Raw genomic sequence first — 55,796 nt, forward strand, 5'->3', positions numbered from 1 at the left:
GAAACCATCTTTTATCGTATCCTCTCACAAGCTGTCGATGCTGGGTTCGTGGACCCTTCGGTCCTATTCATGGATTCCACACACATCAAGGCGAACGCGAACAAACGGAAGTTCAAGAAGAAAAAGATTGTCCGTCGCGCTATCCAACAGTATAAAGAAGAACTCGACCTGGAAATCAACGAGGATCGGGTACTTCATGGAAAAAAGCCCTTCACCCCCAAGGAGAGCCGTCTTGAAACAAGGGAAATCAAGGAAAGTACGACAGATCCCGAGAGTGGTTATTACGTGAAGGGGGAACGTGAACGACTATTCGCTTATTCTTGCCATACAGCCTGTGATCGAAATGGCTTCGTACTTGGACTGATCCTCACACCTGGCAATGTACATGATAGTAAAATGCTTGAACCTCTTCTTGAGTCCGTCAGTCATCGTTTTGGTCAGCCATTCGCTGTCGTAGCTGACTCTGCCTACAAGACCGTCCAACTCGCACGTCATTTCCTTCAACGAAACATCTTACCAGTTTTTCCTTATACCCGCCCCAGAGGGGTGAAAGGAATGTTCAAAACGAAAGACTTCTATTACGACGAATACTATGACTGTTATTTGTGTCCCAAGAATCAAGTTCTTCATTATCGGACGACCAATCGAGAGGGCTATCAGGAATACGTCTCTGCCCCCACAATCTGTGCGTCGTGCTCTTTTCTTTCAAGATGCACGAAGAGCCAAGAGAATAAAAAAATGATCCTGCGTCATGTCTGGCAGGAAGCAATGGATGAGGTGGAGCATTTACGGCATACTTCCGTGAATCGTGCATTGTATCGAAAACGACAGGAGACAATCGAACGCGTCTTCGCAGATGCAAAAGATAGGCATGGCATGCGTTGCGCCCGATATCGTGGTCTGAAAAAAACAACGCTACAAGCGATGCTTACTTTTAGTGCCCTGAACCTCAAAAAATTAGCGAACTGGTCATGGGATTCCGGTGGGAATCCTTATTTTTCACATCACTTTATACGATTACATAAGACAAACTCTCATTTTAACGTTGAAATGAGGGTTTGTCTACGATCTGACACCTTCCTGCATAAGCAGGAAGGTGTCAGATGAATATTTGTAAAAGAGGGAGAAAGGGAGGGGAACTTAGTCTACCTTAACTAAAAAGGCGAATTGCCCGTCACCGTTGGACCACTTTGCTTTGATTTCATATGCGTAAGTTCCTGTTTCTTTCGGTGCAGTAACGCTATCATTAGTTAAAGTAACTTTTTCAGCATCTTGCTTATCTTTCCAACGAACAATTTCAATAGAATCCGGTTCGTTTTCAAAAGAAATATCAATTTTTTTATTAGAGGATACTACAGTTGGTTTGCTTTTTTTCGTCATATCGAGTCCATCGACATAAACTTTATCGACACATTGGTTGCGCAATAGACCATCCCAACAAAATGATCCTTGGACCGTTGGAATATCTATTCCTTGTGCATTTACTTTTGGACTTGGTGGTTCTCCACGAAAAGGATCAAACACAAAAAATAGAACAATCAATACTACTAAAATACCAATCCATTTAAATTTACCCATAAAGCATCCTCCCTTGATAAGGATAATTTAAATAAAGTTTGAGTGTTCTTATTGAGCGGCTTCTTCCTCAACAAATCCTTCTTCTAGTTCGAGTTCATCGTGTCTCTCCATGATTGGTGAAATCGTTTGATTCTCAAATGCAGTTTCATACGTATCAGCTACTGTTTGAATATCCGCACCATCTTCAAGAAGAACTTCTCCATAAGCAGGAACTGGGTTGTGCCAGTCCGTTTTTTCATCATGGATTGTTGCAAATAAATATGTTTTTCCAGGTACAAGCATTTCTTGATCTTCGTATGTTAATAATACTTTTTCGCCATTATCATCAAAAATTCCTGCATTTTGATTTACGACTTGTTCTTCGCTCAATTCACCTTTAACATTTTTGACTATTGTTACTTGAAACTGTGTACTTGGTAATGTTTCATCATGACTAATTTCTTTCTCTACTTTTGCGATGAAAACGTTCTCAGAATTTCCGACGACAGAAGTAGTTTTTGTAACATCCATTGCAAAGTCACCTGTCATAGTAACTTTCTTTAAATCTGCTTTTTGAATAGAAGAGACTTGTTTTCCTGAAGCACTCTCGTTTTGATCAACGAGGTAAAATGTTCCTAACCCTAAAATTCCAGCCAAACCAACAATAGCGGTGATTTTCTTTGCTTTCATTGTTTTTCCTCCTCAGTAATGACTGTTGTAGTCACTTTTAATGTGCGAATCTAAAGTTGTCATGCTAAATAGCCCTTGTTTCATAATTCCTGAATCGTGGTGGTTAAAGCCTAAGGCATGTCCCATTTCATGTAAGGCAGTTTTTTTCTGTTCCCCTGATGTCATATCAGTGAAGTTATACGTATTGTATTCAATAACGTCGGCACCTGACATTGGCGTATATCGACCTAATAATGAGCTAGCTACATAAATATCTCTGAACGATAAATCTTCTACTACGTCTGCATTGTCACCAGCGATATTAATTGATCCCATGTTGTCCCAAACGGTAATGGAATGGTTTCTTGCTGTAGTGTAGGCAGTTTTTCCGCGAGCAGTACCCCAGCGAATTTCTTTCCCATCTACCGCACCATCACCTGTCCAGTGCGTACCTGCACTAACGGGGATCGAAGATCCTAAAGTAATGAAAGCACTAGCTAAAAGTAATGTAGTGATTTTTTTATGCATGATATTTTCTCCTTTAATGTCATTTTATTACCTTTTTATGATATAGTATTTTTATGTAAATTACAATTGTATATACAGTTGTAATTTGGAAAAAGGGGGAATTTTTAATGGGATTGAAGAAGTTTGCGTTAGTAGCTTGTATGATTCCAGCTGTTTCTTTAGTCAGTTCGCCACAAGCATCAGCTAAAACTGTAGTTACATATGCAGCGGGATCGTGGGATAAAGTTGGCTATACTGAATCAATTTATTTACACAATCAGCAAATTGAAAGTACACAGACCATTTCTTCAGGTGGTGGTAACGTTCAAATAAGACCCTCTGGACTAAGCGGTACTAACACTTACGTTGTATGGTTATACGAATCTGATGGCGATAAAATTAATAAGCAATTGATTGGAAAAAAATATGGTCATGGAAATGATCCATTAACTTGGGATGTGTCTAACTTTGTTGATGGGACAAACGGAAAGGCCGAGATATTTGCTCATATTGGATATGGGAAGGTAGAACAAAGCGGATACTTCACTTTTTACGATTAAACAAAATAGTAATTCTTTAGAACAAAAATGTCTTTTCAAAAAGGCGTTTTAGATTGTAGACAAACCCTCATTTCTACGTAGAAATGAGGGTTTGTTGTATATATAACCATCGAAATATCCCGAATACTAGGATTCCTGTGAGAATCCCAGGACCAATTGACAAGTTTTTTGAGGTACGGGGCAATGAGAGTAAGCACCGCTTGAAGCGTTGTTTTTTTTCAGACCCGGATGGCGGGGGTCTAACGCATGCCAGGCTTTTCCTTCACGTCTGCAAAGAATCGTTCGATTGTTTCTTGACGCTTTCGATATAATACACGATTTAAGTTCGTATGCCGTAAATACTCGACTTCATCCATAACATCTTGTCAAAAATGAAGATACATCACTTTTTTGTGTTCACGACTCTTCGTGCATTGCGACAGGAACGGACAAGTCTTACAAATGTGTGAATCAGAGACATATTCTCTCTACTCGTCACGTGTCGTCGTTCGATAACGAAGAACTTGATTGTTCTCGTATAGATAACAGTCATAGTAGTCGTCATGATAAAAGTCCTTTGTCTTAAACATTCCTTTCCCCCCTCTGGGGCGTGTATAAGGGAAGACGGGCAAAATGCCTTGCTGAAGAAGATGATGAGCGATTAGAACTGTCTTATAGTAAGCGACGACAGCGAAATATTTTTCGAAATGCTGTGTGACAGCTTGAAGAGGCGAACTGCTTTTCACGCTGCCATTCACGTAGTAGCTACTTTCCTAATCCGTTGTACTCTCTTTGATTCGTGTTCTTCAGGATTCTTCTTCTTTTATTCCGTTTGTTCGCTCGAAATCGCTTCCTAGGGAAAAACAAGCAGGAGCGACCCTGCAGCGGCACGATGCTTGTCCCAGGAAAATATTCGAGGCGAATAAAAAAACGATTTTTCTCGTTTAAGAGAAAAATCGTTTTTTGTCTTAAATCTGAAACCTTCCTGCAGAAGCGGAAGGTTTTTTTAATTAACGCTCTTGATTATCGTCGTCGGATGGTGTTACATCTGATGCGTCATCGGATGCATGGGATAAATCCGGTGCTTCTTCATCCGTTGATGGATTTTCATCCGAGACATCCTCTGATTGTTGTTGTGTATCCGTTGACTCCTCTTTCGAGTCGTCATGTTTGTCTGTATCTTGTTTAGCTTTTGGTTTTTCGGTATTTGACTCATCGCGTCCTGCGATTTCATCGTTCGTCATCCGATTGCCCGAAGTAATTGGATCTGTTTCTTTGTCGTGTTGCTGTGCCATGAAAAGTCCCCCTCAATCTGTGATGTTAAGAGTATTCCCTCACGCACTCAGCTTAAACATCGAGCGTATGGCTGGTTTTTGAAAAATCGGCAATTAAGTTCGCAATCGGTTGCGGGTGATGGAGGTAATGTCCTTGAACATACAACTTTTCCCCAAGCAATGTAATCTGACGGAATTGGGAAACCGTCTCGACTTCTTGAATGACGAGTGCAATGTTCAATGCTTGCGTCAACGCATAAACAGACTGTAACATCGACTGTTCGAGCTGATTTTGCGCCAATCGCCGGGTGAAGATCGGATCCAGTTTCACCGATTGTACCGGTAAGCGGAGTAACGAATTCAGTGACGCATAGTGACTGCCAAAATGATCGACACTCAAGCGGTATCCGGCCTGACGCAACGATTCGAGTCGACCGATTGCTTGACGTCGTCCCGTCTGCAGGACTTCCTCACGGATTTCAAGGACGATCCGGTCCCGCTTGAACGGCGGCTGATTGGCAAATGCCAACAGGTCAGCGAGCATCGCGTCGGACTGGAATTGACTCGCCGACAGATTGATTGAAATCGTCACCGGGTGACCCAATTCCTGTTCCAGACGAACACTGTCCGTGATGGCTTGGCAAACCGTAAATCGTCCAATTTGACCAAAGCTGCCCATTCGTTCAGCGACCGGTATGAAATCCGCCGGACTGACGAAACCAAGGACCGGGTGATTCCAGCGTAACAACGCTTCAACCGCCACCGTATGGCCGAGCTTGGCATTGAAAATCCGCTGGTAATACAATTCAAATTGTCCCCGCGCAAGAGCCTGCCCGAGTTCTTTTTCCAAAACGTGCTCAAACGGATGTTGCTCGAGTGCACGATTTTGTGTGACGAACAACGTTCCGGCTTTTCCGTCCAGCTTGACTTGTTGCATCAAGGCTTCTGCTGCATAAACCTGCGTTTGACGATTCATATAGTCCCCGGTCAATAAGCTGACACCGGAAGACGCGGTCAAACGAATCGGTTCGTGGCTGATGCCTTCAATTGGACGTTCAATCGCCTCGATGATCCAGTTCGCATACGTGTTGCCGTGTTCCGCAAACTCTGCTTCGTCGATGGGTGCCAACACGATGAATTCGTTCCCGTCCATCCGACCGACGACATGGTCGATGATGGGTACGTATTTTAAGCGGGAGGCAATTTCCTGCAACACTTTATTGCCGACCCGGTAACCGTACGTCGCATTGATGGCATGAAAATTATCGAGATTTAAGACCATCAGGAACGTCGATTGATTCGTCACGCTGGAAATCAGCCGGTTCATATAGCGTTCATTGTAGACGTCAGTCAAGGCATCCTTGATGACGTATGTCTCGACACTGATCGATTTACTGATAATGTTGGCATAGTTTTCAACCAGCTCGATGTCTTTTGCGTCAAAATCATACGGTTTATCATCAAATGCGCATAATGTCCCAATCTTTTCGTTTTCCGCATTTTTGATGGCCACGCCTAAAAAGCTGCCGTTCCCTAGAGATTTTGTGACCGGATGGTTACTTGTATGGGGATCCGCCAACAACTCGTTGATTTGAATCTTCCCGTCCGTCTCGTCAATGACAAGCTTACACAGAACATGTTGGTAGACATGGGTCGTCCCTTCGCCAATCAGTTCTTTTTCTTGGTTGATTGCCTTAACGATGAAGTTGCTGTTCAAATCGTTTAACGCAAAAAACAACGTGTTGACGCCAATTTCTTCACTTAACTTTTTTAAAATCTCCTCAACAAGCGGATGCAGCGCTTCATACCGCATTTGCATATTATCCACGAATCACCCCTCCTTTTCGCCTCACTCTGTCACCATTTCAATCGGAAACTCCACCGTAAATGTACTGCCAATCCCTTCTTCCGACTGGACGGAAATCGTTCCGTCATGATCTTTGACGATCATTTGGCAGATCGCAAGACCGAGACCGGTACCCCCGATTTTCCGGGTATCTGAATTGTCGGCCCGGTAAAACTTATCAAAAATAAACGGTACCGATTTTTCCGGAATTCCGATTCCTTCATCTTCAACCGTCAAGCGGATCAAGTGATCCTGCACGACGCCCTTGATCTGAATCTGTCCACCGTCCGGTGAATATTTAATCGCATTCATGATCAGGTTCGTGAACAGCTGTTTCATTTTTTCCTCACTCGCCGTCAGTTCGTAACGACCCGGTTCAAAAGAAACCCGAATTCGGTGTTTACTGCTCGCCAAGTCAAACATCGGTCGCATTTCAAACACCAATTTCTTTAAGTCCATCCGCTTTTTGACGGTGCCTTGCGTCAAGTCTTCACCCTTTTGAATCTCAAGTATGTCATCAATCAACTCCGCCAACCGCACGGTCTCGGAATGAATCGTTTCCAAATATTTTTTCTGACGCGGACCATCGAGCGTCCGGCGCATCAACAGTTCCGTGAAGCCCATGATCGAGGAAAGCGGTGTCCGCAATTCGTGCGACACGATGGAAACAAACTCGGACTGTTTTAAATCAAGCTCTTTTTCCTTCGTCACGTCGCGCAGGACCAGCATCATCCCCCACTCGACGTTGGCAATCGCAATCCGTTCTGCGTAAGCGCTGAGCAGTAAGTTTCCCCGAAACGCCGATAATTCAATCGTTTCACCCGGAATTTCTCCGTTCATCAACTGACCGATGTAATCGTGCAGAGCATCGGCTTGATCGATATGTTCAAACAATGAGGTCGCCCGTTCGTAGGCATGGCGGAACCCTTGCGCCTGATTGACCAGTTTCGGCGGGAACATGTTCAGCAACGCCTGATTGGCATAAATCTGTTCGCCGCTGCTCTCAATATAGAGCACCGCTTCGCGGATCGAATCAAGTAATTGATACGTTTTGATTTTTTCGTGCTCCATCTGATGGAACAACAAATGGCGTTCAAGCGTCATACCCAGCTTTCGTGACAGGTCCAGGATATCCCCGACCTGTTCCAGATTAAACTGCTCAAACGGATGTTTAAGATAGATGATCCCGACGACACCCCCGTTGCTTGGAGATTGGACGGGAATGGCTGATTCATACATCTCTTCCGCTGCTGGAAGCTGGACGGATTTACGCATGACAAAAGCACGACGCAGCACCGAATATTGATCCAAATCTTTTTCAATTAATTCAATGTCTTCGACCCCTTGCGTCACGAGATGGCTCAGCTGCTCACGTCGATACAACAGGATGGCGCCAGCTTCCAGATCCACGAGGTGAAGCAGTTTGACAAGCAATGTCTCACACGCCGACTCGACATTTTGGGTCGCTAACGCCTCCATGATCTCGTTTCGATGCTTTAATTTGTGCTCCACTTCAACGAGATCCTGTGTCAATTGACCAATTCTCAGTTGATCCGTCGTCACCGGTGCTTTCACCTCACTCAATGGGAAAGGACCTGTTTTTAAACGATACGGTCTGACTTTTTTTTCGGGACGGTAACGCATGACTTTTTTCAATGAGTTGCCTCCTTCCGATTCCTGAATTCATGTCTAAAATTATAGCATGTACGACGATAGCTGAAACAGAAAATTCAATCCGTCGTTTTGGTCAACAGACGACGGAAGGACTGCTCAAAAGACATGTCCTCCTGGCGTGTTCGTTTCTTCGGTCCCTTCGTTCGACCACCGGCCCGGCGAATTTCCTGTCCGACATGCCGGGTATGTAAAAGAAAATCAATATTCTCGTTCGTGAAAATCCGTCCATTCTGATCAATCGCCTGTCCTTTACGTGCCAGCGCCAGTGCGGCGAGACCATAATCCTGGGTCACGACGATATCCCCCGGCGCCATCCGATTGACGATGGCAAAATCAACCGCATCATGACCCTGACCGATTGTGATGGTCGTCGCGCCGGCACGGTTGAATTGATGTGCCGTGTCACAAACTAAAAAAACCTCATATCCTCGGCTGAGCCGAATCGTCAAATCCACGACCGGACAGCCGTCGGCATCAATCCATATTTTCATATCACGTCACTCCTTACTTCCGTTCACTTCTTTTAGTGTCCGTGACGAAAGGAATGACTGTCAAGTGAATCGTTCGAAGTTGACCATACTCCCCATAAAACAGACAATAGACAGGAAAGGATGTGCCGAAGTGAAGCCTGCTACATTTAAATCATTTTTATCGTTACTAAAGAAAAGCGAACCACCGATCGGACTGCTGTCGGCTGCCGTGACGGTGTCAATCATTCAGGCACTCGCTGCCCTGATGATCCCTTGGTTCTTGAAGTCTTTGATTGACAACTTCTCCGTCGATCGCCTGACACCCGGGTTGATCACCTTGTTCATCGTGATCTTCGTCGTCCAAATGATCAGCAACGCGTTCTCCATCTATTGGTTGCACATTGCGGGGCAACGGATCGTCGCGAATCTCCGGACGATGTTATGGAAACACCTGCTAGCTTTACCCATTCCATTTTACGACGAAACGAAATCCGGTGAACTCGTCTCGCGTCTCAATAATGATGCGACGACGTTACAACAGTTATTATCGGAGCAACTCGTTCGTCTGTTGACATCGATCGTCTCGATCGTCGGTGCCGTCACGATTTTATTTTTCCTCGACTGGCAGATGACGCTCGTGATGGTGATTGCCGTGCCGATTACGTTATTGATCATCATCCCGCTCGTTCGGAAGCTTCACCAGATTGCCCGTGAGACGCAAAAAGAACTGGCCGGATTATCCGGATTTTTTGCAGAAATGCTGGGTGAAGTCCGCCTGATCAAATCGCAGGCGACGGAAGAGTATGAGATGGACCGGGGACAGACCCGGATTGAAAATCTATTTGGTTTTGGTGTCAAAGAAGGGAAAGTCCAAGCCATCTTGCTGCCGGTCTTCAATGTCGCCTTGACCTCGATGCTGATCATCATCATCAGCTTTGGTGCCTACCGCGTCTCGACGAATCAGATTACAGCCGGTGAGCTCGTCGCCTTCTCGTTATACCTGTTCCAAATCATGACTCCGCTCGTGACGATGACCGAATTCGTCTCAAAACTGCAAAAAGCACGCGGGGCGACGGAGCGGATCTCCGAATTACTCGAAGAACAGCCGGAAACCGACGGCACACGTCAGGTTGAGCGCCCGTTCGCAGCAGTTCATTTTAATCACCTGTCGTTCGGTTATGATGATACGACACTGTTGCACGACGTCACCTTCTCCTTGCCACGTGGTCAAACGACGGCAATCGTCGGACCAAGCGGCTCCGGGAAATCGACATTGTTCGCCCTGCTCGAACGCTTTTATCAACCGACAGCCGGTCAGATCGAACTCGGTCCACATGCCATCAACGAGTTTGAACTGGCGAGCTGGCGGAATTCAATCGGTTACGTCGCTCAGGATTCGCCGGTCTTGTCCGGGACGATCCGCGACAACCTGTTATATGGCTTAACGGGTGACGTCACTGAGCAACAAATCCGGGAAGCGGCCGAGATGGCCAATGCCGACGAATTCATCCGTTCGTTCGCAAACGGATACGAAACCGAGATCGGCGAACGGGGCGTTAAACTGTCCGGCGGTCAGCGGCAACGGATTGCCATCGCCCGCGCCCTTCTGCGTGATCCGGAGCTGTTATTGCTCGACGAAGCGACCTCAAGTCTTGACTCCGAGTCGGAACGTGTCGTTCAAGAAGCGCTCGAACGGCTGATGGAAGGTCGGACGACGTTCGTCATCGCCCACCGTCTTGCCACCGTCCGCCATGCCGATCAAATCGTCGTCCTCGAACAAGGACGTGTTTCCGGCATCGGGACACATGATGCCCTCGTCGCGTCGAATGTTTTGTATAATAAACTCGTAACGCAACAATTCATCGGTCAAACCGAAACGACCAGGGGGAGTAACAGATGACAAAAACAATTGGTTTCATCGGACTGGGTGTCATGGGTCAAGGCATGGTCCGCAACTTATTAAAAGCCGGTTTTTCCGTCAAAGGCTATAATCGGACAAAAGAAAAAGGGCTGCCGCTCGAACAGGACGGCGCCGTCATCGTCGATACGATTCAGGAAGCCGTGACGGATGTCGACGTCGTCATCTCGATCGTCGGATATCCGCAGGACGTGGAAGAGATTTATTTAGCGGAAGACGGCATTTTAGCTTCGGCAAACCCGGGGACGATCGTCATTGACATGACGACATCAAGTCCCGCACTCGCGATCCGGATTGCGGAGCAAGCTGCTCAAAAAGGACTTCACACCCTCGACGCACCGGTCACAGGTGGGGATCTCGGTGCAAAAAACGGGACACTCGCGATTCTCGTCGGCGGTGAAGAAGCAGCCTTCGATACGGTCAAACCACTGTTCGAGGCGATGGGCAAATCAATCGCCCGCTTTGGTGGTCCGGGACAAGGTCAGTCGGCTAAACTCGCTAATCAGATCGCGATTGCCGGATCGATGATTGGAACAGCAGAAATGCTGCTGTTCGTCACGAAATCCGGCATCGATCCGACACAGTTCGTCGAGACGATAAAAAGCGGCTCGGCCGGCAGCTGGTCGCTCGAGAATTTGATTCCTCGTGTCATTGCGGAAAACTATTCTCCCGGCTTCTTCGTCAAACATTTCATCAAGGATATGCGTTTGGCACTCGAACGTGCGGATGAGATGGGCATTTCGACACCGGGTCTTGCCCTCGTCAAAGACTTGTATGAGGAACTGGCAGCTTCCGGCCATGCCGAATCGGGAACACAAGCCCTCTACTTGCTGTTAAAAGAAAAAACACCGTCACGTTAAGCGACGACATGACAAAACGAGTCTGACCTACCCGATGAAGGGGGGATCAGACTCGTTTTTTTTACGCGGAACGTGTCGCTGTCTGTTGTTCTTTTTTTAACTGCTCGTAAAAATGTGCCATCGTCGTATCGAAATACGGTGTCAGCAGGACAACTCCGACGGTACTGAGTAAGGCGAGGATACCCCAGATGATGAAGCTGAAGTACAGCTTCACGAGACGCCACTTATGACCATGCATCATCCGTCGGCTTTCCCCGAGTACTTGGAAAAACGACAGATCCGGTCGGTCGATCAACAAAAACGGAACCAGTCGATACATCAGGTAAAAATAGATCGCCGGTACGATCAAAAAAGAACCCAAGTAGACGAGCAACGTGACAACCGTATAGGCAGCCGTTACCTTCAAATAAAAGCGGATCGATGAAAATCCTTCGAATAATGTGCCGATTCCTGCCGTCTCACCACGGACGAGACGTAAATAGGAAATCGTCCGTCCAACCGTAACCGGTGCGAGGACGATCGTCACGACGATGTTCAAGGCGACGAAGCGGAGCATGCTGTCGAGATTGTCTTGGTCAAACGACATCCGACTGGCAGCCAGCGCAAAGATTAAGAAGTAAACGATCGAAATACTGAGCGCTGTCAGCCACTTTCCTTTCAGCGTCGCGAGTGCAGCTTGTTTGTACTGTAGATTTGTCATGATGAACTCCTTTACCTTTCAACTTTCCTGTTATAGTTTACCGTAGTCTGTCTTGAAAAAATAGCAATCCCTGTCTTGATTCCTTTAAGATGTGTCGATTTTTGGACAGCCGTGACAATTGGATTCCTTTCTCTTCTTTAAAGAGCGATGCAACTGAAACCACTTTTTCTTCACTCGCTTTCCTCAGGCGAGACACAAGCCAGTTTCCCTGCCCTCAGGGTCAGGAAATCGGGTCTTGTTTGTCTCTGACAGCGCAAAAAATCGCGCTTTTTCCTGTAGGAGTCTCGTGAATTCGTGGTTTCTTCAAAACAAAAAAGAAGAACAGATTCAAATCTGCTCCTCTTTTCTCCTAAGGTTGACTGTCACGCCAACTGATAGATTTGATTAACGTACAAGCAGCTGTTTCAGCGCCGCGACTTTATCAGCATCAACTTGACCGTCAACGAGGACGGCTGATCCGACGTGCAATTCGGTCGCCTGGGTTGCTTTAAGTAATTCTTCCGCCCGCTCGACCGTGATGCCGGAACCCGGCAAGACGATCAAGTCGGGATTTTGCTCAATCAACTGGGCGATGACGGCTTGACCTTCAAGTGCCGTCGCGTGTCCGCCTGACGTTAAGATCCGGTCGACCTCGGGAAAATCGGCCAATACTTCAGCTGCTTCCAAGATGTCACGACTGCTGTCGATTGCCCGGTGGAACGTCAGCGACAAATCGCCCTTATGTTTGATGATTCGTCCAAGGAATCCTTCGTCAACACGTCCGTCTGCCGTCAATGAACCGACGACGATTCCGGCTGCTCCGAGTTCCCGGATCAAATCAATGTCCGTGATGATCGTTTCCTGATCGGCTTTCGAATAGACAAACGATTTACTGTGCGGTCGCACGAGGACGTGGACCGGAATCTCGACCGAAGACAAGACCTGCCGGATCAATCCGTAACTCGGCGTCAATCCGCCTTCTGATAAGGCCGAGACGAGTTCAAGCCGGTCGGCTCCCGCCTGCTCGGCGGCTGTTGCTTCTTCTACTGTTGCTGCAATGATTTCTAACATGATACATCCCTCCCGCCCTAGTGTATCATGAGACGACGGTCCAATTCACCCGTTCATTAAACAGCTTCATCTCCCAAGACGGCGGATAGGTCGAGGGACTGAGAACGATTTTAGCGCGGCGGAATTCCGCGACCTTATATTTCCGGTTGCCCTCGAATTCGTCACACGCTAAAAAGGCATAGACATCCTTCGTCCGACCGATGATGGCTTTTTGAATCAACGACGACTCGATGTCATCGCTGACGAATCCCCGCTCGATCTCGGCTCCGTCGAACGTCAAAAAAGACGCGTCAAATGCGTAGGCGTCAAGCGCTTGCAAGACTTCGACCCCAACCGTCTGTCCATATGAATCGACGGTTCCGCCGAGTAATCGTATCTCGCCGTGGAACGGTCCCGTTTCCCGGCACTGTTCGAGATGACTGGCAATCGACAGCGAGTTCGTGACAATCGTTGCGCTGCCGCTCAAGTACGGTAACAGATGTTCGACCGGCTCCCCTTTGCCTAAAAAGATACAGGAGTAGTCCGCCAGCCAACCTTTCGCATAACGCGCCAGCCGACGGGACAATTGATCGGTCCGTCTTGAAATCGGCGATTCTTGTTTGCCGCCTTGGTAGATTGCGCCCCCATAAACCCGCTTCAGTTGTCGTTCCCGCTCGAGTTCCTCGAGATAACGCCGGACAGTCTCCCCGGAGACATCCAGACGGTCAATCAAATCCTTCGTCATGACTTTTCCTTCTTCTTCGAGCCATTGCATGATTTGTGATTTTCGTTCCTCTCCTAATAACGACACATGAACTACTCCCTTCACAGACAAGTACTACTTCTAGTGTAGCGAACGTCTGTAAAGGTCTTGTAAATCCGGTGTAAAAAAACGTGTAATTCCTATGAAATGTTGTTGAATTCGTTTATTTTTCAGAAAGAGGGTCTACACGCTGAGTCGTTTGCCTGGTTTACGACAAAAAACCGGTCCATCCCCCCGCTTCCTGACAGGAAGAAGGACATGAACCGGTCCGCATCAATCGATTTCTTTTTTGTCTTTCGCAAACATGTTGATCTTTGATTCTGTCCCCTGACGGATTCGGCTGATGTTATCACGGTGCTTGAAGATGACGAACAGGGCAAGAATCGTAAAGAATGTCGGTACGATCCAGTCCTGCTCGATGATGCCGATCGTAATCGAAACAACGATGCCGATGCTTGCCGCAACGATTGAGCTGAGTGAGACCATTCGGCTGAGTCGTAACGTCGTCAAAAACGAGACGAGCAAAAAGAGGAACAAAATCGGGCTCGTCACGAGTAACATGCCGCCTGACGTCGCAACCGCCTTGCCGCCCTTGAACTTGGCGAAGACCGGATAGATGTGTCCGATGACGGCCGCTAGCCCGGCAAACAGCGGATGCAACTCTGAAGCGAGTAAGATTGGCACGAGGCTGGCTACTGCTCCTTTACCGAGATCACCGATCAAGACAATGATCCCTGCTTTTTTCCCCAACACACGAAACGTATTCGTCGTGCCCAGATTTCCACTGCCGTGTTGGCGAATGTCAATCCCATGCCCCCACTTCCCGACAAGTAAGGCAAACGGAATCGATCCGAGCAAATAGCCTAAAATTAAAATCCCGATGATTTCAATCATGGTCAACCTCCAACGTATTAGTGACCGACCTTCATATATTCTTCGAGAGTCTGTCCATTATTTTTAATTTGTGTGGCTGGACCGACACCAACATAACGGATGTGCCATGGTTCGTACGTGTATCCAGTCCGTGACTGGAATCCACGGTCATACCGGACGATGAATCCATACTTCGCTGCGTTGTTTGCAATCCATTTTCCTTCTTTTGTATCACCAAGTGCTGCTGTCAATCCGTTGCCGACACTTGGAGCCGAGATGTCAAACACAAGTCCGGTCTGGTGTTCACTGTGACCTGGACGGGCCGAGTACTGATCGGCTGCTTCTTTTCCGTCTCGTGCGACATAGTTGTTGTACAGAACCGTTTGACGTGCGCCCGAGCGGAAACCGCTGACTGCATTCAATGTGATATTGGCTGCTTTCGCGTCTGCGAACATTTTTTCCATTTGTTTCGCTGCCGGTGCCCGCATGTAACTTTGTTCAAGCACACCGGAATAAGAGAAGCTGACGTCAGGTACAACTAAATCCGACGGCTTGTAGTCGATTGGTAAGCTGTACTTTTTGTTGACGACGACTAACTCGCCGAGGGAAAGATCGGCTTTCGTATCCGATTTATCGACGTCCGGTGTCTCCGACTCCGGTTTTGATGGTTTAGACGGTTCCGGATCCTGTGCAGAGTCGGTTTTCCCGTCGTCTTTCTTCTCTTCTACTGTCTCATCGGTTTTGTCTTCCGTTGTTGATTCATCCGCTTTGTCTTCAGCGGCTTTTTCCTCAGCTGCTTTTTCTTCCGCAGCTTTCTTGTCAGCGGCTGCCTGTTCTTCTGCTTTTTTCTCAGCTTCTGCTTGTGCCTCGGCTTCTTTTTTCGCTTCGGCTGCTTCTTTTTCTTTTGCTACTTCGGCATCACTTTTTTCATTATCTTGTGCGACCTTTTCGTCTGCGTTTTGATTCGCCTGTTCTTCTGTTTTTGTGTCTTTTTCCGCTTCCTGATCCCCAGGATTACAACCTGCAAGGAGGAGCGCCAATGTACTGACTGCTACGATTTTTTTCATTTTCATTTCCCCACTTCCTTGGTGCTATTCTATGTTACCTCTAATCGACCGATTAGAAAAGCCCTCACGCAAGAAATCCTGCTGAGGGCTGAGGGTTAATTCGAGATGAGTACGGCGTCATCGGCAAGCATCTGTTCATAGATGGCATGCCAGTTTGGAAAGACTTTCGGCAGACGGATCGGCCGGAAGTTTTCTTTTTTGACGACGACGTGTGTCGTCTTGGCCGACACGGCCAGTTGACCGTCGGCATTCTTCACTTCGTATCCGTAAATTGTCCGCAAGCCGTCATAATGGTCGATCCAGACAGAGACGTGTGCTACGTCGCCATATGTCAACGACCGTTTGTAGTCGAGGTTGACGTTCGTGACGGGTGAGACATATCCCTCTTCTTCCATTTCCTTATAGTCGAGTCCGATCGACTTGATCATTTCCGTCCGTGCAATCTCAAGATACACGAGATAGTTGGAATGATAGACGATCCCCATCATATCGGTTTCGGCGTAACGAACTGGTATTTCAATCGTGTGCATGTGGCTTCCCCCTTAAAAATCCTCTTTTTCAAGATAGGACCATTCTGAACCGCTTAAGCTAAGTTTGTCAATTAATCGGACGGATTGTTTGGCAATCGCCCGTTCGACGATCGTAATTGCCGCGCGGGCATTTCCGTTCGGTACCGTCTCAATCATTTGCTCGAGCGCCTGTTTCGCATCATCCGTCAACTGATACCCATACTGCGCAGCGTAGTTGATGATGATTTCGATCAGCTCGTCTTTCGCGTAATTCGGGAAGTGGAACTCGCGCTTAAATCGGGACTTCAGTCCGGGATTGCTGGCGAGTAACGCCTGCATCGGCTGCTCGTAACCGGCGAGGACGACGACCAGATTATCGGCATGTTTCGTCATCTCGTCGACGAGCGTATCGATCGCTTCCTTGCCGAAGTCGTTCGCTCCACCGTTCAGCGCATAAGCTTCATCGATGAACAAGACACCGCCCAGCGCGTCACGGATCACGTCCCGCGTCTGTTTCGCCGTTTGACCGACATAACCCGAAACGAGATCAGCGCGACTGACAACTTTCAGATGTCCGCGCTTCAAGTAACCGCACTGTTGCAAGACGTCTGCATAAAGCGCCGCAACCGTCGTTTTTCCGGTTCCGCTATTTCCGCTGAAGACGGCATGGAGTTCGACCGGCAAGACTTTAAAGCCCGCCTCCTGCCGGCGTTTTTGCATCGACAACAAGGCTTGGATCTGTTTGATTTCTGCTTTAAGCGGCTGAAGTCCGACGAGTTGGTTCAGTCGTTCTTCGACCGTACTGTCGTCTGAGACGACAAGTTCAAAATCGCTTTGTTCAAGCAGGGCAAAATCCTCGTGACTGGCACTCTCTCCGAGGCTCGCGCCCTTTTTAAAGATTGCGTCGAGGACGATGTTTCGGACCGCCCGTCCGTTTCCGAAACTGGCATCCACGCGTTCCCGTTCGAGCCGGGACAGCAACGCCCGTTCTGCCTGCTCCGTCAGGACATAATCATTCGCAGTCGCAATCGAGCGTCCGATTTCAAGTAACTCCGTATCGGTATAGTCCGCCAGCAGATAATGGTTCGATTCCGGGAACCGGCTTCGCAAGCCGGGATTGGCCTTTAAGAAGTCCCGCATCTCTTCCGGATAACCAGCGAGGACAACGGCGAACCGTCCTGCATATTCACCGCTCGTCATTGCGGCAACAAGCGTATCGATGGCTGCCTGTCCATAATCGTTGCCGCTCTGACCGGCCCGTTTTAAGGCATACGCTTCATCGATGAACAAGACCCCGCCGACGGCTTCGCGGACTTTACTCATGACCTGTTCTTCCGTCTGTCCGACAAACGCTCCGACGAGCGACGACCGGTCCGTCTCAACGACTTCCGGACGCTCGAGCAGTCCAAGCTCGTGGTAAATCTTCGCCATCAACCGGGCGAGTGTCGTCTTCCCGGTTCCGGGATTCCCCATGAAGATCATGTGGAGCGAAGGTTGATCACTCGAACGGTAGCCGTCCGACGTCCGTTTTTGTTGGTACTTCAAAAAACGGTACATCTGATGGACCCGCAGTTTGATATCATCCAGTCCGATCATCGCGTCGAGTTCTTCAAGCGCCGACCGTTCGACCTGTTTGATCTCTGCCGGCAACAAGGACACGACACGGCGTAGGTCTTGGATTGCCGTCGCCTTCAGCTCTGTCATCTCCCGGAAGGCATCGCGGGAATAAAACCGTTCCTGTAAGCTGTCGAGAAACTCCGTCGCAATTTGTTCAAGCGTCGCGCTCGACAACAGCAAGGCTTTCCCGGCTTCAAACAGTTCCGACCACCGTGCAGCATCCATCCGGCGCAACCGTTCCGTTTGTTCGACGACCTGCTCCGTTTCATGCAGGATTTGTCCCGCCTGTTGGATCAATTCCTTTGTCGCCGAGCGTTTGGCATTGGCATTGTCCGTTTCCCGAATCGTCGGGAATGTATTGGCGACCAGCAATTGATAACTGCTTTGCAACTGTTGCTCAATCAACAACTGTTCCAGTCGTTCCGGCAGCCGGTCGTGTTGACGGATTTCCTGCATCCAACTCTCGGCCAACGCATCAATCCGTCCGGTCATGATATACCGGTGCTCGACAAGCAAGGCTAAAATCCGGACGAGTGCCCCGGTTTCCTGCAACAGACGGCTGCTTTGCGCGTAGCGTAAGGCCAGGACTTCCTCGACTTTCGCGCCGCCTTCCCACGCCTCGATTTGTTTGAACATCTCCTCTTTTGAGAACGTCTCCATCTTTGTTAATCCCTCCTACTTCTCGAAAAAAACCGACTTTGACCGTCACGATGTGACGCTCCAGTCGGTTTCTCATCATTTAGCTTTTAACCAGTTCGGGTCGAATGTATCCAGTGTCTCGAGTTTCTGCATCTTGACGGAATAAAACAGCTTTCCATTGTTGCGCGACTCGGCTCCGAGTACTTTTGACCGGTCGGACGCGACATAGTACGTCGCTTCCTCGGCATTATCGTCCTTATCGAAGAAAGATGGATACTGCTTGATCCATTCTTTCGGCACCGTGCTTGACGGCTCTTTTTTGACGAAGACGTCGGCCGCATTTCCGGCGATGTCCGCTTCCCCTTCGACTTGACCAAAGTCACCGTCTTCGATGAACTTGAGGATCTGTTCGTTGAATCCGCGTGACAAGAACGGACGCGGTGCGCTGACGCTCTTCGATGCTTCCGTTTCGTTCAACAACTTACCGTCCGCATTGTATTCCCGGAACATCTTCCCGTCCCAGATCGCCATCGTTCCCTTTGATGGACCATCGATGACTTCTGTCCGGAAACGTCCTTTATCATCAAAAACAACTTCATACGTCCGTGTTTCGAGTGCATCTTCCGTCGTCGACAATTTCTTTTCAACATACTGGATGCGTGACATCGTATAAAACGGTTTGACCGGTTCGGCTTTATCTTCATTAGCGGTCTGTGTCTTATTCAAAAGGTAAAAATTATAGGCAAGGAGTATCGCCATTGCCACGATTGCGACTGCAATCCATGTGCTCGTTCGTTTCGTCATGCCATGTACACCATCCTAAATTTGTCTCGTTTCATGTTAATGGTATCGGTTTTAGGCTTAGAATACAAAGGGTTTGTCCAAGATTCACGCATTTCTGAGGAAATACGTCAGACTTTTGAACAATTACTTGGTTTTTTCAAAAGCTGGCTATCTGCATACAAAAACCGAACTACTGATGAACGGCAGTCCGGTAAGCTTAATCTGTTTTCGGTTCGAGTGAGACAATCATCGATTCATCGACAAGGTAATACGTGTGATGGGGCAGCTCGCGTAAATAACCTTGTTCAAACAATTTGGCACAATCGACTTGAAACGTCTTCGAGTACGGTTTGAGGGGTAACTTGCGCTCTTTGTCAAAATACCGGTCGACGGCGACCTGGACATGATCCATCTCGTGAACTGTCGCGCGGTCCTTTGCTTCCATGATTGCAAACGTCTCGCGTGACATATAGAAGACTTGCGTCGAACGGACACCCAGGTGCGGTGCCAGTCGCGCCATATCAATCCGTTGTTCCTGATCAAGTAAAATCGTCCGGTTCGTTCCTTTCGGCAACGCTAATTCAAAATCGTGTGTCGCCCGTTTGACTTCATCGAGCGTGACATCGCGAACGGGCAACGGCGGTTCTTCTTTTGCTTGAAACCATTTCTTAAAGCGGTTCACGGTCTCGCCCCTTTCTGCATCAAAAAAGGTGGGGTTGCCCCCACCTCAAACGTTAATGTAAACGGTTTAGTTTTGCAAGCGTTCGCGAAGAACCATCGGTAGGATTCCACCGTGACGGTAGTAATCGATATCGACTTCTGAATCGAAACGAGCAATTGCTTCGAACTTCGTGACTTTTCCGTCATTCGCTGTCGCTGTGACTTCGACGACGTCACGTGGACGAACTGACTCGTCGATCGCGATGCTGATTGCTTCTTCGCCTGTTAAGCCAAGCGATTCAGCAGACGTGCCGGCCGCGTATTGGAGTGGCAAGACACCCATCATGACGAGGTTCGAACGGTGAATCCGCTCAAAGCTCTCGGCGATGACGGCTTTGACACCAAGAAGGTTTGTACCTTTCGCTGCCCAGTCACGTGATGAACCCATTCCGTAATCTTTACCAGCGAGGATGACAAGACCTGTGCCATCTTCCTTGTACTTCATTGCAGCATCGTACATCGCCATCGTTTCGCCTGTTGGCCAGTACGTTGTGAAGCCGCCTTCTGTACCTGGAGCGACTTGGTTACGGATCCGGATGTTCGCGAATGTTCCGCGCATCATGATCTCATGGTTACCACGGCGTGAACCGTATGAGTTGAAGTCTTTTGGTGCAACCCCTTTGTTGACGAGGTATTGTCCGGCTGGTGTCGTTTTCGAGAACGAACCGGCTGGTGAGATGTGGTCCGTCGTGACGGAATCCGCAAATTTACCGAACACACGGAGGTTGTTCAACGCTTCGACGTGACCGGCTTCTTTCGCCAAGTTCTCGAAGAACGGCGGGTTTTGGATGTATGTCGACGCTTCGTCGAAGTCATACTGATCGCCTGTCGGCACATCAAGGTTGTTCCAACGTTCGTTTCCTGTGAAGACTGAATCGTACTCCGCACGGAAGCTTTCCGGTGTGACGACTGTATTGATGATCGTTTGGATCTCATCACGTGACGGCCAGATGTCCGCGAAGAAGACTTCTTGTCCGTCTTTGCCTGTTCCGAGGGACGCGTTCATGATGTCAACGTCAACCGTTCCGGCAATCGCATACGCGACGACGAGTGGTGGTGATGCCAAGTAGTTGGCTTTCACGAGCGGGTGAACCCGTCCTTCGAAGTTACGGTTTCCTGAGAGGACAGACGAGACGAGCAGGTCTGATCCGAGGATCGCGTTTTCGACGGCAAGGTCAAGTGGACCCGAGTTTCCGATACATGTCGTACAACCGTAACCAACTGTGTTGAAGCCGAGTTGATCGAGGTACGGTTGAAGTCCTGATTTCTCAAGGTAATCCGTAACGACTTTTGATCCCGGTGCAAGTGATGTCTTAACGTATTTCGGAACCGTCAATCCAAGATCGATTGCTTTTTTCGCAACGAGTCCGGCACCGATCATGACGTATGGGTTCGATGTGTTCGTACAGCTCGTGATTGCTGCGATCGCGAGGTCTCCCGTACGCATTTCAACCGCTTCGTCCTTAAATTGAACGACAGCGACTTTGCTTGCTTCTTCTTCAGCAAGACCAAAACCGGCGTTTCCTTGTGGTGCTGTCAACGCTTTTTGGAACGACGTGTGCACGTCCGTCAAATCGATCCGGTCTTGTGGACGTTTTGGTCCAGCAAGGGCAGGAACGATTGTCGACAGATCAAGTTCAACCGTCTTCGTGAACGTTGGATCTTCGTTTTGCGGCGTGTAGAACAAGCCGTTTGCTTTTGAGTAGTTTTCGACTTTTTCGATCAACGCTTCTTCGCGTCCTGTCAGACGGAGGTACGTCAACGTTTCCGTATCGACCGGGAAGAACCCGCATGTCGCACCGTATTCAGGCGCCATGTTGGCGATTGTCGCGCGGTCAGACAGTGACATCAGGTGAAGGGATGGTCCGAAGAACTCGACGAATTTCCCGACAACGTTTTCTTGACGCAGCATTTCCGTGACACGGAGGGCAACGTCCGTTGCTGTTGTTCCAGGATGCATTTCGCCCGTGATGCGGACACCGATGACTTCAGGAACCGGGAAGAATGACGGTTGTCCGAGCATGCCGGCTTCCGCTTCGATTCCACCGACACCCCAACCAAGGACACCGAGTCCGTTGATCATCGTCGTGTGGGAATCCGTTCCGACGAGTGTATCCGGATAGACGTCAACTGAACCGTCAGCCGTTTCCTTTTCAAGGACGACCGATGCCAAGTACTCAAGGTTGACTTGGTGGACGATTCCTGTTGCCGGCGGGACAGCACGGTAGTTGTCGAATGCTGTTGTCGCCCAGCGTAACAGTTTGTAACGTTCTTCGTTGCGTTCGAACTCAAGATCCATGTTTTCAGCGAGTGCGCCGGCAAATCCGTAAGCATCAACTTGAACCGAGTGGTCAACGACGAGATCAACCGGAACTTCCGGGTTGATGACCGATGGGTCTCCACCGAGGTCTTGCATCGCTTTACGGAGTGACGCGAGATCGACGACTGTCGGAACACCCGTGAAATCTTGTAAGATGACGCGTGACGGCTTGAACGGCACATCGATATCATTCGACACTTGGGCAGTTCCCCATTTCGCCAAGTTTTCGACATGTTCTTGTGTGATCGAACGACCGTCTTGTTGACGAAGGACGGATTCAAGCAGCACACGGATGGAATATGGAAGGCGTTTGACTTCCGTCAGACCGAGTTCTTCCAGTTTTTCAAGGCTGTAATAGTTATAATTTTTACCGTTTGCTTCAAACGAACGGCGTGCACCAAACACGTCTTGCGTTGGTTGCGTTTGCTTCATGCTGATTCCCCCTTTAAGTGTTGACGACATCAAGCCCCTGATACCGCTTACTTGTACAGCTCTATCATAGTATAATATGAGCCTCGTTACAATTTGAAAGAACAAAAGACCTTCGATAAGTTTTACTTATCGGCTAATTGAGAAGCTATATCAATCATATGCTTACAACGCTGTCTCGTTTCTAGTTTTTAATGGTTCTGTTACGGGTACTAATAAATTGTAGAACGATATCAGAACTTTCTGGAGGCGGAAATTATGGCACAATATAAAAACAAGGATGCAACACACGTCGTGACGACGATTATTTTCAACGATCTGGAAAAAGCAAAAACCGGTTTTGAGATGATCAAGGACCTCGAAGCGATTAAAGAGATTGAAATGGAACAAATGGTCCTCGCCGAACGCAATGAGACGGACGGGTTCTCCTTCATCGATGCGATCGACTTCACGCAACAGGATCAATCGTTTAAAGGCTCCATGATCGGAATGGCAGTCGGCGTTGTCGGTGGACCGTTCGGCATGCTCGTCGGTTCCGTCGCCGGGTACCTGATCGGGGCAAACCGTGACGAAAAAAACGAACGCGATTCGTTTGATTTGTTTAACCGGACACTCAACCAGATTAATCCTGACCACTACGGCGTCATCATCATCAGTGAGGTCAACGAGGATTCGGAAGCGATCAACGCGATTGCCGCTGAACTCGGAGCGACCGTGCGCCGGACCGGTGAAACGTTTACGGATGAGACGGTGTGAACTAACAATATAAGGTGTACGTTTCGTCCCCGCTTTTTCGGGGACGTTTTTTATTTCCGAAAACATTCTTATGCGTGACAGATAACCAACATTAAATAAACGTTAAAGCATATCGATGCAACAACTCACGTAACCATTCATCTGAAAGCTCCATCTTGTCAGTGGACTTCGCTAAATCCTCGATCAGTATATTCTCAGGAAAATACAGACGCAGTATAGACAGGCTGTCCTCAATGGTGAATGCAAAACTCTGATCTTTTACATTAACGTGCAAGTAAGCGCCACGAATCATCCGTTTTACAAGGGATCGTTTTTCCGTCTGAGTCATCTTGCCTGCTTCTAGTTTTTCATGAGCCATACGTAGCTGAACGGATAAATCCCGGTTTAAAGCACGACTGATCCGCACGTCCGGTTTCATATCTGAAAACTGATCAGATAAGTCGAAACCATCTATACATGAACAGACATGACGTATCCAAAAGCCCCATTCATACAGATTTTCAGGACTGAGCACTGTACCAAGCATGCCTATGTCATAATCAACTTTAATAATTTCAGGATGCCGCTCCAACAAGCCTTGTGTTCCTTCTTTTAAAGCATCAATTTGAACATCCTTTCTTACAATAACCGTCAAATCTAAATCCGATTTCCCCGCAACGGCTGTGCCGCGACCGATACTGCCATATACGTATACGCTGTGAAGTACTTCGCCAAACTGTTTTTTCAACAAGCCTATCACTTCTTCAATGACAGGACGAAACATCACTTGTATATTCATTCTACTCGTTTGATTAATAATATAGCCGGCCTCATCGGTGCCAAATCGTGTAGGTAACTGCATTTAATCGACACCTCCAACTCATTTCTGTTCAGGAAAATTCAACATCATCTACGATAACCATTGGTAAATTGATACAATATTATCAAATGATTAACCCCGTCTTCAGCAAAGATAACTTGCTTTTTCTAGTAAACTCTTTTGTTAATTCAGAGATGCTTACTACTGTCGGAAATAAAATCTTATCTGATTACGAAGTGAACACGAAATAACGTACATCCATAAAAAGAGACAGATTACGAAATGAGGACTTACTTTTCTATGAGACTATTACCTCCAAAATCCTTTTATTATGAAGGTGGAAAAAAAGCTGTTCTGCTCTTACATTCCTTCACCAGTAATCCGAATGATATGAAAAAGCTTGGAAGCTATTTGCAACAAAATCAGTACTCCTGCTACGCCCCGACACTCAGTGGACATGGTCTGCCGGCAGAAGAACTTCTGAACTACGGACCAGCCGACTGGTGGCAGGATGTTCTTGGCGGTTACCAGCTACTGAAAGACAAAGGATTTGAACATATAGCAGTCGTCGGTCTCTCACTGGGTGGTGTTCTTGCTTTAAAAACAGCACAGGAGTTGCAGATCAACGGTGTAGTTACCCTGTCCGTACCGATGGATAAGGAAGCAGCCGTCCTAAAGGAACGAATCGTTTATTACGCCAAACGCTATAAACAACTCGAAGGAAAAGAGGACCAGCAGATTGCATCTGAAATGGCTGAACTGGATCACCTCCCTTTTGAATCGCTGACCCACTTCGAACACCTCATTAATCAGACGAGAGATCAGTTGGCACGTATTACCTCGCCTGTTCATGTCCTGTACGGGGAAATGGATGCCCCCTCGTACAAGACGAGTGCCGAGAAGATTTTCCAAAGCGTAACTTCGGATCAAAAAACGATTAAAGGATTTGCGCATTCGAAACATTTAATGACGTTAGGGAAAGACATGAACGAAATCAACCAAGACATTCTTACTTTTTTAAATGAACTGAAATGGTGAAGTATTCCCCCATCCTAAAGGCAACCCGTACGATACGGGCTGCCTTTTTTCATGCTGCTGTATGAATCTCGGCTCTTGTAATCAGAAACCAATCAAAACAATTGACGTCATAAAAAACAGATGGTATATTTATCTCGAATTAAAGATATATGAATTGAAGATAAAAAGAGGTGCACGAAATGGAACAGCCGAATCCGAACTTAAAAGCACTGACAGTCATGGTTCGCGCAGTCGACGCGCTTCATGAAGTCATCAAACAGGATGTTGCGAAGTCCGGACTAAATCCGACTGATTTTTCCGTACTCGAGTTGTTGTATCACAAAGGAAGGCAACCGATTCAGCTGATTGGGAAAAAAGTATTGATTACCAGCGGCAGCATCACCTATGTCATCGATAAACTCGAAAAAAAGAACTACGTCGTCCGCCAAGCCTGTCCGGAGGATCGGCGCGTGACATTTGCGGAACTCACCACAGAAGGTCAAACGTTAATGGATACGATTTTTCCGGAACATGAACAAGCCATTAATCAGGTTTTCCAAGGGATTGACCAGGCGGAAATTGAATTGTTCATTAAGACTGCTAAAAAAATAGGCTACCAAGCCCAAAATAATTAAATTTTTTTACCTATATATCTCGAATTCGAGATAATAACGATTAAGGGAGCGATTTATATGAATGAATTAAAAGGAATCCACCACGTCACGGCCATCACGAGCAGTGCCGAGAAAAATTATGAGTTCTTCACAAATGTCTTAGGCATGCGTTTGGTCAAGAAAACTGTTAACCAGGACGATATTCAGACCTATCATTTATTCTTCGCTGACGATAAAGGTTCAGCTGGTACCGATATGACGTTCTTCGACTTCCCGGGCATTCCAAAAGGAACACACGGAACAAATGAAATCTTTAAAACCGCTTTCCGCGTGCCGACGGACGAAGCACTCCACTACTGGATCAAACGATTCGATAAATACGATGTGAAGCATCGCGGCATTAAAGAACAGTTCGGTAAAAAGACCCTCTCGTTCGTCGACTTCGATGACCAGCAGTATATGCTGATTTCAGACGAGCATAACGAAGGCATTGCCTCCGGAACTCCGTGGCAAAACGGTCCGGTACCATTAGAATTCGCCATCACCGGTTTAGGTCCAATCCACATCCGGATTGCCGAATTTGACCGGTTAAAAGAAGTCTTGGAAAAAGCAATGCTGATGCGAGAGATCGATCAAGCAGGATCACTGCATTTGTTTGAAATGGGTCAAGGCGGTAACGGAGCACAGGTCATCGTCGAACATAACCTCCTCCTTCCGAGTGGACGTCAAGGGTTCGGTACCGTTCACCACGTCGCTTTCCGAGTGGAAGATACGGCCGCTTTAAATGAATGGATCAGCCGCATGCAAGACTTACAATTCAACACATCCGGCTACGTGGACCGTTTCTTCTTCGAATCATTGTATGCACGTGTGGCGCGAGGCGTCCTGTTCGAATGGGCAACAGACGGTCCCGGTTTCATGGGCGATGAGCCGTACGAAACAGTCGGAGAAAAATTATCGTTACCACCGTTCCTCGAATCGCAACGTCAACAAATCGAACAAATGGTCCGTCCGATTGATACCGTCCGAAGCACGCGGACAATCGAAAAAGAATATCTTTAATCTGGAGGAATTAACTTGAGTCTATTCAGTAAATTATTTGGTTCAAAGGAAACACCACAACAAGAGGAGGAAACGAACATGACAAAATTAAACATTGGGATTATCTTAGGATCAACACGTGAAGGCCGCTTAAGCCCACAGGTCGGGAACTGGGTCAAAGAACTGGCGGACAAACGTGGAGACGCCCACTATACGATCATTGACATCGCCGACTACAAATTGCCGCTGCTCGGCGAAAAAGACGGCGATGCATCCGGTGCAGCTGCCTGGTCTGAAGCGATCGCCGCTCAGGATGGATTTGTGTTCATCACACAGGAATACAACCACTCGATTTCCGCTTCCTTAAAAAATGCCCTCGATTATCTCCGTGTCGAGTGGAACAACAAAGCAGCCGGTATCGTCTCCTACGGTTCAGTCGGCGGCGCACGCGCAGCAGAACATTTACGCGGTATTTTGGGCGAATTGTTGATCGCAGACGTCCGGGTCCACCCTGCCCTCTCGCTGTTCACTGACTTTGAGAATGGAGCTGTGTTAAAAGCGGCACCGGTTCAAGCAGATTCCGTTAATCAAATGCTTGATCAAGTCATCCCTTGGGCTGGCGCTTTAAAAACAATTCGTTGATTATTTCATTTCCTTTAAAGAATATTTGAATACAGGCAAAAAAAACGAGAGAACTCCTTATCTTTGGGAGTTCTCTCATTTTTCATTTATTGTCTTCCGTCCACGTATCGACATACGAAACCACGTACTCTTTTTTCGTTCGACTGTACTTCGTTTCGAAGTAATAGAGGACATTCTCTTTCTGGTTCAAGACAGAATACGAATACGTCTTGTACGCTTTTGGAAAAACAGGCTGTTTTTTACCGGCTTGCTTTCCGACTTTTGAATAGTCGATATACGCGACTCTCTCATGTTTCCCAATCCCTGTTCCCGTCAGCACGCCATCCAACTGTTTTTTCGTCATCCCTTTTTTAATCTTTTGATCGTTATAGACACGTTTGGAATTGACAGCAGATGAGTCAAACCAATGTTTTTCGACGAGTTTTAACTGCTTACTATGCTCTTTTGATTTAAATACGAGCAACATGCGGACGGTTTGGAACGTCACTTCATCCGGATTGTCCGATTCATTCGATACCTTTGCATCTGGGTACAGATAAAACTCATACTTCAAATATTTCAGCTTTCCGCTTTTATCGTATGTGTTGGAATCGTTCAATTCACCACTGCACAAAAGATTAACTTTTACCTCATCTTCCGGGCGGTCACACAGGTGTTTTTTATAGTTCTTGCCATACATGCCTTTCGCAACACTGGTCATCGAGGCGTTCATTTTCAGCTTTTTAAAAGTGTCATGTTGTGTTTCCTTTTTCGTTTTCGCCACGGCTTCGTTTGACGGAAAACCTGTCAACATCAGACCTAATGAGACGGACAAGATAATCAGTACTTTAATTACATTTTTCATATTAAAAACCTCCTTCAACAACGTTAATCAACCGAAAGTAAATCATTGAATTGAACAATGTGACTGCCCTTTTTCGCATAGTATTCAATCATTTCCGGAAGTTTCTTTTTATCGTAACTCGTGATGCCGTTCGTGATCACCGTCACGTCGTAATCCAGTTTACGTAAGTTAAAGCAGGTCGATTTGACACAAGCCGTCGCGTCTCCGCCGGTCAGATAAAAGTCGGTGATGTCGTTTTGCTCAATGAATGCTGCGAACGCTTCGCTTGTTAAGGCGTTGCCCTTATATTTCGTGAAAATGTGATCCGACACGATCTTTAAATCAGGTGCCAACTCGGCACCGCGTGTTCCGGTCTTAAACGTTCTCGTTCCGGCCGATAAATTCTCGTGCCGGATATAGACCACATGCATGTTTTGTTCAACTGCCCAGTCAATCGACTGATTGATCGTCCCAATGACTTCTTTGTAGTTTTTTGTCATGTCATTTTGAATATCGATGACGACTAAAGCTTTTTTTGGCATGTGGGTTCCTCCTGATGAATAAACGGATTTTTAGTTTTGATGATGTTTTGCTTCCGATTCGGATCGGATAACGTACACTTGAGGTAAGAAGCACATTCAAGGAGGCATGCCCCGTGAAAGAAAAATACTACTTTGACGTCTTTCCTGAACTGACGAGCGAACGGCTCCTCTTAAGAGAAATCCGGTTAAGTGAAGCGAACCACATGATTGAGATTACGGTCTATGATGGTCACCAGGCACAGAACAGCCGGGATGTCATCCGGATTTTAAGTCAGATTGCCCTTGATTACCTCAACGGGGACGGCATCACATGGGGACTCTATTTAAAGTCGACCGGCGAATTCATCGGCAACTGCTGTTTTTGCAGAGGCTATCAACATAACATCGCCGAAATTGGGTATGTATTAAAACCGGATTTTCGGGGTTATGGCTATATGACAGAAGCCGTTAAAACAGTTACCCGGTTTGGACTGCAGGACATGAAGGTCACACAGATTTGCGCCTATACCGAGCTTGAAAATAACGCCTCGCAATCCGTGCTTCTGAAAGCCGGATTCGTCAAGAGTACGCATGACGAAGACACGTATAAGTTCATTTCCCCCTGACTCCTCTTGCGAAAGCAAACACCTTGCAACCTTCTGATCCATTTCCAATCAAAAGGTTGCATTTTGGTATGTCTACTTTTTTTAAAAACGTTCATTCCGGCTTCCGCCAATCACTTCGCCTTAAAGTTATAGAGCGGCTTGATGACTTTGAGTAACTCGACCGTATCCATCGTGTTCTGAATGATTTCCTCCATCGGCTTATAGACGAATGGTGACTCATCACGTGTCGATTCGACGACCGAACTCGACCAGACGTCCTGCATCGTCGCTTCAAATTCCTTCAAGTCCACTGATTTGAAGGCTTTCGAGCGGGACATGATCCGTCCTGCCCCGTGTGGTGCCGAATAGTTCCAGTCCGGATTGCCTTTTCCTTTGACGATCAGTGAACCGTCGCGCATGTTCATCGGAATGATAGCGACTTCACCGGCTTGCGCTGAAATCGCACCTTTCCGGAGAATCATCTGCTCGAGATCGATGTAGTTATGGATCGTATCGAACTGTTCCGTGACCGACCAGCCCATCGCTTCAACAATGACGTCCGTCATCGCTTGACGGTTCAGTGCCGCGTAGCGTTGGGCGATTTTTAAGTCATGTAGGTAGTTGTCCATATCGGAACCGGACACGTACGCCAAATCTTTATTGGTTTCATTGAACTGACTCTTCAACTCGACCAGAGTCGATTGGATGTCTTGTTCACGTCCCTGTTCTTTCAGCGATGCGACGATCGACGCCGTATCGACGGTGAATTGTGACGCTTCCGCCAACTTTTGATAATGCTCGGCAATCGTTTTTCCGAGATTCCGGCTGCCGGAATGAATCACGAGGTAGAGATTGTCTTCCTCGTCTGTATTCAATTCGATGAAATGATTGCCGCCGCCTAACGTACCAATCGACAATCGGGCCCGCGTTTCGTTGAACGGTGCCAATACTTGATCAAACGGAATCTGTTCCGATAACCGGTGCGGCTGATTGCGGACGGACATGCCGCTCGGAATCAATGCCTGAATCGTTGCATCCAACTTCTCATAATCGACGCCGGCTGTTCCTTCACGGTTGATTTGTGTACATAACATCCCACAGCCGATGTCGACACCGACGAGATTCGGAACCACCTTATCGTGAATTCGCATCGTCGTGCCGATGACCGAGCCCTTGCCGGCGTGACAATCGGGCATGATTCGGACATTGCCGTCGACAGCAATGTTTTCGTTCAGCATCCCCGTCACCTGTTCAATCGTCGTGTCATCGACATTGTGTGTAAAAATCTTCGCTTCGCCGTACTTTCCGCGAATCGTCTTCATTTCATCCTCCCCCTTACCTTCCTGTCTCTTGTTCAAGTATCCTATAAAATCCCTTTTTTAACAATTCGTTCTTACTCGTGGACAATCGAGACCCATTGTTGGGTCAGCGCCGATTGACCGTCTTCCGTCAACCAGACAAGAGCCGTCGTACTCGTCGCGTCCGGTAACCGTTCCCGCACCAGTCCCGTCATGTCGAGCTCGCGGAGCGTACTTTCCGGTAACAGTGTCACCGCTTGTCCACTGCGGACAAGTCCAATCAAGGTCAAGACGTCGGAACAAGTTTCCTGCGAGACGACCCCGAACTGCTGGCTGAGCGTCTGAAAGACACCAAGTCCTTCCTGACTCGGAATGATGACGTCGGCGTCAGGAAAATCAGGATGATGGATCTGATAAAACGGTTCTTCTTCCATCCACTCGATCGTGACGCCTTGTGCCTCAATCGGCAGCCGGACGAGTGCCACGTCAATCGCATGATCCTTCAAACGATCAATCAAGGCAGCGGACTCGCCCTGATGAATTTGCAACGTGATCCGGGGATGTCGTCGTTTCATCTCTTGCACCCATCCCGTCAATCGACCGGCCGACAACGTATTGACGCCGATCCGTAAGATGCCGGTCCGTCCTTCCTTGATGTCACTGACTTCAATCCGGGTTTCCGCTTCATACCGCAACAAGGAGACGGCGCGTTCATACAGCCGCTCGCCGCTGGCCGTGATCCGGATGCCGCGTCCCGCCCGTTCAATCAGCCGTACACCAAGCAACTCTTCCATCTTCCGAATTTGTTGGGTCAACGCAGGCTGTGCCATCCGCAATCGTTCCGCCGCCCGTGTGACGGATTGTTCTTCGACGACCGCGCAAAAATACCGATATTGGCGTAAATCCATATTCATCATCTCTTTCATATGTTTTCAGTCATAAATATGTATGAATCATAACATCAATCATATGATACGATGCTGAAATCAGCGATTTTTAAAGGAGACGATTTTTGTGAAACGTACGACGTCCACGGTCCAGTGGATTATCTTCTTATTAGCCAATACGATTGCCTTGCCAATCGTCGTCGCGAGCCTGTTTGATCTCTCGAGTGTCGAGACGGCCGCACTTGTCCAACGCTCCTTCTTTGTCGGAGGAATTGCCTGTTTTCTCCATGGATTGTTCGGTCACCGTTTACCGATCGTGTCCGGTCCTGCCGGCTCATGGGTCAGCATCTTTGTCGTCATCGCCGCGTTGCCGGTCGATTCAAAGACGGCCTTCACGATTGCGATGGCCGCTGTCGTCATTGCCGGCGTTGTCTTGATTTTCCTCGGGTTGACGGGATGGACCCGCTTTTTATTACCGGTCTTTACGCCGCTCGTCAGCGGAACGTTTTTGCTTTTATTATGTATTCAACTGACCGGCGTCATGCTTGGTGCCGTTCTCGCCGTCGAAGCAACACGTCTTGCCGGCATTCTGACATTCCTGCTTGTCCTCGGACTCAGTCAATTTGGTCCGACCCGCCTCCGTCCGTTCGCCTTGATGATCGGCATCGTCGTCGGCTGGTTGGTCAGCCGTCCGTCGTTACCGGAAGCGTCCGGTGTCTTTGCCGTTCCGACCGCGTTACCGTTCGGGATGCCGCAATTTGACGGCAGCGCCTTCCTGGTTGCGATTCCGTTTGCGATTCTTTTGATCGTCAACTTGATTGCCGCGTTAAGCGCCGTCGAAGCGACGATTCAGAAAAAAGGGGCCTTGAATCAGGGACTGACGGTCGAAGGGGTCATTCACTTGATCGCGGCGACATTCTCGACGCTCGTTCCGGTTCCGTTGCCGATCACAAGTGGTTTCATCGCCCAGACGGGAAGTAAGGAACGCCGTCCGTTTTTGATTGCCTCACTTGTCATCGCTCTGGTCGGGTTTTTCCCGAGTATCATCGGCATCATCGCGACGTTACCGCGCAGTGTCGCCAGTGCGGCTTTGCTCGCAACGTTACCGCACATGTTCCTGATTGCCTGGCAGTCTGCTGAAAGCAGCATGACGACCAGTCGCCGGAAGCATGCCTTTGCGATTTGTGCCGTCATCGGAATCAGCATTCTGTTGCAATCGACGGTTTTGGCGGAAATCCTGCCACTGACGTTACGTCCGTTCTTCAGTAACGGTTTATTGATCGGCACGATGCTTGTGCTTGGGTTTGAAGTCATCGAACGTTTCCGTTCACGACGTGATGCTCAATCAGAACGACTTGCCAGTTAATCTGTAGTCAACGTAAAATCCCCACTTTCTCGCAAAACGCGACAAAGTGGGGATTTTGTGTTTGAAATCATATGAAAGCAGTCCATTACACCCGGCTTCTTCCCGTGACTCCTACCACGGGAAAGGAAGACGAGTTTCACTTCACTTCATTTCACTTCACCGTACCTCACGCCACCATCTGCGTGTTTCACTGGCAGCGGTGACACTTTCGCCGATCATCGGTGTCACGACCGACACCTCATATTTTACGGCTTCTTTCAGCAAACGTTCGACCGGTTCGTACCACGGATGAAATGCCAGCGTAAACGCCGACCAGTGGACCGGAATCAGCACGTCTCCTTTAACATCGAGATGCGCAGCGAGTGTCTGTTCCGGCAACATGTGTGAACTCGACCACCGGGTATCGTATTGGCCACATTCCATGATGGTGACATCAAACGGACCATACTGTTCCCCGATCGCCTTAAAGTGTGGACCGTAGCCACTGTCTCCGCTGAAGAAGACTTTCTTCGATCCCTCAATTACCCATGACGCCCAAAGCGTCGAAAATTGATCAAGACCATTTCGTCCCGAATAGTGCCGGGCGGGTGTTGCCGTCAATCGGAGACCATTCGTCTCGACCGATTCGTGCCAATCGAGTTCCGTAATCCGGTCCGGATCCACTCCCCAGCCTTTTAGGCGGCTTGCGACACCAAGCGGGACGATGAATCGCCCGACCCGGTCTTTTAACGCCAAGATCGAATGATAATCCAAGTGATCGTAATGGTCATGCGAATAGATGACCAGATCAATCGGCGGTAACGCATCGAGATCGACCGGCGCCGTCGTTTGGAACCGTCCGCCTCCGAGTTTCGGGAACGGTGACGGCGCACGACCGAGCATCGGATCAAAGAAAATCGTTTGTTGATCGAGTTCAAGCAGGAACGCCGAATGTCCGAACCACGTCACCCGCGGCTCCGTTCCGTTCGTCCGTCGTTCAAACGGGACGACCGGCAATGGCTTGACCGGCTTTAACGACGGTAATTCCCGACCGTAATCTTTTAAAATACTTTTCATTGTCTCCCATTCCATCTTCAGTTGGAACGGTAATTCATTTTGAAACTTTCCGTTCGAAAACTGACGGGAACGCGTATACTGCTGTTGATCTGTTTTTGACGGACGGCGACCGAATAACGGATAACGGGTCATGAAGACCGCTCCAAGGACACCGAGTCCGGCTAATGCTGCTACTGTTTTTTTCATTTTCTTCACCTCTTTGATACGTCCAGTATAGCATCGGCGATTTTTAAAGCGCTAATGAACAAACTTCACTTTCCCTAAAAAAAGACGCAAAACTGAGTATCTCAGTTTTGCGTCTAGGATTTAGTCTATATCGTCCGCTTTCCATTTTGAACGATCGCTTTTATCGTGATCGGATTCGTGTTCCGACTCATAATCATTGACGCCCGGATTTTCAACTTTTCCATCATGCCGGTGCCCTTCGTCATGCAGATGGTCGCGTGAATGATCATGATTATGTCCATGGTCATGATCGTCATGTCGGTCTTTTGCAAACAGCGCGATTCCGCCCCGCTCGACTTCTTGATAATGTTGTTCTGTCTCTTGATCGGAATGCCCCACCCGCTTTAATGTTTCACGCAGTGGCGGTTCGTGACTGAATTTTGATTTGATCTGGTCGATCCATGACGCACCGGATGCCTCATCCGCCGCTTCGTCCCGTCCAACCACTGAAAAATCGGAGTCCTTGTGACCTTGCTCTTTTAACGCTTGCATTTTCTGATGTAAGCTCGACTCATCATGAAAAATTCCGATAAATTTCTTTGCCATCGTCAACACCATTCCTCTCAAAGAGATATGAATCTACAGACTTCAATTTTTACCCTTGTTTCGTCATCTCAAAACGAAAAAAAGACGTGTCTTCCGCTGAATCGGAAAAACACGTCTCACTTCGATTAATCTTTGAGTAACTGTGGTGAATCAACAAGCGTGATGACACCGTCATTTTTCTGAACAAATCGTTCGTAAACGAAGTCGTTGGCAAACAACAGAACCGGATTTTCCCAACGGTCGTAGACAAGGACGGTCCGTGAATCCGTCAACTTCTTGACTTCACTGATTTCCGTCACCTTGACCCACTTCGCGACTTGGAAGTTCGCCGCATCTTTTAAGATATCAACGCCGTACTCCCCTTTAAGGCGGTGTTCGAAGACTTCAAATTGAAGTTGTCCGATCGCGCCGAGGATGATCTCGTTGTATTCGGTCTTGTAGACCTGAATCGCTCCCTCTTGGGCGAGCTGTTCCACACCTTTTTGGAACTGTTTTGATTTCAGTGCGTTTTTCGTAAAGACTTTGAGGAACAATTCCGGTGCAAATGTCGGCAATGCTTCGTACTGAAGACTTGGATCACCGTTCGTGATCGTGTCGCCGATTTGATAGTTGCCGGAATCATACAGACCGATGACATCTCCCGCAAACGCTTCATTGACCGTTTCCCGCTCGTCTGCCATGAACTGCGTCGATTGGGATAACTTCATTTTTTTGCCGGTCCGCGTCAGGACGACTTCCATCCCGCGGTCGAATTTTCCGGTACAGATCCGCACGAAGGCAATCCGGTCACGGTGATTCGGGTTCATGTTCGCTTGAATCTTGAAGACAAAGCCGCTGAAGAATTCTTGTGCCGGCTCGATTTGTCCTTTGTTCGACTCACGTGGTGTCGGCGACGGTGACAAGTTGAGGTAATGCTCAAGCAACGGTGTGATTCCGAAGTCAACCAGGGCAGAACCGAAGAAGACCGGTGTCAATTCACCTTTCGCAATCAACTCTTCGTCATACGCATTTCCCGCTCCGTCGAGCAGATCGACTTCATCCACCAATGTATCGTACATCTCGTTGTTGATCGTTGACGCCAACTGGTCGTTCGCGAGTCCTTCTTCACCGAGATTAATCGTCAGACGGTCGTTCTTGAAGCAATGGAACTTCTCGTTGACGCGGTCATAGACGCCTTCAAACTGTTGACCCGATCCGGCCGGCCATGTGACAGCGACTGATGGAATGCCGAGGACTTCCTCGAGTTCTTCCATCAATTCAAGTGGATCACGCGCTTGACGGTCCATCTTGTTGATGAACGTAAAGATCGGAATCCCGCGCATCCGACAGACTTGGAATAGTTTTTTCGTTTGCGACTCGATCCCTTTTGCGGCATCGATGACCATGATCGCCGAGTCGACGGCTGTCAGGATCCGGTACGTATCTTCCCCGAAATCGGAGTGACCCGGTGTATCCATGATCGAGACGATTTTTTTGTCATACTCAAACTGCATGACGGATGATGTAACGGAGATTCCCCGTTGTTTTTCGATCTCCATCCAGTCGGATTTCGCAAATTTCGAGTTTTTCCGCGCTTTGACCGATCCGGCTTCACGAATCGCGCCACCGTGGAGTAAGAATTTTTCAGTTAATGTCGTTTTCCCGGCATCCGGGTGGGAAATAATTCCGAAGATCCGGCGTTTCTCGACTTCGGTTTGGAGTAATTTTGTCATGTAGGGTAATTCCTTTCACCTATATATTAAAAATCTTCTTAAAAAGTGGTTACCTCGCTCATTTTCGCAACTAGTCTATCATACCGAATTTTCGCAGTCTCGTCCATTTCACTTTGTTGACTTAATTTTCAGATTTCAAGTTGACAACTCCGCTCGATCTTCTATACGATGACGAGGAAGTTACTATGACAAGAAGGAGGAGACGTACAATGTCACAATCATTTAATCAGCAACCATCGATTTACGTATTGGCTACAACTGTACGTCACCCAATCGTTTAATTTTTAATTAAGCAGGGTGTACGTATGCGTATACGTACATGCTGCCCTCTTATATCAGGACGGGTATGCCCATATTTGTGCGTATCCGTCTTTTTTATGGTCTAAAAACGGAAGTATAAGGGGTTTTGTTTATGTTTACTGCATTAAAACAGCTTGACCGCAACATCTGGATCCGGTTCGTCGGGGAAACGATTACCGGAGTCATGATGTTCATGATTGCACCATTTCTTGTTCTGTATTATTCCGAACAACTCGATTCGTACTTTTTGGTTGGTCTCATCATGGCGACCGGACCGATCACCTCATTGTTCGGTTCCTTCCTCGGCGGGTATCTCGCCGACTTGTATGGCCGTAAACCGCTCATGGTCATCTCGATTGTCGGCGATGTCGTCGCTTTGATCGGTTTCTCATTCGCTGATTCGTTTTGGCCGTTATTGTTAATGAATGCCTTACTCGGTCTGACGAACTCCTTGTTCCACCCGGCAGCAAGTGCGATGGTCGCCGATGTCACGCCGCCAGAACGGCTCAATGAATCGTTTGGGCTCCTGCGGATGGGGCATAATGTCGGTGCTGCGTTTGGTCCGTTGATCGGAAGTGCCGTTTTATTCGTCGATCGATCGCTGATTTTCTACGCTGCCGCCGCCGTCTTTTTCGTGTATGCACTCGTCTTGTTGATCTTCATCCAAGAAACAAAACCGGATCAGATCGAACATACCGGTGACGAACCGAAGTTATCCGCCTTCACCGTCCTGCGCAAAGACAATGTCTTCTTAATTTTCATCGCAGCCGGTGTCTTCATCTCAATGGGCTTTGCCCTCGTCGAAAGCATGTTACCGGTTTTCCTGAAAGAAGCCTTACCGGGTCTGCCGAACGACAAAAACCCGTTCCCGTACTTGATGGGCTTAAACGGGATCATGGTCGTCTTGTTCCAGTTCCCGATCGCCGCCCGCTTGTCCGGCAAAGCATTCGGAAAGGTTATGCTGCTCGGAGCCTGTATTTTTGGAATCGGCATGATTTTACTCGCCTTCATTCCGTCGTATCTTTTCTCACTCGGAACGGAGTATCTGGTGCTCGTGACGGTGTTACTCGTCATCTACGCCCTCTATACCCTCGGTGAGATGATCATGTCCCCGGTCCAAATGACGTTTATCGCCTTGATTGCACCGGAACACTTGCGCGGAACCTATAATGGTGCTGCCAGCATCCAATGGTTGATCGGCGGTGTCACGGCGCCGCTGCTCGGATCCCTGTTCCTTGATTCCGGAAACGGACAATATGCGCTCGCCGGTGTCGGGGTCGCCTGTTGCTTGTCCGGCCTCGTTTACCTGGCACTCGACCGATCAATCCGGCGGGCAAAACGGTTATCACAATCCGCTTGACAGTGCGAGACTCATATCAAATAAACCCCCGGATCAGACACTCGATGTAAGTGTCCGGTCCGGGGGTTTTGTATGTACAGAATGAAGATCACACTTCCTGCTTCGCGTGTGTCATATCGCCTTCAAGCAGAACCACGTCTCCCTGATCCGTTGACTCGACTGGTCCCGTGAATAAAGGACGACGTCCACAAGTGCTCTAGGGCAGTCCCTTTGAAATGAGATAACAGCACTTTAATCGCGATGCCGTGTGTGACAATTAAAATCGTTTCTTCTTGATGTTTCACTTGTATCGCTTTTAAAAATTCAAGGAGACGATTCTTTAATACATCAAAACTCTCTCCTGTTTTTGAAGTATACAGATGAGGTGTCTCCCAAAACGCCGTATAGGCTTCCAGGTCATTCTGTTTTAAGAAATCATGTGTCTTGCCTTCCCATTCGCCCATGTGAATTTCTTTTAACCGGGCATCGGTCTGAATCGGTGTCGTTCGTCCGTCACAAATCAATTGCGCCGTTTGAAGTGCACGTTCACTCGGACTCGAGTAGACGGCTTGAAACGGGATGTCTTGCAGATGTCGCCCTAATTTTTCGGCATACAGTTGCCCTTTGGCAGTTAACGGAGAGTTTTTCCACCCTTGCAACCTGTTTTCGATATTCCATTCCGTCTCACCGTGACGGGTCAAATAGATCATTGGCATCCATTATCCCTCTTTTCCTCAATCGTGAAATATCCATTATTTTACCATTAAGGATACGTTCACGACAAACAGGACTTCTGCGTTCTTCTGAAGTCATCTCACTATTTGAGCTCCGTCAAGATGGCAAAACCCCGTCCGCGACGAACGGACTGAATATGACCGGTAACGGTTCCAATGTCCGTTGTACTTCTGTGATGAACCGGCTGGATCCACTCGCAAAGGTAATCGGGTCACCAATCGAGATCAATCCCAGGAACTGCTCGAGTTGTTCGTCCCATTCTTCTGTCTGCATACTGTGGAAAATCAACCCTTGTTTCGTCAGGACATTCAGCGCTGTCGCCAGCTTCTTCGAAGATGGCTTTTTATTGCGGACATGGAGAATCGTTGTTTTCCGTCCACTCATCAGCGCATACCGTGCTTCGTCGATGACGGCTCCAAGGTGATGATGTTCCGCGACCAACAAGACGTCAAGCCGCGCCCAATCGCCTTGATTCTTGAATTTGTAAAAATGACGGCACGTCTCGACGAGTTGATGATGGACGACTTCCCAGGCTTCCATCACCGGATCCGTCGGTGCCAATTCCAGTTCCGTCCGAATCGCCAAGAGAAGTTCTGTACTGACGATTTCCGGATAGGTCATGATAAACGATTTTGTCTGATTGATTTCGTTCAATAAGATCAATTTAAACAGTTCACTGGACTCATCCTGATTCGTCACGTGCTTTAACAGCTGTCCGAGTCGCAGAATCCGTAACTCCAAACTTTGTGTCGCAGTCGTATGACTTTCAAATCCCTGTAATTCTGCGCTATAGTTGTCTTCCAATTGTTTATAGAAACGGCTGGCAATCCGCAATCCCTTTTGTTCCATTTCCGGTCCGACTGTTTGTAACAGGTGTAACGCCTGGTCGAAATGCATGACATGACCTACCTTTCATCGCTTATTATGGCAAAATCGCCTTTTAAATTCAATCTCTAAAATGCATCTTTGATTTAACACATTCAAACTTGTACTTCCAGAAATACTTCTCTAGGATGGTGGTTAAGTAGGTGATGAAAATGCGCATGACACGTTATACGGATTATGCAATCAGATCCCTGTTGTTTGCCGGGGCACACTCTGATCGACTTGTCCGAATTCAGGAAGTAGCGGATTGTTACGACATCTCAAAAAATCATCTGATGAAAGTCGTCTATCGTTTAGGACAAAGTGGTTTGATCCATTCTGTTCGTGGTCGCGGTGGTGGATTTCGTTTAGCGAGTCCGCCGGATGAAATTTATATCGGTGACGTTGTGCAGCTATTTGAACCAACGATTCATTTTTTAGATCCACTTGAAGGTGCAGCAGAGCTGCCCTCGCTTGATCCCGCACGTGAAGCTTTTGATGACGCGATTGCCGCGTTCCATCAAGTCCTGAATAGCTACACGATAAGCGATTTACTTCATCCAACAAACGCAACACACCGACAGATCCTTGAAATGATTCCGAGCCGCGATTAATCGTGGGCGGAATCATTTTTTTGTTCGCCGACCTCATCGACGCCTTCTGATGATGTGCGTGGTATACTTGTATAAGAAAGGAGGGGTACAGATGAACCCTCATGAAGAGTTAAACAGTTTATACCTTCGTCTTAAAGAAGCCGATCCGTCACTTGAACGCGGCGAATCCCTGTGGACGATTTTCGAAGATACGACCGACGCAACACTCCGTCCCCTTGCCTTGTGGACCTTCTCTCAAAACCAATTCGACCTGGGTCACTTCCGCTCCTTTTTGGTTTCATTTTCTTTATTGATGGATTGGATCCGAAAAGATGAATTGAATTTGACCCCAAAACAGGAACTTGACCTGTACTGGAATTATAAATCTTATTTAATCTACGCGGCAGAACAAGAAGATATGCCGGTTGCTTTACTTGAAGAAGATTTTGACCGTTTCGTTGATTTTTGTGACACCCATGGGTTTTCCCGGACACGCGACTACATCGGTTTCATGCTTTACAGCAAACTGGGTGATGAAGAGCAGGCGGATCATTACCTCGCCGAATGGGTCGACGCTCCACCGGACGAACTGAGCGACTGCCCGTCTTGTGAAGGCTTCAGCCGGATGACGTATGCCATCGAACGCGGATTTGAAGACCGGGCCCTCCTGCTCTATGCAGCCATCCGCCATGAACGGGGTTGTTCCCGGATGCCGGATCAAGCCCATCCTTACATCTTACCGTTATTCATCAGCCGGAAGAAAGACCGGTTTGATTGGACGGACCAGTTGACTCAGGAAGTCAAACGCGTCAAACCGCTCTTTACAGGCGGTGACGAACCGTACCATCTTTACGCGGAGATGTACTATGACCCGAACTATGTCTGGTCAATGGAAGAGAAAAAACAATTGATTCCGTTACTGACGGACCGCGGTTACCTTCAATTCCTGCTCGCACATTATGCTGCATCGTACCGCGCCGCCCGCCATGCGGAAGTCGCCTATCTCGGTGTACTGCGCTCGAATATCTATGAAGTCGCACAAGAACTGGACCGCCGGATCGACGGACATTTTTACTTGAATTTCGTCGAACGGGAACTCAAACGGGTCACTGAATTCATCGTTTAATTCTTGAGAGGATGTGTGCCGATGTTAGATCATGTACAGCTTGCTGCCCCAACAGGTTCAGAATCACAAGCTCGGTCGTTTTATACCGGGCTTTTACATATGAAGGAAGTCGAAAAACCAAGCGGTGTCCAAGCGAGTGGCGGAGTCTGGTTCGAAGATCACGGCGCTGCGCTTCACCTCGGCATCGAAGAACCGTTCCAACCCGCTCAAAAAGCGCACCCGGGTCTGACATTCTCGCATCTGGACGACGTGGCAGCACGTTTAGGAGCAGCCGGTTATCCAATTCAGTTTGATGATCGTCTCGCTCCCCGGCGCCGTTTTTTCACGGCGGATCCGTTTGGTAACCGGATCGAGTGTATTGAACAACAACTGACACCAATCGTTCCGAAACGGCTGTCGGACGGTTCACACGTCCGCCTGCTTGCTCCGGCATCAAGTCTAGCGACAGTTGACGTCAAGACGATTGATCGTGCGATTACCGTGCTCGAATCATTGGGTCTGCGGGTCTCGATCAGCCAGCATGCCCGCGCCGTCAATCCGTTTGGGTCAAGTGATCCTGCTTGTCGGATTGATGACTTGCATACGGCATTCAGCGATCCTTCCATCGATGCGATCCTGTGTGTCCGTGGTGGGTTCAGCTCGAACGAGTTACTCGACGGATTGGATTACGCGTTGATTCGTCAAAATCCGAAAATCCTCTGCGGGTTTTCAGACATCACGGCACTCAGTCAAGCGATCTTTACGAAAAGTGGTCTTGTCACCTATTCCGGACCGATGTTGCGTGGACTGGCCGCGCGTGATGCCTATACGCTCCAAGCGTTCAAACAGATGCTGTTCACGGATGATCCGTTAACGATTCAGTCGAGCAGCAATTGGCATGATACGCAGGACGGCAAGTCCGTTACGCTTCCGAACCCCGGACAGGTTATCTTGTCATCGGGTTCTGGACAAGGACGCCTGCTCGGCGGTAACCTGTGTACGCTCAATCTCCTGCAAGGAACTGCTTATTTCCCGGACTTGCGCGACAGCATCCTGTTTCTTGAAGATGATTACGAAGTCCATCCGGCGACGTTCGCCCGCGACTTTGCCTCCTTGATGGCACAGCCCGGTGCGGACGCCATCCGCGGGATCGTCTTCGGTCGTTTCCAACTCGCGACACAGATGACCGAGGAGCAGTTACGGTATTTGGTGCAGTTGTATCCTTCGCTAATGTCCATTCCGGTCATTGCCGGTGCAGACTTTGGTCATACGATGCCGCTGTTTACGTTTCCGATTGGCGGTCAGGCCAAAATCGAGGACGGTATCATCTCAATCAGTCATTAAAAAAAGAAGGAGTCGCGGCGATCCGCACCTCCTTCTTTTTAATAGTCGAGCAATCTCGAAGCATCAATTTGACGCTTCGATCCATCCGCAAACATTTCAAGGGTTGCGAAAATGGTGTGATCCGTCAAGTCGTACCGCAACAACGTAAAGTCTTCAAGCGTCGAGATCGTCTTAAACGTCTTCCCGACGGTGAATGCCCGCTTCCGGCTGGCATCTTGAGACGGAATCGTCACGAACACGACGGTGATGTCCGTTCCGCTCGTATCATAATAAAATTCGACGACACGACCGTCCGCCGTCTCCGGTAACAGACCTTTTTGCGGCCGCCCGGATTCATCCAATTGTACATAAGGTTGTAACATCGTTCCGCCTCGCTTTCTCCGTCATTTATCATAGCATGACCAAAAAAATTATGCTAATCTATAAGTGATGTTGAAAGGGGGATGAGTCACGGATGGCATGGTTCATGAACGGAATTTTGCTCTGGGGCTTTATCATGATCACACTGATGGCGATCGGCGGTTTCTTCATGTTCCGGAAGTTCCTAAAGAAGCTTCCGAAAGAAGACGGCAAATCGATGATGGACTGGGAAGATGAATACATCGATCAGACCCGCCATTTATGGACGGATGAAACACTTGATTTATTAAACGCACTGGTCATGCCTGTCCCGGCAGCTTTTCGGGATGTGGCACGTCGAAAAATCGCCGGACGGATCGGACAGTTTGCCCTGGAAGAACGGGCGTCGAAGATGACGTCTGAGCTAGTCGTTAAAGGGTATATCTCCGCGACACCAAAACGCGATCATAAATTTTTGAAAAAAGCGCTCCGTGAACACGCCATCGACTGGCGCGATTACGAATTTTATTTCCAAAGCTAAACGGAAGGACTCTCAATTGAGAATCCTTCCGTTTAGTTTTGCGGTAAATGTTCGACATGAACGATCCCCGACTTGACTTGTTTGTACTTCAGATACATCGCAATTCGCCACGGAACGATCATTCCGAAAGCAACGAGATAGAAAATCCCGCCGGTCTCGAAGATATCGATCTGACCACCGATGATGAACTTCGCGACTGTCCGGACGATCAAAATTCCGAATAAGACGATAAAAAATGCTTTTGAACGTTGCAGATAAATCTGTCCTTGTGCTTCATAAAAGTTTGATGTCTTGATCAAAAAAATACTGAAGATCATCCCGATCAATAACGCTTCCGCCACTTCCGTCCAGGTCAAACGTGACGCCGGGTATAAAAACTGCAGCATCCCCGTCGACATCGCAAACGGCGGAATCAAAATCTTTTTAGCATTCGTCGGTTTTGCTGACGCTTTGACACGAATAAAGCTGATCAGCAACCCCATGACGAGTGCCACCCCTGTTGATACCCAAATCATCCCATCACTTCCTTGTTAAAATCCGGTGAATCCAACGATGTCACTCATCCATGCCGCAAACGTACTGATTCCATCAAAATAGAGGACGATTCCGAACAACATCATCAAGGCTCCACCGAATTTCGTCATTTTCAAGCTGTATTGCACGAATAGTCTCGAACGACCGACGAAAAATGCCATCAATAAAAACGGAATCGAAAATCCTAAGACGTAAAACAGCATGTACAACATTCCCTGGCTCGGGTTTGTCGCCGCGAGTCCAATCACACCTGCCAAAATCGGACCGGTACACGGCGTCCATCCGGCAGCAAAACCGATCCCAACGAGGACTGTACCGATGTAACCGCCCTTGCGTTCACCTAAGTTGAGCTTTTTTTCGCGCATCAAAAATGTCGGTTGCCATAAACCAAGTAAGACGACACCAAATACAAAGATGACAAGCGCGCCGATCATCCGCAACGTATCGCGGTACGTGATGAAGACGTCTGCTAACAACGAAGTCGACAATCCTAGAACAGCGAACACCATCGCAAAACCAACCAAAAACGCTAATGTATGCAACAATGAACGTTTTTCTCTGACCCCTTTTTCCTTTAAGTCCGTTACAGAGACACCGGTAATGTACGACAAGAAGACCGGGTATAACGGAAGCGTACAGGGAGAGACGAACGATAACAGCCCTGCACCAAACGCTAACCAAAGCGAGAGCTCCATTTCAGCAGCTCCTTTCTAATAAGAAGAAGTTCCTTCTCTATTTTGCCAAACTAATCAACATTTAGCACCTATTATCTTCCGAAAGATTAAAAAGTTTCGTGACGAATGAAATTACAAAAAAATTACATTTACTCAATTCACCCGAAATGTCGTTGCGCTCGTCAAATGCACTTGCTAGAATATGGATATGACACCAATGTAAGGGAGGATCCTATGACAAGCCAGCATCTATTGACTTTAGCGATTGAAGCAAAGCGAAGTGAACTCTATCATCAAGCCGATCGTTCTAGTTTCACCTCCCCGCATGTTTTAAAGCTCAGTCATGAACTTGATTTATTACTCCTTGAATACTCACGATTTGTCCAAAAGTATACCTATCCATCTTCAAACGAATCTGTTTTAGGCTAACTCGGATGAAATCTGCAAATCATAGATACAACTGAAAAAAAGCCGTTGACGGATCAATCCGTCGACGGCTTTTTCGTGTTTCTTCTATATAATGCAGTTATTTCATCTTTTTAAATCGAGCTTTACATGCGATTCATTGAAAAAATACTTTACTTTCGTCGAGCTACTCTCTTTTTGGTCTTTCCTTGAGCCTTAAGTTCGGGGAATAGTTAGAATATTTCCGCTATACTATGCCGAAAGTCCTATTTTACCATCGTTTTTCCAAGCATTATGACCTAGGCGTGACAAAACATGCATTTCTGAAATCTGTTTGTCACACTGGAGCGGTTTGTAACTTGAATGACTCCGACCTGTAAACGCACAACCCTGAATTGCCGTGTAAAGTAGGAACAGTAAACACAGCATATGTCAGGAGGACATCAATAATGAAAAAAGCAGTTTTCGCTGCAGGTCTTGCAGCAACGGCTCTATCAGTAGGATTCGCCCAAGAGACAGAGGCTGCCTCAGAGACGGTAACAGTAAATACAGAAGTATTAAATGTACGCACAGCACCTACGACGGCATCAGCGGATGTAGGTAACGTATATAAAGGTCAAAAATTAAATGTCGAAGGACGTTCTGGCGCATGGATTCAAACAAACATCAATGGCCAAAAACGTTATGTACACGGCGCTTATACATCAGCCGGTTCTTCGTTCGACTTTAAAAAAGCTACAGTCACTACGGCAGTATTAAACGTTCGTACGCAACCAACTACAAACTCTAAAGACGTTGGCAACTTGTATAAAGGCCAGTCCGTTAACGTAGAAAGCAAAGTCGGTGCTTGGATCAAAACAACAATCGACGGGAAAACACGTTACGTACACAGCGATTATACAACATTAGCAGGTTCAACAGCTAAAGCTCCAGCAGCTAAAGCGACAGCTCCTGTTGTAAAACCGGCTCCAAAACCAGCAGCTAAGCCTGCTACAGCAACAAAACAAACAACTGCAGCAAAATCAGGTACAAAAGTAACGATGAACGTTACAGCGTACACGAACGATCCATCAAACAACGGTAGCCGTCTTTACAACGGACGTGCATTAACTGCCAGCGGTTATGATGTAACAAATACGATCACGTACAATGGTATGCGTATCGTAGCAGCATCAGCACAATACCCAATCGGTACGCGCATGCACATCTCAGGTATCGGTGAAGCAATCGTTCTTGACCGTGGCGGCGCAATCCAAGGTAACAAACTTGACCTTCTCGTTGGTTCACAACAAGAAGCACTCAACTGGGGACGTCAAAACGTCACTGTAACTGTCTACTAATTTAAAAAGCAAGTAGAAATAACCTGCCGGGCGAGATCGCCTGGCAGGCTTTTTTGTGTCACGAAACGGATGAGACATGTCCTGACTGTAATTCATACATCTTTTTATACAGACCGTTCTTTTCAATCAACGTCTGATGATTTCCTTGTTCGACGACTTCTCCTTGATGCAGAACCAAAATCAAATCGGCATCTTGGATGGTCGACAACCGGTGGGCAATCGCAATCGTCGTCCGTCCCTGCCGCATTCGTTTTAAGGCGACTTGAACTTTTTCTTCGGTTTCCGTATCAATCGAACTCGTTGCTTCATCAAGAATCAAGACTTTCGGGTCACGAGCCATCGTTCGGGCGAATGAGACGAGCTGACGCTCTCCGGCAGAGAACGTCGCTCCCCGCTCGGCGACCGGACTGTCGTACCGATCATCCAACTGATTGATGAAGCCGTCCGCCTGAACGAATCGTGCTGCCTCTTCGACCTTTTGGAATGGAATCGACGGATCAAACAGTCGGATATTATCAGCGACACTCCCCGTAAAGAGGAACGAATCCTGTAACACCAGACCGACATGACGGCGCAACTCATCTTCCGGCAACTGTTCCAGCGGTTGTCCGTCGATCAAGATTCGACCGGACTGATACGAATAAAACCGCATCAAGATGTTGATGATCGAACTTTTCCCGCTGCCGGTCTGACCGACTAAAGCAACCGTCTGTCCTTTTTTCGCTTCAAACGAAATCCCTTTCAGGACTTCTTTTTCTCCGTCGTAACTAAAGCGGACATTCTCAAAGACGATATGGCCTTCGGATACAGATGCTTCCCCTGGCAGTGTTTTTGAAGGTTCCGGCTCATCGGTATCAAGGACTTTAAAGACGCGGTCTGCGGAAACGACCGCCTGTTGGAACTCCGACAACCGTTGCATGATTTGTTGAACCGGCTGAAAGATCCGTTCCATATAACTGATGAACGCATAGACGACCCCGACTTGGACCGTTTGTGAGAACGACAAGATTCCAAAATAGGTGATCAAGGAAGCGATCGTCAAGGCGAGCATCAACTCAATGATCGGCCGCAGTAACCAACTGTCGAGTTTCAAGTTCTTATAACGACCGTTCTGGTGGGCGATATTCGTTTCCTCAAATTCCGCCATCAATCGTTTTTCTTGGCGGAACTGTTGAATGATCGCCATTCCGTTGATCGACTCATTCAATTGACCGTTAATCTTCGACAATAAATCCCGGACTTCGGCATAATATTTTGTCGAATAACGGCGGTAAATCCAGATAATGAAATAAAACAGCGGCAACAACACTAAGGCAATCGTCGCAAGACGCGGTTCCAGCAGGTAGAGGAATAAATACGTCCCGATCAACTGAACCCCGCTTTGAACAAAGGTCGACAAGACGCCGATATACAGTTCTTTGATGGCTTCCGTATCATTTGTGATCCGCGAGACGAGTACGCCGGCCGGTGTCCGGTCGAAGTAACCAAGTCTCAGATGCATGACGTGACGAAATACATCAATCCGAAGACGCTGAATGACCTTTAAGGCAATCTTTTGAAACTCAAAGGCTTGTAAATAATCGACGACGATTCCGGTCGTATGCAGCACAAGATAAACACCGAACAATAAGGCGACTTCCTGAACCGGATAGTTCCCGACCGAGACATAGTCATCGATGAAGATTTTGACGAGATATGGTCCACCAAGCTTCGCTCCGGTCGTTACGAGTAACAGGAAAAAGGCGACCATCACTTGTTTTTTAAACGGTTTGACGAATCCGAGCAATCGTTTCAGGACCGCTTTTTCATTGATATCATGATTCAAACGCTCCACCTCCCTGTTCGACGAGTGACTCCAGCTGTTGCCGGTCATACGTCTCCTTGTACCAGCCGTCTCGACGGAGCAGTTCGTCGTGCGTTCCGCGTTCGATGATCCGTCCGGCGTCGAGGACGATGATTTCATCCGTATGCGACACGGCAGACAAGCGGTGCGCGACGATGATTTGTGACTGCTCGTTATCAGCTGTGCGGAAGTGTTCGATGATTGCTTCTTCCGTCTTGGCATCTACTGCGGACAAGGCATCATCGAGGACAAGAATCGGACAATCGGCCAGCAACGCGCGAGCAATCGAAATCCGTTGTTTCTGACCACCGGACAACGTCACCCCCCGCTCCCCGACCATCGTCGCATATCCTTCCGTAAAGCCGAGAATGTCCTCATGAACCGCAGCGACCCGTGCGGCTTCCATGATCTGATCCATCGAAGCATCCGGTTTTGCAAAGGCAATATTGTCGGCAATCGAGGCGGAAAACAGGAAGTGGTCCTGCGGAACAATCGCGACTTGTTTTCGGACGGTCTCCCGCATCAATTGTTTGATGTCTTGACCGCCAATCGAAACCGAGCCGTATTTGACATCGTATTCCCGTGACAACAACCGGACGAACGTCGATTTCCCCGCCCCGGTTCGACCGACGATTCCGAGCGTCTGACCCGGTCGTAACGTCACATCGATATCTTGTAAGACCGGTTGCGTGTCATAGATGAAACGGTCAATCGCGACGTGAAGATCGGATGACGTGACCGTCGTCGCCGCTTCCTTCGCATCCTTGATTTCCGGCTCAACCGCCAGCATCCGTTCGATCCGGTCGTATGATGCCCGTCCCCGTTCGACGATGTTGAACAACCATCCGAACGCAAGCATCGGCCATGTCAGTAAGCCTAAGTATGTAGTGAATGAAACAATATCCCCGATCCGGATTTCGCCCTGTTGCAGTAAATAGGCACCGTATCCGACCGCGATGATGTATGACAATCCGACCAATCCGAAGATTGTCGGATCAAACAACGCATCGATTTTTGCGACCCGGCGGTTTTTTTGAACGACATCATCCGATAATGAGGTAAATGTCCCGACATCGGATTCAACTTCCCCCGTTGCTTTTAAGACCCGGACCCCGCTGACACTTTCCGCAACCTTATCGTTCAAATCAGAAAAGGCTTCTTGCGCATCATGGAACCGCGAATGTAACATCTTCCCGTAGCGTGAGGTCAAATAGACCATCAACGGCATCGGCAACAACGAAACAAGTGTCAGTTTCCAACTGATTGTCGTGACCATCGTAATGATGACGAAGCTCCCCATCGTCACCGAATCGACAAGCGTCAAAATACCCGCTCCTGCCGTCATCGAGACGGCTTGCACATCATTCGTCGCGTGTGCCATCAAGTCCCCGCTTCGATACTTTTTATAGAAGGACTGATCCAAATCGGAGAAATGACCATACAATTGACTGCGTAACAGTCGTCCGAGGCGAATCGATGCCCCGAAGATAAAGAACCGCCAAAAATAGCGAATCACATACGTGGAGACACCAATTAACAACAAGGTGCCGACGAGTCGCATCAAATCGTCCCTCGTCAAACTGCCTTCACTCAGTCCATTCACCGTTTCACCAATCACTTTTGGTGGAATCAGTTCCAGTCCGGCTACAAAAATCAACGCAATGATTCCTAGGCTGTACGCTTTCCATTCGAGTCGGAAAAACCAACTCAGTTTCCTGAAGACTCCCATACAAGTCCCCCCTTTTTTAAATCGATTGAGTATTTCTAATAGTCTCACATTTTAGATTAGCCATCTTCCTAAAAAATAGCAAACAAAAGGAGACCAAAATGGTCTCCTTTTACAAGTCATTATTTTTTCGGTGATTTCATTGAACCACTCATTGAACGCATCACTTGGTTGACTTTCTTTTGTGATGGCTTTTGACCCATTTGCATCATCAATGTCTTAATCATATCTTCGTTGATTGGTGGGTTTTGCTCCAAATAGTTCATCATGTATCGGCGAGCGATATAGAAACCAAGGGCGACACCAGCTACCAAGCAAAGAAGGGCAATTAAAATCCAAATCCATGTAGCCAAGTTGCTTCCTCCTCTAACTTCAAACGTCGCTTTTTACTATACTATAATTTAAAGCCTTTGCATAGATAATGCAAAAAAAAGGTGCGCGCGTTTGCGCACCTTTCTTCATTAACCGAGTTGCTTGACTGTGTTCAAGACGTTTTCAACAGACATGCCGTACTCTTTTAAGAGAAGATCTCCAGGAGCAGAAGCACCAAAACGATCGATTCCGATGACTTGACCTTCTGTTCCTACATATTTGTACCATCCGAGTGAAGCACCGGCTTCAATCGCAAGACGCTTCGTGATGCGTTTTGGCAAGACCGATTCTTTGTACTCAGCTGATTGGGCTTCGAACAATTCCCATGATGGAAGTGAGACGACAGCTGCCGTTTCGCCGAGTTCTTTTTGTGCTTCGACTAACAGATGCACTTCAGAACCTGTTCCCATTAAAATCGTATCCGCTGTTTCGATGTTACCCGCGATGACGTATCCGCCTTTTTCAGCACCTTCGACTGTTGTGCCTTCGAGTTCAGGCAACCCTTGGCGTGTCATAACGAGAAGTGTCGGTTTGTTTTTCGATTGAACCGCTGTTTTCCATGCTGCGATTGTCTCTTTTCCGTCTGCTGGACGATAGACCGTCAAGTTCGGCATTGCGCGGAAACTCATCAAATGCTCAACCGGCTCGTGTGTCGGACCATCTTCACCGACTGCGATTGAGTCATGTGTCAAGACGAAGATTGACTGGATTCCCATCAACGCTGCTAAACGGACAGCTGGACGCAAGTAATCCGAGAAGACGAAGAATGTCGCACCGTAAGGAATGACACCACCGTGTAACGCCATACCGTTAACAGCTGCTGCCATCGCGAACTCACGGACACCAAACCAGATGTTACGACCGCTTGGATCGATATCGAAGTCTGCTTCCCCTTTGAGCATCGTGTTGTTTGAACCTGCTAAGTCAGCCGATCCACCGAAGATCGTCGGGACGTTTTTCGCAAGTGCGTTCAAGACTTCTCCACTTGTTTGACGTGTTGCTTTTTTCGATGTCAAATCGTATGTCGGCAGGTCTGCTTCCCAGTTGCTTGGAAGTTCGTTTGCGATGGCGCGGACGAGTTCTTCATGCAATTCCGGATGTGCTGCTTTGTATTGCTCCATCTTGTCAGCCCATGCTGCTTCCGTGTCAGCGCCACGTTTAACGATCCGCTCTTCGAACAATTCTTTGACTTCGTCCGGTACGTAGAATTCTTCGTGATCCCAGACGTAGCTTGCTTTCGTCAACTTGATTTCTGCATCTCCGAGTGGTGCACCGTGCGAAGCCGATTTTCCTGATTTGTTTGGTGAACCAAATCCGATGACCGTTTTGACTTCGATCAACGTTGGTTTTGTCGTTTCAGCTTTCGCTGCTTCGATCGCTTTTGAAATCGAATCAAGATCCGTTCCGTCTTCAACGCGAATGACTTGCCAGTTGTATGCTTCAAAACGTTGTTGGACGTTTTCAGAGAATGATTTATCGAGATCACCGTCGAGTGAGATGTCATTTGAATCATACAGAACGACCAGTTTACCAAGACCTAAATGTCCTGCAAGTGATGCCGCTTCTGCTGAAACACCTTCCATTAAGTCGCCGTCTCCGCAAATGCCGTATGTGAAGTGATCAACGACGTTTAACTCGTCACGGTTGTATTTCGCTTCCAAGTGACGTTCTGCCATCGCCATCCCGACAGCCATCGCGATGCCTTGTCCGAGTGGACCAGTCGTCGCATCAACACCTGCCGTGTGACGGTATTCCGGATGACCCGGTGTTTTTGAATTCCATTGACGGAATGACTTCAAGTCATCCATCGCAAGATCATAGCCTGATAAATGGAGGAGTGAGTAGAGAAGCATTGAACCGTGTCCTGCTGAAAGTACAAAACGGTCACGGTTGAACCATTCTGGATTTTTAGGGTTGTGGTTCATATGATCCGCCCATAATGTAAATGCCATCGGTGCTGCACCCATCGGCATTCCCGGGTGACCCGAGTTCGCTTTTTGTACTGCATCAATTGATAATGTACGAATCGTATTTACTGCTAATAGTTCTACTGTTGTCATGTTCGTCAAAACAATCATCCTCTCTCTTTTTCACAAATTCTTTATCATTTTAGCACACCCGGAAATGTGATACAACTTTTCTAAATAGTATGTCACATTGAAATGAATGCGCTCTCTATTGCCGTTTTCTTAACACTTTTGTGATACACATTACGAACTTTTCATCAAAAAAAGCTACCCCACTCATCCATTGAGTGACATAGCTTTTCCGGTTATTGTTTGTTGCGTTCTTCTTCCTGCGCTTGCTTTAATTTTTCCGGTGTAACGTCCGTTCCTTCTTCATCGACGATTTTGATCCCCATCATCTGATTTTTGAATGAACCGCGGAAGGCTTCCAAATACGCTGTTCTTAATTCTTTTTGTTCCGCTGTTTCCGCATCCGTCAACGGCTCGACTTTTGATTTATTGGCTAATTCATTAATTCGGTCTAGTTGTTCTTGTGATAACATGATATCCCTCTTTCTGTTGACTCGACATCGAGCTTTCAATAGTAACCTTACTTTAAAAGACACGAACAGAAAAAGCAAGTGTGGCGCGCTTCTCGCACACCCACCTGCTTCATGTTTCATACGTATTGATGACTTCCTTATATTCGAGATAACGACGGTTGACGGTCGCCTTTGAAATATCGTGTCCCATCCCTCTTAAGGTAACGGCGATATCAGCAAATGTCAGACCCAAGTCACGTAATCGGACGATTTCTTCAATCGGGACTTCTTTTCGGCTCCGACCTGCATTCTCACCTTGCCGGTTAAGGTTCTGTTCGGGACGGAAACCATTTTCAACTGCACGTCGCATACCGCGGGCAATTTTTGCATTATGCAATTTCCGCTGGTACTCCTCGACGAGCGAGACGATTTCAAGGACCATCGCCTCGGCATCAGCCAATTTATATTCGCCGTCTGATTCCATCGTCATCAGTTGGACCTGATGTTTTTGAAACGTGTGTAAAATCGCGATTTTGGCATTTCCACGCCCGATACGGGTATCATCCGTCACAAGGATGGCATCCACTGCCTGACGTGTGACGTAATCGAGGACGGACAACATGCCCTCCCGATCGACATCATAACCACTTTCCTTTTCCGTGATGATATCCACGATTTCAAACCCTTTTGTTACAGCGAGTCCCGACAGTTCTGATCTTTGCCGCTCAAGCGAGCTATCCTGTGCTTCTTTTTCCGTCGAGACGCGACAGTAGATTACTACTTTCATCGTACTTCACACCCCTGTTCGTTCATTGACAACTTTTACAGTTTGTCATTGTTGCGCGATTGGTACAACGATTTTGTTTTTCGAAATGACATGAGTCGTCTTCAGTTCATTGTTCTCAATCAACCATTCGACGTATTCTTGATCGGTCATCGAACCGTCATTGTAGACTTCAGCGACTTGTTCGACTGTCGCATTTTGATCGACCGTAACAGAAGCCGTCAGGAGTTGTTCGACCTTTTCATCCGGTCGGGGCGTTAAGAGGAAAAGAATGAAAGCAAGGCTAAGCGTATAAAAGACAATGGAAAAGGCATGGGTACGGATCGTATGCATCATGATGAATCCCTCCAATTTGAAATGATTTAGAATAGATGTTCTCGGAACAATTGTTCGCATAACTCATCATAAACCAAGAACCAGTGTTCGGTCAACACAAAATGTCGAACAATTGTTTGTACGCTCATTTGTTCTATGTTATAGTGAATTTAGAAACATGTATTCCTATAACCTTCAAAAAAACCATTCCGAAAAGAGGTGGCAATTCATATGCGGAAAATGTCAAAACGACAACAAGAAATTCTTGACTATATCGTCGCTCAAGTGAAACTGAAAGGGTATCCACCTTCAGTTCGTGAAATCGGCGAAGCTGTTGGTCTTGCTTCAAGCTCAACGGTACACGGTCATTTGGATCGTCTAGAAAAACGCGGACTGATTCGCCGTGACCCGACAAAACCACGTGCGATTGAGATATTGCTTGATAAACCTGAAGATGATCACGAAGCAATCGTGCACATCCCTGTCATGGGGAAAGTAACGGCTGGTTTTCCAATCACGGCGATTGAAAACATCGAAGAACATTTCCCGCTTCCGGCTCATTACGTTGGAAACGAAAACGTCTTCATGTTGACGATCGATGGTGAATCGATGATCAATGCAGGAATTCTTGACGGTGATCGTGTCATCGTACGGCAACAAAACACAGCAGAAAACGGTGAAATCGTCGTTGCTATGACCGAAGATAGCGAAGCGACGGTAAAACGGTTCTTCTTAGAAGATCAACAAGTACGTCTTCAACCCGAAAACGATTCGATGGACCCGATGTATTTCGACAATGTCTCGATTCTCGGCAAGGTCATCGGCGTATATCGGACGATCCACTAAGCGAGGGACCAGCTCAGCTGGTCTTTTTTTATGCCTTCTGGAAATGTTCATGATACGGTTAATACCGTTGCCTTGACGGGTTATGTTGCGTATTCGGTCGCAACACAGCAGACGGATTGGTTGCCGACCGCAATCGGACTCGCCGTCGGCACCCTTTGGCTCTCCCCCGACCTCGATCTGAAGTCGGAACCTTACTACCGGCTCGGACCATTCCGGGTGCTCTGGATGCCCTACGTCAAAATCATGCCGCACCGATCCATCTGGTCCCACGGCTTGATCATCGGTGATATCATTCGCTTGCTGTACAGCGCAGCCTTTTTGATTCCCCTTTTGTTTCTGGCCCTTTACGTCGAGATCATCGATCCAAGTACGGTCGATCTCTGGTTTGAATCCATTCCTGCTTTTGTCATCGGGATTATGGTCGCCAGTACGATCCATATCGTTCTCGATCATTCGAGCAGCTTGTTTAGAACAAAAAAGAAACGAAAAAAACGCCGCTAACACCTTTTGTTCCTTACATGAACTGAGCCCTAGAGTTTGGACAGTTTAATAAAAGCACCCTTAACGTTTTAAGATGCTATGAGATGGCTTCGGTATTGTACCGGAGTCATCTTTTGTAGTTTCCATTGTCTTCGTTC

Annotated in this window: 57 protein-coding genes; 20 read left to right on the forward strand and 37 right to left on the reverse strand. The window is 47.8% G+C overall.

The genetic code is table 11. The features are described from left to right. Positions 1 to 1,107: IS1182 family transposase (locus tag KNP87_RS15040; protein WP_214722184.1), on the forward strand; the 1,107-nt coding region annotated here is incomplete at its 5' end. A 33-nt stretch (positions 1,108 to 1,140) separates the two neighbouring features. On the opposite strand, the gene KNP87_RS15045 is transcribed toward KNP87_RS15040, so the two are convergent. From KNP87_RS15045 to KNP87_RS15055, 3 genes are read right to left on the reverse strand one after another with little or no spacing between them, the layout of a single operon-like run. Beyond that, entirely contained in the window at positions 1,141 to 1,578 is a 438-nt protein-coding gene (locus tag KNP87_RS15045; protein WP_214722185.1) for a hypothetical protein, read from the reverse strand. 48 nt (positions 1,579 to 1,626) lie between these two features. Continuing rightward, positions 1,627 to 2,247 carry a hypothetical protein gene (locus tag KNP87_RS15050; protein WP_028105243.1) on the reverse strand — a complete coding sequence of 207 codons (621 nt, stop codon included), beginning with the start codon at positions 2,245 to 2,247 and terminating at the stop codon, positions 1,627 to 1,629. A gap of 12 nt (positions 2,248 to 2,259) precedes the next feature. Beyond that, complete coding sequence (locus tag KNP87_RS15055) at positions 2,260 to 2,754, reverse strand: zinc metalloprotease (protein ID WP_214722186.1); 495 nt, start codon at positions 2,752 to 2,754, stop codon at positions 2,260 to 2,262. A 107-nt stretch (positions 2,755 to 2,861) separates the two neighbouring features. Here KNP87_RS15055 and KNP87_RS15060 point away from each other — a divergent pair, with 107 nt between their 5' ends. Further along, entirely contained in the window at positions 2,862 to 3,293 is a 432-nt protein-coding gene (locus KNP87_RS15060) for a hypothetical protein (protein ID WP_214722187.1), read from the forward strand. 989 nt (positions 3,294 to 4,282) lie between these two features. On the opposite strand, the gene KNP87_RS15065 is transcribed toward KNP87_RS15060, so the two are convergent. From KNP87_RS15065 to KNP87_RS15080, 4 genes are all read right to left on the reverse strand, one after another. After that, complete coding sequence (locus KNP87_RS15065; protein ID WP_214722188.1) at positions 4,283 to 4,567, reverse strand: hypothetical protein; 285 nt, start codon at positions 4,565 to 4,567, stop codon at positions 4,283 to 4,285. Between the two features lie 52 nt (positions 4,568 to 4,619). After that, a complete protein-coding gene (locus tag KNP87_RS15070) occupies positions 4,620 to 6,365 on the reverse strand; it encodes a sensor domain-containing diguanylate cyclase (RefSeq protein WP_214722224.1) in 1,746 nt (581 codons plus the stop codon). Between the two features lie 30 nt (positions 6,366 to 6,395). Beyond that, a complete protein-coding gene (locus tag KNP87_RS15075) occupies positions 6,396 to 8,048 on the reverse strand; it encodes a sensor histidine kinase (RefSeq protein ID WP_251135644.1) in 1,653 nt (550 codons plus the stop codon). A 74-nt stretch (positions 8,049 to 8,122) separates the two neighbouring features. Next, complete coding sequence (locus KNP87_RS15080) at positions 8,123 to 8,557, reverse strand: YaiI/YqxD family protein (RefSeq protein ID WP_214722189.1); 435 nt, start codon at positions 8,555 to 8,557, stop codon at positions 8,123 to 8,125. A gap of 130 nt (positions 8,558 to 8,687) precedes the next feature. Here KNP87_RS15080 and KNP87_RS15085 point away from each other — a divergent pair, with 130 nt between their 5' ends. After that, complete coding sequence (locus KNP87_RS15085; protein WP_214722190.1) at positions 8,688 to 10,436, forward strand: ABC transporter ATP-binding protein; 1,749 nt, start codon at positions 8,688 to 8,690, stop codon at positions 10,434 to 10,436. Further along, positions 10,433 to 11,314 (forward strand): NAD(P)-dependent oxidoreductase, encoded by an 882-nt coding sequence (locus KNP87_RS15090; RefSeq protein ID WP_214722191.1) that lies wholly within the window; start codon positions 10,433 to 10,435, stop codon positions 11,312 to 11,314. The genes KNP87_RS15085 and KNP87_RS15090 overlap by 4 nt, the downstream gene beginning before the upstream one ends. A gap of 61 nt (positions 11,315 to 11,375) precedes the next feature. Here KNP87_RS15090 and KNP87_RS15095 read toward each other — a convergent pair whose 3' ends face one another. From KNP87_RS15095 to acnA, 10 genes are all read right to left on the reverse strand, one after another. Continuing rightward, complete coding sequence (locus KNP87_RS15095) at positions 11,376 to 12,014, reverse strand: DUF975 family protein (RefSeq protein WP_214722192.1); 639 nt, start codon at positions 12,012 to 12,014, stop codon at positions 11,376 to 11,378. Between the two features lie 384 nt (positions 12,015 to 12,398). Beyond that, positions 12,399 to 13,064 (reverse strand): copper homeostasis protein CutC, encoded by a 666-nt coding sequence (locus tag KNP87_RS15100; RefSeq protein ID WP_214722193.1) that lies wholly within the window; start codon positions 13,062 to 13,064, stop codon positions 12,399 to 12,401. Positions 13,065 to 13,089: 25 nt separating this feature from the next. Beyond that, positions 13,090 to 13,854, reverse strand: a complete 765-nt coding sequence (locus KNP87_RS15105; RefSeq protein WP_012370050.1) for a DeoR/GlpR family DNA-binding transcription regulator — start codon at positions 13,852 to 13,854, stop codon at positions 13,090 to 13,092. 225 nt (positions 13,855 to 14,079) lie between these two features. Then, positions 14,080 to 14,700, reverse strand: a complete 621-nt coding sequence (gene plsY / locus KNP87_RS15110; protein WP_214722194.1) for a glycerol-3-phosphate 1-O-acyltransferase PlsY — start codon at positions 14,698 to 14,700, stop codon at positions 14,080 to 14,082. A gap of 17 nt (positions 14,701 to 14,717) precedes the next feature. Then, positions 14,718 to 15,752 carry a M15 family metallopeptidase gene (locus KNP87_RS15115; protein WP_251135645.1) on the reverse strand — a complete coding sequence of 345 codons (1,035 nt, stop codon included), beginning with the start codon at positions 15,750 to 15,752 and terminating at the stop codon, positions 14,718 to 14,720. Between the two features lie 89 nt (positions 15,753 to 15,841). Then, positions 15,842 to 16,276, reverse strand: coding sequence for an acyl-CoA thioesterase (locus KNP87_RS15120; protein WP_214722195.1), 435 nt, complete (start codon positions 16,274 to 16,276; stop codon positions 15,842 to 15,844). A 12-nt stretch (positions 16,277 to 16,288) separates the two neighbouring features. After that, complete coding sequence (locus KNP87_RS15125) at positions 16,289 to 18,532, reverse strand: AAA family ATPase (RefSeq protein ID WP_214722196.1); 2,244 nt, start codon at positions 18,530 to 18,532, stop codon at positions 16,289 to 16,291. 75 nt (positions 18,533 to 18,607) lie between these two features. Beyond that, complete coding sequence (locus KNP87_RS15130) at positions 18,608 to 19,315, reverse strand: hypothetical protein (protein WP_026833350.1); 708 nt, start codon at positions 19,313 to 19,315, stop codon at positions 18,608 to 18,610. Between the two features lie 196 nt (positions 19,316 to 19,511). Next, positions 19,512 to 19,976 carry a DUF3939 domain-containing protein gene (locus KNP87_RS15135; RefSeq protein ID WP_214722197.1) on the reverse strand — a complete coding sequence of 155 codons (465 nt, stop codon included), beginning with the start codon at positions 19,974 to 19,976 and terminating at the stop codon, positions 19,512 to 19,514. Between the two features lie 66 nt (positions 19,977 to 20,042). Beyond that, positions 20,043 to 22,766, reverse strand: a complete 2,724-nt coding sequence (gene acnA, locus KNP87_RS15140) for an aconitate hydratase AcnA (protein ID WP_214722198.1) — start codon at positions 22,764 to 22,766, stop codon at positions 20,043 to 20,045. Between the two features lie 255 nt (positions 22,767 to 23,021). On the opposite strand from acnA, the gene KNP87_RS15145 reads away from it, so the two are divergent. Continuing rightward, positions 23,022 to 23,519 carry a hypothetical protein gene (locus tag KNP87_RS15145; protein ID WP_214722199.1) on the forward strand — a complete coding sequence of 166 codons (498 nt, stop codon included), beginning with the start codon at positions 23,022 to 23,024 and terminating at the stop codon, positions 23,517 to 23,519. A 91-nt stretch (positions 23,520 to 23,610) separates the two neighbouring features. Here the strand turns inward: KNP87_RS15145 and KNP87_RS15150 are convergent, their stop codons facing one another. Beyond that, positions 23,611 to 24,360 carry a nucleotidyltransferase domain-containing protein gene (locus KNP87_RS15150; RefSeq protein ID WP_214722200.1) on the reverse strand — a complete coding sequence of 250 codons (750 nt, stop codon included), beginning with the start codon at positions 24,358 to 24,360 and terminating at the stop codon, positions 23,611 to 23,613. A 258-nt stretch (positions 24,361 to 24,618) separates the two neighbouring features. Here KNP87_RS15150 and KNP87_RS15155 point away from each other — a divergent pair, with 258 nt between their 5' ends. From KNP87_RS15155 to KNP87_RS15170, 4 genes are all read left to right on the forward strand, one after another. Next, a complete protein-coding gene (locus KNP87_RS15155; RefSeq protein ID WP_214722201.1) occupies positions 24,619 to 25,356 on the forward strand; it encodes an alpha/beta hydrolase in 738 nt (245 codons plus the stop codon). A gap of 179 nt (positions 25,357 to 25,535) precedes the next feature. Continuing rightward, positions 25,536 to 25,970: a MarR family winged helix-turn-helix transcriptional regulator gene (locus KNP87_RS15160; protein WP_012370037.1), complete on the forward strand. Its 435-nt coding sequence runs from the start codon at positions 25,536 to 25,538 to the stop codon at positions 25,968 to 25,970. Positions 25,971 to 26,027: 57 nt separating this feature from the next. Continuing rightward, a complete protein-coding gene (locus KNP87_RS15165) occupies positions 26,028 to 27,011 on the forward strand; it encodes a ring-cleaving dioxygenase (RefSeq protein WP_214722202.1) in 984 nt (327 codons plus the stop codon). Positions 27,012 to 27,089: 78 nt separating this feature from the next. Next, positions 27,090 to 27,632: an NADPH-dependent FMN reductase gene (locus tag KNP87_RS15170; protein WP_483299343.1), complete on the forward strand. Its 543-nt coding sequence runs from the start codon at positions 27,090 to 27,092 to the stop codon at positions 27,630 to 27,632. An 82-nt stretch (positions 27,633 to 27,714) separates the two neighbouring features. Here KNP87_RS15170 and KNP87_RS15175 read toward each other — a convergent pair whose 3' ends face one another. Both KNP87_RS15175 and KNP87_RS15180 read right to left on the reverse strand, forming a co-directional pair. Continuing rightward, the gene (locus KNP87_RS15175) at positions 27,715 to 28,476 is read right to left on the reverse strand and encodes a hypothetical protein (RefSeq protein WP_214722204.1); all 762 of its coding nucleotides are present in this window, start codon (positions 28,474 to 28,476) and stop codon (positions 27,715 to 27,717) included. Positions 28,477 to 28,499: 23 nt separating this feature from the next. After that, entirely contained in the window at positions 28,500 to 28,997 is a 498-nt protein-coding gene (locus KNP87_RS15180) for a cysteine hydrolase family protein (protein ID WP_214722205.1), read from the reverse strand. Positions 28,998 to 29,110: 113 nt separating this feature from the next. On the opposite strand from KNP87_RS15180, the gene KNP87_RS15185 reads away from it, so the two are divergent. Beyond that, the gene (locus KNP87_RS15185; RefSeq protein WP_214722206.1) at positions 29,111 to 29,602 is read left to right on the forward strand and encodes a GNAT family N-acetyltransferase; all 492 of its coding nucleotides are present in this window, start codon (positions 29,111 to 29,113) and stop codon (positions 29,600 to 29,602) included. Between the two features lie 110 nt (positions 29,603 to 29,712). Here KNP87_RS15185 and KNP87_RS15190 read toward each other — a convergent pair whose 3' ends face one another. Together KNP87_RS15190 and KNP87_RS15195 are read right to left on the reverse strand one after the other, a co-directional pair. Next, positions 29,713 to 30,903: an RtcB family protein gene (locus tag KNP87_RS15190; protein WP_214722207.1), complete on the reverse strand. Its 1,191-nt coding sequence runs from the start codon at positions 30,901 to 30,903 to the stop codon at positions 29,713 to 29,715. A 71-nt stretch (positions 30,904 to 30,974) separates the two neighbouring features. Next, positions 30,975 to 31,787, reverse strand: coding sequence for a LysR family transcriptional regulator (locus tag KNP87_RS15195; RefSeq protein WP_012370021.1), 813 nt, complete (start codon positions 31,785 to 31,787; stop codon positions 30,975 to 30,977). Between the two features lie 106 nt (positions 31,788 to 31,893). On the opposite strand from KNP87_RS15195, the gene KNP87_RS15200 reads away from it, so the two are divergent. Further along, complete coding sequence (locus tag KNP87_RS15200; RefSeq protein WP_214722208.1) at positions 31,894 to 33,132, forward strand: purine/pyrimidine permease; 1,239 nt, start codon at positions 31,894 to 31,896, stop codon at positions 33,130 to 33,132. 156 nt (positions 33,133 to 33,288) lie between these two features. Here KNP87_RS15200 and KNP87_RS15205 read toward each other — a convergent pair whose 3' ends face one another. From KNP87_RS15205 to KNP87_RS15215, 3 genes are all read right to left on the reverse strand, one after another. Next, positions 33,289 to 34,374, reverse strand: a complete 1,086-nt coding sequence (locus KNP87_RS15205) for an MBL fold metallo-hydrolase (protein WP_214722209.1) — start codon at positions 34,372 to 34,374, stop codon at positions 33,289 to 33,291. 120 nt (positions 34,375 to 34,494) lie between these two features. Continuing rightward, positions 34,495 to 34,959 carry a general stress protein gene (locus KNP87_RS15210; RefSeq protein WP_251135647.1) on the reverse strand — a complete coding sequence of 155 codons (465 nt, stop codon included), beginning with the start codon at positions 34,957 to 34,959 and terminating at the stop codon, positions 34,495 to 34,497. Between the two features lie 125 nt (positions 34,960 to 35,084). Next, positions 35,085 to 36,671 carry a peptide chain release factor 3 gene (locus tag KNP87_RS15215; protein ID WP_214722211.1) on the reverse strand — a complete coding sequence of 529 codons (1,587 nt, stop codon included), beginning with the start codon at positions 36,669 to 36,671 and terminating at the stop codon, positions 35,085 to 35,087. A 412-nt stretch (positions 36,672 to 37,083) separates the two neighbouring features. Between KNP87_RS15215 and KNP87_RS15220 the strand changes: the two genes are divergently transcribed. After that, positions 37,084 to 38,331 (forward strand): MDR family MFS transporter, encoded by a 1,248-nt coding sequence (locus tag KNP87_RS15220; protein WP_214722212.1) that lies wholly within the window; start codon positions 37,084 to 37,086, stop codon positions 38,329 to 38,331. Between the two features lie 122 nt (positions 38,332 to 38,453). Here KNP87_RS15220 and KNP87_RS15225 read toward each other — a convergent pair whose 3' ends face one another. Both KNP87_RS15225 and KNP87_RS15230 read right to left on the reverse strand, forming a co-directional pair. Next, on the reverse strand, positions 38,454 to 39,026 hold the full coding sequence (locus tag KNP87_RS15225) for a histidine phosphatase family protein (protein ID WP_214722213.1): 573 nt from the start codon (positions 39,024 to 39,026) through the stop codon (positions 38,454 to 38,456). Between the two features lie 115 nt (positions 39,027 to 39,141). Then, on the reverse strand, positions 39,142 to 39,942 hold the full coding sequence (locus KNP87_RS15230) for a globin family protein (protein ID WP_214722214.1): 801 nt from the start codon (positions 39,940 to 39,942) through the stop codon (positions 39,142 to 39,144). Positions 39,943 to 40,082: 140 nt separating this feature from the next. On the opposite strand from KNP87_RS15230, the gene KNP87_RS15235 reads away from it, so the two are divergent. The 3 genes from KNP87_RS15235 to KNP87_RS15245 all read left to right on the forward strand — a co-directional run bounded on the left by KNP87_RS15235 (position 40,083) and on the right by KNP87_RS15245 (position 42,951). Then, positions 40,083 to 40,523, forward strand: a complete 441-nt coding sequence (locus tag KNP87_RS15235; protein ID WP_026833371.1) for an RrF2 family transcriptional regulator — start codon at positions 40,083 to 40,085, stop codon at positions 40,521 to 40,523. A gap of 91 nt (positions 40,524 to 40,614) precedes the next feature. Beyond that, positions 40,615 to 41,628, forward strand: a complete 1,014-nt coding sequence (locus tag KNP87_RS15240; protein WP_214722215.1) for a hypothetical protein — start codon at positions 40,615 to 40,617, stop codon at positions 41,626 to 41,628. Between the two features lie 21 nt (positions 41,629 to 41,649). Continuing rightward, positions 41,650 to 42,951, forward strand: a complete 1,302-nt coding sequence (locus KNP87_RS15245; protein WP_214722216.1) for a VOC family protein — start codon at positions 41,650 to 41,652, stop codon at positions 42,949 to 42,951. Positions 42,952 to 42,989: 38 nt separating this feature from the next. Here the strand turns inward: KNP87_RS15245 and KNP87_RS15250 are convergent, their stop codons facing one another. Beyond that, positions 42,990 to 43,313, reverse strand: coding sequence for a hypothetical protein (locus tag KNP87_RS15250; RefSeq protein ID WP_026833374.1), 324 nt, complete (start codon positions 43,311 to 43,313; stop codon positions 42,990 to 42,992). Between the two features lie 92 nt (positions 43,314 to 43,405). Between KNP87_RS15250 and KNP87_RS15255 the strand changes: the two genes are divergently transcribed. Continuing rightward, positions 43,406 to 43,831 carry a DUF2621 family protein gene (locus tag KNP87_RS15255; protein WP_026833375.1) on the forward strand — a complete coding sequence of 142 codons (426 nt, stop codon included), beginning with the start codon at positions 43,406 to 43,408 and terminating at the stop codon, positions 43,829 to 43,831. Between the two features lie 32 nt (positions 43,832 to 43,863). Here KNP87_RS15255 and KNP87_RS15260 read toward each other — a convergent pair whose 3' ends face one another. Then, positions 43,864 to 44,346, reverse strand: a complete 483-nt coding sequence (locus tag KNP87_RS15260) for a CcdC family protein (RefSeq protein ID WP_026833376.1) — start codon at positions 44,344 to 44,346, stop codon at positions 43,864 to 43,866. 15 nt (positions 44,347 to 44,361) lie between these two features. Continuing rightward, positions 44,362 to 45,060 carry a cytochrome c biogenesis CcdA family protein gene (locus KNP87_RS15265; RefSeq protein WP_214722217.1) on the reverse strand — a complete coding sequence of 233 codons (699 nt, stop codon included), beginning with the start codon at positions 45,058 to 45,060 and terminating at the stop codon, positions 44,362 to 44,364. 213 nt (positions 45,061 to 45,273) lie between these two features. Here KNP87_RS15265 and KNP87_RS15270 point away from each other — a divergent pair, with 213 nt between their 5' ends. Next, entirely contained in the window at positions 45,274 to 45,468 is a 195-nt protein-coding gene (locus tag KNP87_RS15270) for an aspartyl-phosphate phosphatase Spo0E family protein (RefSeq protein WP_026833378.1), read from the forward strand. A 425-nt stretch (positions 45,469 to 45,893) separates the two neighbouring features. After that, entirely contained in the window at positions 45,894 to 46,784 is an 891-nt protein-coding gene (locus tag KNP87_RS15275; protein WP_214722218.1) for an SH3 domain-containing protein, read from the forward strand. Between the two features lie 58 nt (positions 46,785 to 46,842). On the opposite strand, the gene KNP87_RS15280 is transcribed toward KNP87_RS15275, so the two are convergent. The 7 genes from KNP87_RS15280 to yneA all read right to left on the reverse strand — a co-directional run bounded on the left by KNP87_RS15280 (position 46,843) and on the right by yneA (position 54,333). Continuing rightward, positions 46,843 to 48,609 carry an ABC transporter ATP-binding protein gene (locus KNP87_RS15280; protein ID WP_214722219.1) on the reverse strand — a complete coding sequence of 589 codons (1,767 nt, stop codon included), beginning with the start codon at positions 48,607 to 48,609 and terminating at the stop codon, positions 46,843 to 46,845. Beyond that, positions 48,599 to 50,356 (reverse strand): ABC transporter transmembrane domain-containing protein, encoded by a 1,758-nt coding sequence (locus KNP87_RS15285; RefSeq protein ID WP_214722220.1) that lies wholly within the window; start codon positions 50,354 to 50,356, stop codon positions 48,599 to 48,601. Before KNP87_RS15285 ends, KNP87_RS15280 begins: the two co-directional genes overlap by 11 nt. Before the next feature lie 119 nt (positions 50,357 to 50,475). After that, on the reverse strand, positions 50,476 to 50,706 hold the full coding sequence (locus KNP87_RS15290; protein ID WP_012370001.1) for a YneF family protein: 231 nt from the start codon (positions 50,704 to 50,706) through the stop codon (positions 50,476 to 50,478). A 108-nt stretch (positions 50,707 to 50,814) separates the two neighbouring features. Continuing rightward, positions 50,815 to 52,785, reverse strand: coding sequence for a transketolase (gene tkt, locus KNP87_RS15295; protein ID WP_251135648.1), 1,971 nt, complete (start codon positions 52,783 to 52,785; stop codon positions 50,815 to 50,817). A gap of 212 nt (positions 52,786 to 52,997) precedes the next feature. Beyond that, entirely contained in the window at positions 52,998 to 53,234 is a 237-nt protein-coding gene (locus KNP87_RS15300) for a DUF896 domain-containing protein (RefSeq protein ID WP_012369999.1), read from the reverse strand. Positions 53,235 to 53,343: 109 nt separating this feature from the next. Continuing rightward, positions 53,344 to 54,000, reverse strand: coding sequence for a YneB family resolvase-like protein (locus KNP87_RS15305; protein WP_214722222.1), 657 nt, complete (start codon positions 53,998 to 54,000; stop codon positions 53,344 to 53,346). Between the two features lie 45 nt (positions 54,001 to 54,045). Beyond that, on the reverse strand, positions 54,046 to 54,333 hold the full coding sequence (yneA, locus tag KNP87_RS15310; protein WP_026833384.1) for a cell division suppressor protein YneA: 288 nt from the start codon (positions 54,331 to 54,333) through the stop codon (positions 54,046 to 54,048). A 210-nt stretch (positions 54,334 to 54,543) separates the two neighbouring features. On the opposite strand from yneA, the gene lexA reads away from it, so the two are divergent. Both lexA and KNP87_RS15320 read left to right on the forward strand, forming a co-directional pair. Further along, positions 54,544 to 55,158: a transcriptional repressor LexA gene (lexA, locus tag KNP87_RS15315; RefSeq protein ID WP_026833385.1), complete on the forward strand. Its 615-nt coding sequence runs from the start codon at positions 54,544 to 54,546 to the stop codon at positions 55,156 to 55,158. A gap of 30 nt (positions 55,159 to 55,188) precedes the next feature. After that, positions 55,189 to 55,659, forward strand: a complete 471-nt coding sequence (locus KNP87_RS15320; RefSeq protein WP_214722223.1) for a metal-binding protein — start codon at positions 55,189 to 55,191, stop codon at positions 55,657 to 55,659. The last annotated feature ends 137 nt before the right edge of the window (positions 55,660 to 55,796 follow it).

Origin of the sequence: Exiguobacterium sp. s192, from assembly GCF_018618795.1 — a bacterium.
GTDB lineage: Bacteria > Bacillota > Bacilli > Exiguobacteriales > Exiguobacteriaceae > Exiguobacterium_A > Exiguobacterium_A undae.

Excerpts from the sequence above, each read along its gene's own strand:
- KNP87_RS15045 (WP_214722185.1), bottom strand. The coding sequence starts at position 1,578 with ATGGGTAAATTTAAATGGATTGGTATTTTAGTAGTATTGATTGTTCTA.
- KNP87_RS15050 (WP_028105243.1), bottom strand. The coding sequence starts at position 2,247 with ATGAAAGCAAAGAAAATCACCGCTATTGTTGGTTTGGCTGGAATTTTA.
- KNP87_RS15055 (WP_214722186.1), bottom strand. The coding sequence starts at position 2,754 with ATGCATAAAAAAATCACTACATTACTTTTAGCTAGTGCTTTCATTACT.
- KNP87_RS15060 (WP_214722187.1), top strand. The coding sequence starts at position 2,862 with ATGGGATTGAAGAAGTTTGCGTTAGTAGCTTGTATGATTCCAGCTGTT.
- KNP87_RS15065 (WP_214722188.1), bottom strand. The coding sequence starts at position 4,567 with ATGGCACAGCAACACGACAAAGAAACAGATCCAATTACTTCGGGCAAT.
- KNP87_RS15070 (WP_214722224.1), bottom strand. The coding sequence starts at position 6,365 with ATGCAAATGCGGTATGAAGCGCTGCATCCGCTTGTTGAGGAGATTTTA.
- KNP87_RS15080 (WP_214722189.1), bottom strand. The coding sequence starts at position 8,557 with ATGAAAATATGGATTGATGCCGACGGCTGTCCGGTCGTGGATTTGACG.
- KNP87_RS15090 (WP_214722191.1), top strand. The coding sequence starts at position 10,433 with ATGACAAAAACAATTGGTTTCATCGGACTGGGTGTCATGGGTCAAGGC.
- KNP87_RS15095 (WP_214722192.1), bottom strand. The coding sequence starts at position 12,014 with ATGACAAATCTACAGTACAAACAAGCTGCACTCGCGACGCTGAAAGGA.
- KNP87_RS15100 (WP_214722193.1), bottom strand. The coding sequence starts at position 13,064 with ATGTTAGAAATCATTGCAGCAACAGTAGAAGAAGCAACAGCCGCCGAG.
- plsY (WP_214722194.1), bottom strand. The coding sequence starts at position 14,700 with ATGATTGAAATCATCGGGATTTTAATTTTAGGCTATTTGCTCGGATCG.
- KNP87_RS15115 (WP_251135645.1), bottom strand. The coding sequence starts at position 15,752 with ATGAAAATGAAAAAAATCGTAGCAGTCAGTACATTGGCGCTCCTCCTT.
- KNP87_RS15120 (WP_214722195.1), bottom strand. The coding sequence starts at position 16,276 with ATGCACACGATTGAAATACCAGTTCGTTACGCCGAAACCGATATGATG.
- KNP87_RS15125 (WP_214722196.1), bottom strand. The coding sequence starts at position 18,532 with ATGGAGACGTTCTCAAAAGAGGAGATGTTCAAACAAATCGAGGCGTGG.
- KNP87_RS15130 (WP_026833350.1), bottom strand. The coding sequence starts at position 19,315 with ATGACGAAACGAACGAGCACATGGATTGCAGTCGCAATCGTGGCAATG.
- acnA (WP_214722198.1), bottom strand. The coding sequence starts at position 22,766 with ATGAAGCAAACGCAACCAACGCAAGACGTGTTTGGTGCACGCCGTTCG.
- KNP87_RS15145 (WP_214722199.1), top strand. The coding sequence starts at position 23,022 with ATGGCACAATATAAAAACAAGGATGCAACACACGTCGTGACGACGATT.
- KNP87_RS15150 (WP_214722200.1), bottom strand. The coding sequence starts at position 24,360 with ATGCAGTTACCTACACGATTTGGCACCGATGAGGCCGGCTATATTATT.
- KNP87_RS15155 (WP_214722201.1), top strand. The coding sequence starts at position 24,619 with ATGAGACTATTACCTCCAAAATCCTTTTATTATGAAGGTGGAAAAAAA.
- KNP87_RS15160 (WP_012370037.1), top strand. The coding sequence starts at position 25,536 with ATGGAACAGCCGAATCCGAACTTAAAAGCACTGACAGTCATGGTTCGC.
- KNP87_RS15165 (WP_214722202.1), top strand. The coding sequence starts at position 26,028 with ATGAATGAATTAAAAGGAATCCACCACGTCACGGCCATCACGAGCAGT.
- KNP87_RS15170 (WP_483299343.1), top strand. The coding sequence starts at position 27,090 with ATGACAAAATTAAACATTGGGATTATCTTAGGATCAACACGTGAAGGC.
- KNP87_RS15175 (WP_214722204.1), bottom strand. The coding sequence starts at position 28,476 with ATGAAAAATGTAATTAAAGTACTGATTATCTTGTCCGTCTCATTAGGT.
- KNP87_RS15180 (WP_214722205.1), bottom strand. The coding sequence starts at position 28,997 with ATGCCAAAAAAAGCTTTAGTCGTCATCGATATTCAAAATGACATGACA.
- KNP87_RS15190 (WP_214722207.1), bottom strand. The coding sequence starts at position 30,903 with ATGAAGACGATTCGCGGAAAGTACGGCGAAGCGAAGATTTTTACACAC.
- KNP87_RS15195 (WP_012370021.1), bottom strand. The coding sequence starts at position 31,787 with ATGGATTTACGCCAATATCGGTATTTTTGCGCGGTCGTCGAAGAACAA.
- KNP87_RS15205 (WP_214722209.1), bottom strand. The coding sequence starts at position 34,374 with ATGAAAAAAACAGTAGCAGCATTAGCCGGACTCGGTGTCCTTGGAGCG.
- KNP87_RS15210 (WP_251135647.1), bottom strand. The coding sequence starts at position 34,959 with ATGGCAAAGAAATTTATCGGAATTTTTCATGATGAGTCGAGCTTACAT.
- KNP87_RS15215 (WP_214722211.1), bottom strand. The coding sequence starts at position 36,671 with ATGACAAAATTACTCCAAACCGAAGTCGAGAAACGCCGGATCTTCGGA.
- KNP87_RS15220 (WP_214722212.1), top strand. The coding sequence starts at position 37,084 with ATGTTTACTGCATTAAAACAGCTTGACCGCAACATCTGGATCCGGTTC.
- KNP87_RS15225 (WP_214722213.1), bottom strand. The coding sequence starts at position 39,026 with ATGCCAATGATCTATTTGACCCGTCACGGTGAGACGGAATGGAATATC.
- KNP87_RS15230 (WP_214722214.1), bottom strand. The coding sequence starts at position 39,942 with ATGCATTTCGACCAGGCGTTACACCTGTTACAAACAGTCGGACCGGAA.
- KNP87_RS15235 (WP_026833371.1), top strand. The coding sequence starts at position 40,083 with ATGCGCATGACACGTTATACGGATTATGCAATCAGATCCCTGTTGTTT.
- KNP87_RS15240 (WP_214722215.1), top strand. The coding sequence starts at position 40,615 with ATGAACCCTCATGAAGAGTTAAACAGTTTATACCTTCGTCTTAAAGAA.
- KNP87_RS15245 (WP_214722216.1), top strand. The coding sequence starts at position 41,650 with ATGTTAGATCATGTACAGCTTGCTGCCCCAACAGGTTCAGAATCACAA.
- KNP87_RS15250 (WP_026833374.1), bottom strand. The coding sequence starts at position 43,313 with ATGTTACAACCTTATGTACAATTGGATGAATCCGGGCGGCCGCAAAAA.
- KNP87_RS15255 (WP_026833375.1), top strand. The coding sequence starts at position 43,406 with ATGGCATGGTTCATGAACGGAATTTTGCTCTGGGGCTTTATCATGATC.
- KNP87_RS15260 (WP_026833376.1), bottom strand. The coding sequence starts at position 44,346 with ATGATTTGGGTATCAACAGGGGTGGCACTCGTCATGGGGTTGCTGATC.
- KNP87_RS15265 (WP_214722217.1), bottom strand. The coding sequence starts at position 45,060 with ATGGAGCTCTCGCTTTGGTTAGCGTTTGGTGCAGGGCTGTTATCGTTC.
- KNP87_RS15270 (WP_026833378.1), top strand. The coding sequence starts at position 45,274 with ATGACAAGCCAGCATCTATTGACTTTAGCGATTGAAGCAAAGCGAAGT.
- KNP87_RS15275 (WP_214722218.1), top strand. The coding sequence starts at position 45,894 with ATGAAAAAAGCAGTTTTCGCTGCAGGTCTTGCAGCAACGGCTCTATCA.
- KNP87_RS15285 (WP_214722220.1), bottom strand. The coding sequence starts at position 50,356 with ATGGGAGTCTTCAGGAAACTGAGTTGGTTTTTCCGACTCGAATGGAAA.
- tkt (WP_251135648.1), bottom strand. The coding sequence starts at position 52,785 with ATGACAACAGTAGAACTATTAGCAGTAAATACGATTCGTACATTATCA.
- KNP87_RS15300 (WP_012369999.1), bottom strand. The coding sequence starts at position 53,234 with ATGTTATCACAAGAACAACTAGACCGAATTAATGAATTAGCCAATAAA.
- KNP87_RS15305 (WP_214722222.1), bottom strand. The coding sequence starts at position 54,000 with ATGAAAGTAGTAATCTACTGTCGCGTCTCGACGGAAAAAGAAGCACAG.
- yneA (WP_026833384.1), bottom strand. The coding sequence starts at position 54,333 with ATGATGCATACGATCCGTACCCATGCCTTTTCCATTGTCTTTTATACG.
- lexA (WP_026833385.1), top strand. The coding sequence starts at position 54,544 with ATGCGGAAAATGTCAAAACGACAACAAGAAATTCTTGACTATATCGTC.
- KNP87_RS15320 (WP_214722223.1), top strand. The coding sequence starts at position 55,189 with ATGCCTTCTGGAAATGTTCATGATACGGTTAATACCGTTGCCTTGACG.